We start from the raw sequence: 54,624 nt of genomic DNA, 5'->3' as shown, positions 1-54,624 counted from the left end.
GGCCGTTCGTTCGGCCAGTTCGCGGGCGCGGTCTGGGAGGTCGACGCCCGTCGCCTCGGCGCCGCGGTGGACATTGTGCTTCCAGCGCCCCGCCGCGACCGCGTCCGCAGGGAGCGCCCGTTCGACCGCGCCGGCGTACGCGCCGTCGACGACCATCGCCCGATAGTCGCGCGCGTCCGGGAGGAACTCCTGGATCAGGTACGACTTGTCGCCGGTCGCGCGGTAGTCGTGGACGAGGTTCAGGTAGTCGACGACGCCCAGAAGCGAGTCGAGGTCGGTCGCGGTCGCGACGCCGACCCCGCGGGTCGCGGAGTTGGGCTTGACGACCACCGGGTAGGAGAGCGGTTCGACGGCCTCGGTGACGACCGCCTCGTCGACGGGGTTCGACACCATGGTCGTCCGCGGCGTCGGGAGCCCGGCGTCGTCGAGCGCGGCGAGCACGCCCGCCTTGTTCCGGGAGGTGAGGACGGCCTCCTGGTCGTTCACCCACGGGACCGACAGCCGCGTGTCGACCACGGCGCCCTCCATGAGCCGCGACGGGTAGACGAAGCCGGCGTCGAAGCCGCTGAACTCACCGTCGGCGTCTCCTCCGACTCCGCCTCCGCCCGTCTCGTGGTCTCCGCCGCCGGAGACGCGGAGCGCCCGCTCTTTCGCCTGCACGTGGTCGACCGCGATCCCGCGGTCGGCGAGCGGCCCGCGCACGCGGTCGAACGTCTCGGCGTCGGTCGTCATCGCGAGCCGGAGCATACGCCCGCTCAGGACCGTTCGGACTTAAAAATCGCGAGGGACGCGCCGCGTCCCGCTCACTGCAGGTGGCCTTCCTCGCGGAGCTGTTCGGCCTCGCTCTTCTCGTACCGCCACGAGATGTCGCCCTTCTCGTCTTGCCAGTCCCACGGCTCGACGAGGACGATGTCGTCCTCACGGATCCAGACGCGCTTTTGCATCCGGCCGGGAATCCGCGCGGTCCGCTCTTTCCCGTCCGCACAGCGCACTCTGACCCGGTTCGCGCCGAGCATTTCGACGACCTCCGCGAACACCTCGTCGTCGTCGGGCATCCGGAGGTCGTTTCGACCGCCGCCGTCTCCGTTGCTCATGCGTACGCGGTGATACGCGCTCCCGGAAATAAAAGGGCCGCTCTCCGCTCGAAAACGCCTTTTTTAAATCTCGACGGTGGCGATCGGGAGCCATGCGCGACACCCTCGGGTCCGAAGGCATCGCCGGCGTCGTGGTCGTCCTCGTCGCGGTCGGCGTCTTGACGGTCCACGACCCGATCGTCGGCGCGGGCGTCATGATCCTGCTGGCCGGCCTCGCGCTGATCGCGAAGGGGATCGCCGACTCGACGATGCGGGCGTTCGGGCTCAAGTAGCGCCCACGTCCGTTTTCGGTGGGCATACGCGGGAGCGCACCGCGCCCCGCACCCGAAAGAGTGATATTCCGCGACCGTCGCGGCTCGGTATGGTCGACGTACCCGCGGCCGCCGTCGAACTGCTCGAACTGCTCGCCGTCGTCGTCGGCGCCGGCGCCGCGTCGGCGATCGGCGTCGTGCTCGAACGCGTCGGGGTGGACGCGGTCACCGGCGGAGACCTCGTGCTCGGCGCGTGGGCGGTCGGGATGGGCCTGCTCGCGCTGTACGTCGGGGTCGTCGCGCTCGGCTACGAGCAGGCGCTCCCCCGGATACAGCGCCTCACCGCCGGCGAGTGACCGAATCCGGCGCGGCCGTCGGATCGAGTCGGGTCACAGCGTTCCGTCCGCCGCCATCTCCCTGACCGCGGCCGCGCGCTCGCGGATCGCGGCCCACTCGGACTCGTCTTTGTCGTCGACGTGCGAGTACATCAGCCCCATCCGACCGGTTCCCCGGAGCGTCTCCTCGTTCTCCTTCAGGAAGTCCCAGTAGAGCGCGTTGAGCGGGCACGCCCCCTCGCCCGTCGTCCGCGAGACGGCGTACGGGCAGGACGCGCAGTGGTCGCTCATCCGGTTCACGTAGCTCCCCGAGGCGGCGTACGGCTTCGAGGAGAGCACGTCGGTCCCGAACGACCCCATCGCGACGACGTTCGGCGTCGTCACCCAGTGGTAGGCGTCGACGAAGCCGAGGTGGAACCACTCGTTCACGTCGGCGGGGTCGGCGCCGTAGATCAGCGCGACGTTCGAGAGGACCATCAGCCGCTCGATGTGGTGGGCGTACCCGTACTCCCGCACGTGGTCGACGGCCTCGGAGAGACACCGCATCTCCGTGTCGCCGTCCCAGTACGCCGGCGGGAGCTCTCGCGACTGGTCCAGTCGGTTGGCCTCCGCCAGCGCCGGCATCGCCTCGCGGTAGACGTGACGCATGAACTCCCGCCAGCCGATCATCTGCCTGACGAACCCCTCGGCCGCGTTGAGCGGGACCGGCGGGAGGTCGGCGTCGCCGTCGGCGCTCCCGGCCCCCTCCGCGAACGCGTCCAGCGTGGTCGCTCCCGAGCCGCCTCCCGCGGGGTCGGCGGCCGGGTCGTACGCGCCCGGCTCGACGCCGCGGTCCTCGTAGGCGGCCTCCACCGCCCGGACGGGTTCACGCGGGTCGAGGAGTCCGAGGTTGATCGCGGGCGACAACAGGGAGTGCGAGAGGAACGGCTCGCCCGTCACCATCGCGTCCTCGTACCGCCCGAACGACGGGAGCCGATCGCGGACGAACGCGTCGAGCGCCGCGCGCGCCTCCTCGCGGGTGACCGGCCACGCGAACGCGTCGAGCGAGTCGGTCCCCCACGTGTCGAACCGCTCGCGGACCCACGCGTGCGTCTCGCGGGTGAGCTCGTCCGGCTCGAAGCGCGGCCGCTCGGGCGGCTCCCAGTCGTCGGGTGGCGTCTCCCGGTTCAGGTCGTCGTAGTTCCACTCGCCGCCGACGGGGTCGTCGCCGTCCATCAACACGCCCGTCTCGCGGCGGACGTGGCGGTACCAGCCCTCCTGTCGGAACGTGCGCTCTGCGGTGCCGTCAGCGCGGACGAGCGGTTCGGGCCCGCTCTCGCTCGCGTCCCGGTCGCCCGCCCACTCCCGCCAGTCCGCCGGCGTCGTCCAGAACAGCTCGTTGTCCAGCAGTTCCAGCGAGCCGCCACGGTCCGCGACGAGCTCTCGAAGCCGATCGGCGGCCCCGTGGCTCGCGGGGCGCATGAGCCGGAGGCGGGCGTCGGGTCGGTCGTCGAGGAACTCGGCTACCCCCTCGCCGAACGAGTCGGCCCGCAGGTACGTCACGTCGTGACCGCGCTCGCGGAGGTCGTCACGGAAGTGCCGCATCGCCGAGAACACGAGCGTCAGCTTGTGGGCGTGGTACGGCTTCCGGTCGGCGAAGCCGTGCGCCTCGATAAGCAGCACCGAACCGGCGTCGGCGAGCGCGTCGAGGTCGGGGTTGAGCTGGTCTCCCAGCAGCCAGAGGACGGGTCTGTCGCTCATGGACGACCGTACGGGCGCGGGTGACGTAGGTCTGCGGGGAACTGTGAGGGTGGCCGCCGCTCGGAACACCGCCCCTTTTTATTCGCCCTCGGTGAGGGGTGTGGTATGGACGAGATACTCACGAACTGGCTACTCGGTCTGATCGCCGCCCTCCTCGCCGTGCTCGTGCTCGACTCGACCGGGGAGTCGTTCCTCGCCCCGCTCGCCCCCGTCGCGAACGTGCTCGCGCTCGTGACGTTCCTCGCGTTCGTGCTGCTGACGGGCGCGTTCCTCGTCTACACGGCGTCGTTCCGAAACGAGTGAACTGCCTCGGGGAGAGCGGTCCCCCTCCGGTGCGGGTAGTTTTTTGAGGCCACTCCGTCTGCTCGCCGTATGGAGTACACGACGCTCGGAAGCACCGGGACGACGGTCTCGAAGATCTGTCTCGGCTGCATGAGCTTCGGCGATTCGGACTGGCGCGAATGGGTCCTCGACGAGGCGGAGGGGAAGGCGCTCGTCAAGCGCGCGCTCGAACTCGGGGTGAACTTCTTCGACACCGCGAACATGTACTCGAACGGCGAGTCGGAGCGCATCCTCGGCGAGGCGCTGGAGGGTCACCGCGAAGAGAGCGTCGTCGCCACGAAGGCGTACTTCCAGATGGACGAGACGGACCCGAACTCGGGCGGCCTCTCGCGGAAGGCGATCGAACAGGAGCTCGAGAACAGCCTCGACCGCTTGGGAATGGAGACGATCGACCTGTTCCAGATCCACCGGTGGGACTACGAGACGCCGATCGAGGAGACGCTGGCCGCGCTCGACGACGCGGTCCGGCGCGGGAAGGTGCGTCACATCGGGGCCTCGTCGATGTGGGCCCACCAGTTCGCCGAGGCGCTCCACGCGAGCGACCGCGAGGGGTACGACCGGTTCGCCACCATGCAGAACCACTACAACCTCGCGTACCGCGAGGAGGAGCGCGAGACTCTCCCACTCTGTGAGCAGGAGGGGATCGGCGTGATGCCGTGGAGCCCGCTCGCGCGCGGGTATCTCACGCGCCCGCACGAGGACGTGGACGCGACACTCCGGGGAGAGACCGAAGAGCACCTCTACGAGCATCCCTACCGAGAGGGCGGCGGTCCGGCGGTCAACGAGCGCGTCGCGGAACTGGCCGACGAGAAGGGGGTAAAGATGGCCCAGATCGCGTTGGCGTGGCTGTTCCACAAAGAGTGGGTCGACACCCCCATCGTCGGGACGACCAGCGTCGAACACCTCGAAGACGCCGTCGAGGCACTCGACATCGATCTGTCCGCGTCCGACGTCGAGTGGCTGGAGGAGCCGTACGAGCCGGTCCGCGTCTCTGGCCACGAGTGAGCGGCGTCTCGGCACGCTCGGACTCCTCCGGCGCCTAAATCGTGTTATAGGAATATGTGGGAAAGCTATTTGTGTGTTACTCGTTGACATTTGTGTATGTCCAACGACACCGAGCGATCTAGCGTTCGGTCGAGCACCGAGTACGCGCGCACTCGGACGCGGTGTCCGAACTGCGGCGATCACGTTCCGGCGGCGGGCCGTGACGCGGAAACGGCGGAGTGCCCGAACTGCCACCGGCTGGTTCGGACGTGACGCCGGCGCCGGGCCGGTCTCGGAGCGCGCCTGGGCCCGTCCGCTCGACCTCCGTTTATAAACGCACCGTCGAGAGCCGGAGCAACAACCCTTTTCGGCCGGGCTACCGAACCAGTGTTCATGGCAGACGACGAGACCACCGACGCCGACGCCGCCGAGGAACAGGGCGGTAACGCCGCCGAGGAACAGGGCGGTAACGCCGCCGAGGAACAGGGCGGTAACGCCGCCGAGAACGAGGGCGACAGCGCCGCCGGAGCCGAAGGCGCCGACGCCGAGGGCGACGACGGCGAGGAGAAGTCCTTCCGCGAGCGCGTCGAGGAGATCCGCGAGCGACGCGAGCAGGAGCGCGAGGAGGGCGACCGGCCCGATCCCGAGGAGATGATGGGCGGCGGCGGGCCGCCGGGGATGGGCGGCGGCGGTGGCGGCAACCCCTTCGCGCAGATGATGTCCGGGATGATGGGCGGCGGCGGTCCCGGCGGCGCGGGCGGCCCGCCGGGGATGGGCGGCGGACCCGGCGCGCAGGGCGAGCGCGGCGGCCGCGGCGACGACGGCGGCAACGAGGAGCTCGTCCGCGAGGTGCGCCAGCTCCGCGACGAGGTCCGCGACGCCACCCGCCAGCTCCAGCGCATCGCGCAGGCGCTCGAAGACGACTGACTCGCGGCGAATCTCCGCGACCGCGGTTTCTCTCCTGCTTTTCGACGCGCGAAAGCGTCCCGCCGCGTTTAGTTATAAAGGAACGTCGCCGTCGCTCACGGTCGAGTATCTGTCAGCTCGACGTCGACGAACTGCAACACTCGCTCCCGCCGCCTCTCGGTTCCGCGTCCGTATCCACCTCGAAAAAAAAACCGCGTCGTCGACCGCTCGTTACCGGCGCCGAGTCGACCCGCCTAACACTCCGACCAGCCGCACGACTCGCACGTCTTGCAGCCCTCGGAGTAGTAGAGGTTCATGCCGCCGCACTCGGGGCACTCGGGCGACTCGCCCGCCGCGATCAGCTCCTGCATCGCGTCGTCGGCGCCGGCCGCGTCGTCCGCGGCGTCGGGGCCGTCTGCGGTGGGAGCCTCGGCCGGTGCGTCGGTCGCGGTTCCGGCGTCGACCGCGCCGCCGTCGGTCTGACTCGGCGGCTCGGCGACGCCCTCCACGTCGTCGAGGCTCTGCTGTTGGGGGATCCCCTTGTCGATCTCGTCGTCGAGGTAGCGGCGGAGCGCGGTGCCGATCGCGTCCGGGATCGACTGGATCTGCTCGCCTTTGTCCCACGCGACCTTCGGGCTCCGGGTGCCCTGCAGCTCGTCGACGATCTCCTCGGGGTCGACCCCGGAACGGAGCGCCGTCGAGATGACCTTCGCGAGCGCCTCGGTGAAGGAGTTGGTGTAGCCGCCGGAGTGACCGATGTTCGCGAACAGCTCGAACGGCAGCCCGTTGTCGTCCTCGTTGATGGTGACGTACAGCTTGCCGTAGCCCGTCTCGACGCGCTGGGTGACGCCGTTCAGGGAGTCGGGGCGCGGGCTGCGCTCGCTGTAGTCGATGCGGGGCTGCTCGCTGGCTTCGAGGAGGTCCGAGATCTCCGCGTCGATCGCCTGCTGGACGTCCTCGTTGTCGAGGAACGACTCGATGCCGCCGAACACCTCGCCGATCTGCTCGACGATGGCCTCGGCCGCCTCGCTCTCGTCGGCGAACTCCGTGTTCTTCGCGCGCGTCGTGAGCACCTGCTTCGAGCGGGTGCCGTCGCGGTAGACGGTGACGCCCTTCCCGCCGTGGTCGTAGATGTAGCGGTACACCTCTTCCATCTCCTCGGCGGTGGCGTCGTTCGGGAAGTTACACGTCTTCGAGATGGCGGAGTCGACCCCTTCCTGGCAGGCGCACTGGACCGCCGCGTGCTGCTTGCCCGAGAGGTCGCCGGTGACGACGAACAGCTCGCCGATGGCGTCCGGCACCGTCTCCAGGCCGTCCACGCCGTCGAACTCGTTGGCCGCCATCTGCTCTTGGGCCTCCTGCTTGACGGCGTCGACGTCGACGTCGTTCTCCTCTAAGGTGCGCAGGAAGTAGTCGTCGAACTCGACGAGCATCTCGTCGCCCTGCACGTCGTCGGAGACGTTCTTGTAGTAGGCGACGTTGTAGATGGGCTCGCAGCCGCCGGTGGTGTTCCCGATCATCGACGTCGTGCCCGTGGGCGCGATCGTCGTCGTGTTGTGGTTGCGGATCGGGAAGCCGTCCGCCCACTCGTCCGCGTCGAGGCCGGTGTAGTGCTCGAACCAGTCGCGGTACTCGGTGGGGTTCGCGTACTTCGAGTCCTCCCAGTCGTTGAACGTCCCGCGCTCCTGCGCGAGCTCGTGGGAGGTCTGCTTCGACGCGTGGTTGATGTGGGTCATCAGCTGGCGGGCGACCTCGTTGCCCTCCTCGGTGCCGTACTGAATGCCGAGCTGGATGTACAGCTGGGCGAGCCCCATGACCCCCAGCCCGATCTTCCGCATGTCCCGGACCTTCTGCTCGATCTTGTCGACCGGGAAGTCCGACATCGTCACGACGTTCTCGAGGAAGCGGGTGCCGTAGTCGATCCGCTCGTCGAACTCCTCGAAGTCGATCGCCTCCTCTAAGAACGCCGACATGGCGGCCTCCTTCGACGCGTACTCGTCGGCGTGCTCGTCGGACCAGACGCGCCAGTCCGGCGCGTCCTGGGCCGCGAGCGTCGAGAGGTTGATGTGGCCGAGGTTACACGCCTCATATTCTTCAAGCGGTTGTTCCCCGCAATTATGGGTTACAACTCCGTTAGCGACGAATGAGTGCGTTTCCGGCTCAGTCAGGTCGTATACCTCTTCACGTCCGTCGGGCGTAACTGCGGCTACAGTTGCGGTGAACGTCTCACTCTGCGGGCTGTACGTATACGAATCGAGATTCTCTCGAAGCTGCTCTGATTTATCATCACGGAGGAATCCAATCTCCTCAGCGAACCGCTGTTGGTTTGCTTTGGTTATCGCCAGTTCGTGTTGCGCCTTCGTGTCGTACTTCTTCGTTTCACCGTTACCATCCGGCAGCTCCCGACTCTGCGCGGGACGACGCTCTTTGTATATCCGACTCGCGATACCGAAGTTGAGAAGCAGCCGTTGGGTCTGTTTTAAGAGATCGAGTTCGGAACTCGCAAGCCGAATACTCCGTCCATTTTTACTGCTCCCTTGTACGCTTCCATCCGCGGAGAACAGCGCACGGAGGTACCCGCGCGCCATCTCCTCGCTCCCGCGCAGTACGGCCTCGGGAACCTGATGCTTCTGATCAACTAAACCGGCCTCCTCGGCGTACTCGTAGAGCCGAGTCGAGCGGATCCGCTGCTCGATGGCCTGCGTACCGCGGTAGTCATCACCTCTAGCGATCTCGTTAACACCGATCTCGTAATCGGCGTTACCGACGGGATCGCGAACAACCTCGTTCACGTCGGCTGCGAACGATTCCGAGACCTCGGCGTCCTCGTCGTAGAAGTTGAGGACGGCGCGCTCCTCTCCGGTCTTGAGATGGCCGTCACCGACCATCCAGCCGAGTACGCGACCTTCTGCTGCCGTTCCGTGCTGGCCGAAGGAGCCTTTTCGATTCTGGATATGAACCGTGTCGCCGGCGTCGAGATTTCCGGCCTCGACCCATCCATCGTCAGTCATGACGCGGTGGTCGTCGGTCAGGCGGAGCTCGTACCCCTCTTCGGTCGTGAGTTTATAAACGTCCTTCTCGCCGGTCTTGTAGACGCTGCTCGCCTCCTTGAGCGTCTCCTCGCTGAGGCGACCGTCCACGACGACGTCGCGCGAGACGCCCTGCTCGTAGAGTTCCTCGGCTTCGACGAGACCGTTTTCGGTACTGATCAGCGTGTCGCCGGTGACACAGGGGTTCGTCGCGAGGATCCGGTGGTCAGGGTTCTCCTCCACGTCGAAGGAGTGCTCCTTGTTGACGCGCTCGAGGTAGATGACCCCCGGCTCGCCGTTCTCGTGGGCGCCCTCGATCATGTCGTCCCACAGCTCCTGGGCCGGGATCGACAGCACTTCGCCGACCTCGACGTGCTCGCCGAGGCCGAACATGTCGTAGATCTCCTTCGTCTCCGGCGTCGCGACGTGCGGCTCCTCCGTGCGCGGGTTGGTGAAGGTGAACTCCTCGTCGTTGTACAGCGCTTCCATGAAGTCGTCGGTGACCCCGACGCTGATGTTGAAGTTCGAGAGGTGACCCTCGACCGCGTTGCGGAGATGTTCGGGGACCTTCCCGTCCTCGTCGATCAGCTCGCGGGCCTCCTCTAAGGCGTCCGCGAAGGAGTTGTGCGTGAAGTCGTCGGGGTCGTTCAGGCGCAGCGAGTGCGCCAGCGAGACGTCCTTGTTCTTCGCGTGGATGAACTGGATGACGTCCGGGTGCGAGACGCGCATGACGCCCATCTGGGCGCCGCGGCGCGCGCCGCCCTGCGCGATCGTCTCGCACATCTGGTCGAACGTGCGCATGAACGTGATCGGGCCGGAGGCGATGCCCCCGGTGGATCCGACGGAGTCGCCGTAGGGGCGGAGCTTCCAGAACGCGTACCCCATGCCGCCGCCGGACTGGAACACCTCGGCCGCCTCCTTGGCGGTCTGGTGGATGTCCGTGATGTCGTCGGCGGGGGAGTCGACGAAGCAGGCAGAGAGCTGCTGGAGCTCGTCGCCCGCGTTCATCAGGGTGGGCGAGTTCGGCATGAACGAGAGCTGCTCCATCCCGTCGCGGAAGCGGTCCGCGGTCGCCTCGACGTGCTCGCGCACGCTCTCGGGGAGCTCGGGGACGACCGTGTCGTACGCGAACTTGTTGACGTTGTGCGCCGTGAGCGTCGTCTCCGCGTCGTCCTCGGCCGTGGTTCCCGCGCCGAAGACCTCGGCGGCGAGCTCGTCGCGGCGCGGGTGGTCGGGCTTCAGCTGGTCGGGCGTGACCGTGACCTCGACGCCCTGGTTCTCGGCCTCGAAGACCGCCTCCGCGAGCGCGACGTTGCGCGCGACGCGGTCGAACAGCTCCTCGGGGTCCTCGATCGGCTCCCCGTCAGCGTTCTTCCGGAGGTAGCGCGCGGGCAGGATGTTGTGGTAGGCGTTGGCCGTGAGACGCTCCTCCATCGTCTCGCCCGTGGTGCGTTTGATCGGCAGTTCGAGTTCGTCGGCGGCGACGCCGTCGCTGCTCATTCGACGGCCACCCCGCTGGGTCGGTGTGAGATATGGATCATCTGTAGTGTTGGTGTACTGGCGAGGCGGGCCCTTGTACGTTCGGATGTTCGGGCCCGACAGCGTTCATGTACGATTCGTTATGCAAGTTCGTTCCGCGCGTCTGAGGCTGGATTCGGGTACGTCGGTTATGCAGGGACTCCGGACACATAAGCGTAGCCAGACCGGAGTGAAACTGATCCGCGATCGGAAAAACCGCGACAAGACAACGCCTCCCCACCGGAACAGAAGGGGGGTTGTCTCCCGAGAATTTCCGCGGGAACGGCGTGCGTCGTCGGCCCCGCAGCCGCCACACCGGTGATCGATCGTCGGGCTTTGCCGCGGTTCTCGCCACAAACCTATCAGAATCAGATAACCGAACCGGTCGACCCCGTCCCCACAAGCTTATGCCCGGCCTCGCCGTGGGCCCGGACATGACCGCATCGCTCGCCGCCTTGGCATCGTCGCTTCCCGTACAGGCCGGGCTCCTCGCCAGTCAGCCGGGACAGCTACTCGTCGCGCTGGTCGCTGTCGCGCTGATCATCATCGTCGGAAAGTTCGTGTTGAAGCTCGCGTGGCGGCTCGTCACGATCGGCATCGTCGTCGTCGCCGCGTTCTTCCTGCTGTCGACGGTCGGACTGATCTGAAACGCGAACACCGCTCCCGACCGGTTCGGAGCGACCGGCGCGGTCCGACTCCCGCTCCGATCTACTGGAACGCCGTGCCGGGTTCGGTCTCCGCGCGGTCGACCTCCGACCGCCGGAACTGCTTTTCGATCTCGTCGTAGCGCTCGCGCGTCTCGGGAGTGACGCTCGGGTTCACCTCGTCGAGCGCGTCCTCGAAGTGCTGCATCGTCACGCGGACGTTGCTCACGGACTCGCCCACCTCCTCGCGCGACACGCTGCCGATGAACTCCCGGGAGGCGTTCATGGACGCCTCGCGGGCCACCGCCTCGATGTCGGCGCCGACGTAGCCCTCGGTCTTCCGGGCGATCGCGTCGAGGTCGACGTCGTCGGCCAGCGGCTTGTCCCGGGTGTGGACCTCCAGGATCTTCCGGCGCGCGTCCTCGTCCGGCACGGGGACGTGCACGTGGCGGTCCAGCCGGCCGGGCCGGAGCAGCGCCGAGTCGATGAGGTCCGGGCGGTTCGTCGTCGCGATGACGACCACGTCCTCCAGCGACTCGAGCCCGTCGAGCTCCGTCAGCAGCTGGGAGACGACGCGCTCGCCGACGCCGGAGTCGCCGGAGTTCTTGCCGCGCTCGGTCGCGATCGAGTCGATCTCGTCGAAGAACACGATCGTCGGCGCGTTCTCGCGGGCCTTGCTGAACACCTCGCGGACGCCCTTCTCGGACTCGCCCACGAACTTGTTCAGCAGCTCGGGCCCCTTGATCGAGATGAAGTTCGACTCCGCCTCGTTGGCGACCGCCTTGGCGAGCAGGGTCTTCCCCGTGCCCGGCGGGCCGTACATCAGGACGCCCTTGGCGGCCTGCATGTCGAGCTCCTCGAACACCTCGGGGTACTCGAGCGGCCACTGGATCGTCTCGCGGAGCCGCTCTTTGGTGTCCTCCAGGCCGCCGACCTGGTCCCAGCTCACGTCGGGGACCTCGACGAACACCTCGCGCAGCGCGGAGGGTTCGATCCCCTTCATCGCCTCCTTGAAGTCGGACTCCGTGACCTGGATGGAGTTCAGCACGTCGGCGTCGATCTCGTCGCTCTCGAGGTCGATCTCGGGGCGGATGCGCCGCAGCGCGTGCATCGCCGACTCCTTCGCCAGCGACTCCAAGTCCGCGCCGACGAAGCCGTGGGTGTTGTCGGCGTACTCGTCTAAGTCGATCTCGTCGACCAGCGGCATGTTCCGCGTGTGGACCTGCAGGATCTCCTTGCGGCCGTCGCGGTCGGGGACGCCGACCTCGATCTCGCGGTCGAACCGGCCGCCGCGCCGGAGCGCGGGGTCGATCGCGTCGACGCGGTTGGTCGCGCCGATGACGACGACCTCGCCGCGCTCCTCGAGCCCGTCCATCAGCGAGAGCAGCTGGGCCACGACGCGGCGCTCCACGTCGCCGCCGGCATCCTCGCGCTTGGGCGCGATGGAGTCGAGCTCGTCCATGAAGATGATCGCGGGCGACTCATCGGACGCCTCCTCGAACACCTCACGGAGCTTCTCCTCCGACTCGCCGTAGTACTTCGACATGATCTCCGGGCCGGAGATGGTGTGGAAGTTGGCGTCGATCTCGTTGGCGACGGCCTTCGCGATCAGCGTCTTCCCGGTGCCCGGCGGCCCGTGGAGCAGAACGCCCTTCGGCGGGTCGATGCCGAGCCGCTTGAACAGCTCCGGGTGCCGCATCGGCAGCTCGATCATCTCGCGGACCTGTTCGAGCTCGCTGTCGAGCCCGCCGATGTCCTCGTAGGTGACGTCCGGGCCCTCGCTCGCCCCGTCGCCGTCGCCGCTCGGCTTGGTCAGCTCCTCGGCGGGAACCTCGGAGATCTCGATCTCGGTGTCGTCGGTGATGACGACCGTCCCCGAGGGGGTCGTCGAAGCGACCTTCATCGGCACCGCCTGCGACTGGCCGCCCATCAGGCCGAAGCCCATCGACGTGCGGATCGTCTGCCCCTCGGTCACCGGCTGCCCGGAGAGCTTGTCGCGGATGAACGGCGCGATCTGCCCGCGGACGCGGAGCTGGCTCGGGAACGCGATCGTCACGGACTCCGCCCGCGAGACGTCGACGTCCTCGACGGTCACGCGGTCGTCGATCCCGACGTTGGCCTCCTGCCGGAGGCGACCGTCGATGCGCACGATGCCGGTCCCGTCGTCCTCGGGGTAGCCGGGCCAGACGCGGGCGATCGCGGCCCCGTCCGGTCCCTCGACGCGGACGATGTCTCCGCCGGAGAGCCCGAGCTCGTCGGCGGCGACGCGGTCGATCGCCGCGAGGCGGCGCCCGGCGTCCTTCTGCTTGAGGGGCCTGACGGTGAGTTTCATCGCTGACCCTCCACGGTGATAACGCCGTTCTCGACGGCGACCGAGTCGGCCTCGCCCGGGAGGTCGAACTCCGACTCGACCGGCTCGCCGTCGCCCTCGATCACGACGATCGCGGTCTCGCCGACGGTGTCGACGGAGACGTGTTCGGCGTCGGCGCCCAGATCGGCGGCGACGACCCACCCGTCCTCGTACTCGTACCGGCGGAGCAGCGCGCCGTCGCCGGTCGATCGGGTCTGTTGGTGATTCATGCTAACTACAAGTTAGGCGCGGGTGTATTTAAATGCATCGCTGAAAACCGCATGACGTGAGATATTGTCGGCGTATCGGTTGTGTTGCGGTTCGGGGTGTTCACGCCGAACGCGAACGGGGGGACCCGACCGGAACGGCCGAACGCGCCGGCCCGCAGCGCGGGGTCGTCGCCTGCCGTGAGGCCGAGGGCGCCGGCGGTCGTCGGCCCGGCGTCGGCGGCGACCTTTATGAGCGGCGCGCGGGACCAACCGCCATGGAGCGGGTCACGCACCACGGCCGCGACACGGCCTACCGGGTCTCCGACCGCGGCGGCGACGGACCGACGGTCTGTTTCGTCCACGGCAGCGGCGGGAGCAAGGACGTCTGGAAGGCGCAGGCGCGCCTGAGCGACCGGTTCCCGGTCGTCGCGCTCGACCTCTCCGGTCACGGCGACAGCGACGATATCGACGCCGACGGCGGCGGCGGCGCGTCCGGCTCCAGGGCGCTCGCGGCGTACGCGGACGACGCGGTCGCCGTGGCGGCGGAGACGGGCGCGAGCGTCCTCTGCGGGAACTCGCTGGGCGGCGCCGTCGCGCTCCGGGTCGCCCTCGAGCGCGACCTGGCGCTGGATGGCCTCGTCCTCGCGGGCACGGGCGCGAAGCTCGCCGTCGCCGAGCCCCTCCGCGAGGCTCTCGCGACCGACTTCGACCGGGCGATCGAGCTGCTTCACGAGCCCGACCGGCTGTTCCACGACGCGCCGCCGGAGCACGTCGAACTGTCGCGCGCCGGGATGCGCGACTGCGGGCGCGCCGTCACCGAACGCGACTTCCGCGCCTGTCACGCCTTCGACGTCCGCGATCGGCTCGACGAGATCGCTGTCCCGTCGCTCGCGGTCGTCGGCGAGCACGACGAGCTCACGCCCGTGGAGTACCACGACTACCTCGCTGACCGGATCGACGACTGCGAGCGCGCGGTGATCGAGGGCGCCGCGCACCTCGCAATGCTCGAGCGACCGACGGCGTTCAACGCGGCGCTCGCGGCGTTCTGCTCGCGGATCTCGCGAGAGAAGCGTACTGACGACTGAGTCGGGGCTCGTCGGTGTCGAGACGATTTAAAAGGGTACGGCGAGCGAAGCGATCGTCCGGGGCGCGCCTCGGGACGGAGACGCGGCCCGCGTCTGGAAGCGGTCTGGACAGAACTCGACGCGATACCTCCCGACCGTCGACTGCTGTCGGTTTCGGTCTCGGATGCTCTCTGTACTCACCCCGTGTTATACGTTAACACCCGCCATTACTTAAGTCGTTCGCCGGGGCGTCCGGCCGACCGCCGTCATCCTTTTTAAATATCGGTCGCGATCGAACTGCAATGGACGGCCCCGGCTCAGGTGACGGTCCCGCCGCCGATGGCGGCCCTGCCCGCGATAACGGCCTCGACCCCGGCGACGGACCCGACGAGCGCGGCGACGCCTCGGCTCACGTCCCTTCGGACCCGGACATCAACGACCTGCTCGCGACGCTCACCGCGTTACGCGACGCCGTCGACGAGGACCACGAGCGCGAGAAGGTGCGTCAGACGATCTCGCTCGTCGAGCGGATGCCGGGGAGCTCGGCGTTCACGACCCGGATCACGAAGTACACCTCTCGCGACATGGCGGAGGCGTTCGTGGGGTCGGTCCTCTTTTCGCTCCCCCTGCTCGTGGAGGGCGGCGTCTTCGAGATCGCCGCGTGGTTCGCCGCGGCCACGGTCGGCGGCGTGCCCGTCTTCCTGGTCGCCCACGTGGGGTTCGTGCTGGTCATGACCGCCGGACTGCTCTACTTCGCCGACTTCCGGCAGATCGAGATCTCGCACCCGATCCTCGGGGTGGTCCCGCGGCGGTACGCCGGCGTGTTGTCGGTCTCCCTCCTCACCTCGGCGTTCATGCTGCTCCTGTGGGGGCGGCTCCACGAGGGCGATCCGACGGCGGGCGAGCGCGCGGGTCGCGTGCTCGTCGTGTGGGCCGCGGCCGCGTTCGGCGCCGGGCTCGGCGACATCATTCCCGGCGAGTCGCAGGGCGAAGACATCAGCGAGTTCGACCTCGACTTCGACCGCAGCGACTGAGGTCCTCAACTCCGACCGCAGCGACTGAGGTCCTCAACTCCGACCGCAGCGACTGAGGTCCGTGACGACTGCAGCGACTGGCGTCCGCGACGACTGCAGCGACTGGCGTCCGTGACGACCGCCCTCACCGAGACGAACCGACCCCCCTTTCCACACCTTTTTCGCTTCGGCGACCGTACCCGTCTTTATGTCAGCGCTACGTGACGCGCTCCGGGACCTCCCGGACGCGGTGTTTGCGGATCTGCTCGAATCCGACGAGGGCTACGTGCTCGTCGTCGACCTCCCGGGCGCCACTGCCGAGACCACCGAGGTGCTCGCCGAAGACGGCCGGATCGTCATCGAAGGGCGCCGCGAGAAGGGAGTTCCCGAGGGGTTCCGCTACGTGCGCGAGGACCGGCCGCTGTTCCTCGACGCCGAACTTCCCCTCCCCGGCGACGCGGACGGTAGCGGCGCCGACGCCGAGATGGACCGCGGGGTCCTCGAAGTGACGATCCCCAAGCGGACGGGCGGCGCCTCCCGCACGATCCCGGTCGACGAGGCCGAGGACGCCGGCGCCGACACCGAGGGAGCCGGCGACGAGACGGCGGCTGGCGACGGCGACGCCTGACGGGTGGTCACGCTGGTCAACCTCCGCGCTTACTGGCGGTTTGTCGTGGTCATGCGGCAGTTCTCGCCGCTGATCGTCGCCTACTGGCGAGACCGGAAACGGTTCTTCCTGTTCGGCCGCGGGCGCGAGGTCGACGCCGAGACGCAGCGCGAGCGCGCCGCGGTCCTCCTCGACATCCTGCTCACGCTGGGCCCGACGTTCATCAAGCTCGGGCAGATCCTCTCGACGCGACCGGACATCCTCCCGCCTGCCTACATCGAGGTGCTGGAGGGACTCCAAGACGACGTCCCGCCGGCCCCGTGGGAGGAGTCGAAGACCGTCCTCGAAGACGAGTTCGGCCCCGTCGACGAGACGTTCGACGACTTCGACCGCGAGCCGATAAGCGGCGCGAGCCTGGGCCAAGTGTACACCGCCCGCTACGAGGGGACCGACGTGGCGGTGAAGGTCCGCCGGCCGGGGATCGAGTCGCTCGTCGAGGCCGACCTCCGGACGATCCGGTGGTCGATCCCGCTGGTTCGCCGGTTCATCGGCAGCGGGCGGGCATTCTCCTTGGAGAACCTCGCTGACGAGTTCGCGAAGACGATCCGCGAGGAGATGGACTACAAGCGCGAGCGCGAGATGCTCGAGGAGATCCGCGCCAACTTCGCCGAGGAGGACCGGATCCGGATCCCCACCGCCTTCGAGGCGGTCTCCGGCCCGCGCGTGCTCACGATGGAGTACATCCCCGGAACCAAGATCAGCGACGTCGCCGCCCTCGACGAGTCGGGGATCGACCGGAACGCCATCGCCGAGACGCTCCAGGAGGTGTACCTCCAGATGATCATCGAGGACGGCGTGTTCCACGCCGACCCCCATCCGGGGAACCTCGCCGTCGACGAGTCCGGGCGAGTGATCTTCTACGACTTCGGGATGGCGGGGCGAGTGGACCCGTTCATTCAGGAGAAGATCGTCGACTTCTACGTCGCGGTCGCCCGGCAGGACATCGACGGCATCCTCGACACGCTGATCGCGATGGGCACCCTCTCGCCCGAGGCGGACCGCGAGGTGATGGGGAACGTGATGGAGTTGGCCATCGCCGACGCCAGCGGCGAGGACATCGAGCAGTACCAGGTGAACCAGATCATCGAGCAGGTGGAGTCGACCATCTACGAGTTCCCCCTCCGGCTCCCGCCGAACCTCGCGCTCGTGTTGCGCGTCGCCACCGTCGTCGAGGGGGTCTGCGTCACGCTCGACCCCGAGTTCGACTTCATCTCGACCGCGACGGAGTACCTCAAGGACGAGGGGTACTACGAGCAGACCGCGCGCGACCTCGCCGAGGACGCGGGGCGGCAGGCCCAGCGGACGGCGGAGGCGCTGTTCACGGTTCCGCCGAAGGCCGACGACTTCCTCGAGCGGGCGAACCGCGGCGACCTCCACGTCGACGTCACGATCGAGGACGACTCGAACGTCCTCGACAAGCTCGCGATGCGGATCGCCTACTCGGTGCTGCTCGCGGTCGGCGTCCTCTCCGCGACGATCCTCTACTCGTTCGCCGACGCGTGGCGGCTCGCGGGCGTCGTGCTCCTGCTCGCGGTCCCGCTTGCGATCGCGCTCTACCGCTCGTTCCGGAAGAAACGCGGACTTCGGACCACGCCCCAGTTCACCAGACAGGGCATGAAGAACCGGCGCGAGGACTGACGAACCCCGACCGGACCGGCGTCGGAGCTACCCTCGACAGATCCAGACGTCCCCGGCCGGTTCGATCGCGTACCCGCGCTCGGTGAGCCACGCGCGCAGCGCCTCGCGACGCGCGTCGGCTCCCTCGGGGCCGCCGTCGTGTACCTCGACGACCAACAGCGGGCGGTACGCGCCGATCGTTCGCTCCGCCCCGCGGAGCACGGCCCCTTCGCGTCCCTCGACGTCGATCTTGATCGCGTCCGGGGGCGGGACGGCACAGGCACGGTCGGCGGTCGTGGCGGCGTCGCGGTCGCCGCCAGCGCTGTCCTTGGCCCCGGCGACGCCGCGCCCGCCGCCGATCCCCCGGACGAGGTCGTCGAGGCGCCTGATCGGCGTCACCTCGGTTCCGGCGACCTCGGCCCCCCAGCGGGTCGCGCGGTCGCGGTCGAACGCGGAGAGCTTCGAGAAGGTCGACCGGTGAAACGACAGGGTCGCGGTCGCGTCGCCCAGTCCGGCGCGTCGGAGGTCGATCGCGCCGGCGCCGTCGGAGGCGGAGCGTTCGGCGGTGTTCCCGTCGAGACCGCGCTCGGTGTCGCCGTCGCTCACCGGCAGTCCGTTTCGTCGCGCGTTGCGGACGAGCCGATCGGCGCTCTCGCCGTTCGGCTCGACGGCGATCACGCGCCTCTCGGTGCCGAGAGCGAGCGGAATCGCGTGTTCACCGACGTGCGCCCCCGCGTCGACGACCGTCGCGTCGTCGGGGAGCGCGTCGAGCGCGGCCAGTCCGGGGTCGTCTCCGTGCGGGTTGGTCGGCTCGTAGCTCCAGTACGTCCCGGCGACGCTCCGCTTCGGCGTGGCGATTCCGATCGCGTAGGTTAGATCGGCGAGTCTGTACAACAGCCGGAATCCGACCCGCTCGACCCGCTCGCGTGCCGCGATCATCGGTCAGGAGGAGACGACTTCGATCGGGACGAGGAGGAAGCAGAGCGCCCCGACGGCGAACGTCCCGAGCCCGACGGCGAGCCGCGGCCACCCGAGCCGGTCCTCGTCGGCGGGGTTCGCGGGACCGTTGAAGGCGATCACGAGCGAGAACACGCCCCAGAACGCCCACAGCCCCACCGACTGGTCGATCCCGAACCCGCGCCAGAAGTAGAGGTACGCGGCGATCGAGAAGAGCGCGCCCGGGACCAACGCCGCGATCGTCTCCTGCCGCGGGCCGAGCATCGCCCGGACCATGTGGCCCCCGTCGAGCTGGCCGACCGGCAGGAGGTTGAGCAGGGTGAAGAACATCCCCACCCAGCCGCCGATCACCACCGGGTGGGCGGTGAGGCCCGGGTCGTCGTACGCCGTCGGCTGGCCGATGACGTCGGCGATGATTCCCAGCAGGGGCGGGTTGTTGAACCGGATCACCGACCCGGAGGCGTTCGCGAGCTCGGCCGGGACGCGGATCGGGTCGAGCGAGAGCCCGATCGCGGTGACGACGACCGTCGCGACCAGCCCCGCGATCGGGCCGGCGACGCCGATGTCGAACAGGGCCTTCCGAGAGGGCATCCGCCCCCGCATCCGAATGATGGCTCCGAGCGTCCCGAACGGGAAGATGAACGGGATGACGTACGGCAACGAGACGTCGACGCCGTGGTACCGCCCCGCGACGTAGTGGCCGAGCTCGTGGGTCATCAGAACGCCGAGCACCGCGGCCGTGAACGGCCACGCCCGAAGCATGGTCAGCGGGTTCGCGGCGATCTCCTCCCAGCCGACGTAGTACCAGCCGTACGCGCCCACGAACAGCGTCGACACGACCGTCGCCGCGAACATGGCGACGTTGACCCACGGGATCCCGTCCCGTCCCTGACCGAAGGGCGTCGCGACGACGACCTGACCGTCCTCGACGCGCTCGACGTCGACATCGTATCCGGCGTCCCGGAACTCCGGGACCAGCTTCCGCAACAGCGTGCGCTCCGGGACGTACGACTCCCCGACGTACCGAACGCGGTCGCCCTCCCGGCGAACCTCGTCGACTCGGAAGAACGTCCGGAGCGCTTCCGGACGCGGAACGTCGGACGCTCCCGACGGCTCCCCGTCCTCGTGTTCTGACATCGTCTGTGGTAACTGGTCGGTGAGTATAAACCCCGCGTCGGGCGAAGCGCGCGCCTCGATCGCTGCGGAGGGCAGTCAGCGGGGAACCGAGGACGGAGGAGCCGCACCTCGGGGGGAAGCGGGGATCGGGAAGGGGAACCGCCGTCTCGTCATCGGCGTGCTGTGCGGGGACGCGCGAGAGCGCGCTGTTCTGGGAACGGGTCCGGCGGTCAGGCGGGCTCGACGCGCCAGGTCGTCGCGCCCGTGTACGACCACTTCTCGACGGTGAGCTCCGTGGCGGAGTCGCGGAGCTTCACCATCAGGGCGCCGATCTCCTTCGGCGAGAGCTCGACGTCCTCGGAGATGAACTTCCCTTTGAAGTACATCTCGCCGTCCTCGGCGCGCTCGAGCAGGTACCGCTTCAGCCGCTCTTCCTTGCTGAGGTCGTCGGTCGTGGTCGTGGAGGGGGTTGCAGTCGCGCTCATGGTACACTCCCTGCTTACCCCCGAAGGGTGTTATAAAGGTAAGACCGTTGGGGGGTGTTCAGCGGCTTTCATGGCGTTTCAGGCCGAGAGAAGAAACTAAAAGGTGTCAGACAGACCGTTCACAAACGTTTCAGAGCCCGCTAGACATTTTATAATCCTCAGAGAACAGTTCGATCCGGATCAGAGTTCGTCGGTCGGATACGGGGCCGCCGACGCAGCTAGCGACTCGTTAACGGCAACAATTGCGATAACCGGGCGCCCGAAGCGTTCGTCCGCGCGCGTCAGGCGGGCGCATTCCGGGCGGTCGTGGCGCGTCGTCGTGGCACCGCCGGCGCGTCGTCGCGGCACCATCGCGGCATCGTCGCCGGTCGCACCGCCGGCGCACCTACTCCCGCCGGTGGACCCAGAACTCCTCGGCCTCCGTGGCCTCCTTCTTGAATATCGGCACCTCGTCTTTCAGCCGGTCGATTCCGTCCTCGACGGTCCGGAACGCCTCCCGGCGGTGTCCCGCGAGGACGACGACGAACACGATGTCCTCGCCCGCCTCGATAACGCCCGTCCGGTGGTGCATCCGGACCTCGAACACCCCGTCGCGCTCCGCTAACTCGGTCGCGATGGCGTCCATCCGCTCCGCGGCGACCCCCTCGTACTTCTCGAACGCGAGATGGGTCGTCAGCTCGTCGCCCGGGGCGTCTCGCGCGCGGACGCGCCCGGTGAACGTCGCGACGGCTCCGGCGCGATCCGCGTTCGCGGACGCCTCCACGCGCCGGACGAGCGCCTCCCGGGTGATCCACGGCTCCGAGTCGGCCAGGTCCGCCACGAGTCGGTCCACGTCGACCTCGTCGGGCGCGGCGGCGGCGGTGACGACGGGTCCGGGAACGTCCGACCGCTCCGGGTCCGCGCCGAGCAGGACCGTCGGCACGCGCAGGCGAGACTCGCCGACAGCGACGAGGTAGTCGTGGTCCGGGGCGAGCCCGTCGAGGAGGTCGTCGAGCCCGCCGACGCGGCCGCGCCCCGTCCACGAGCCGTCCGCGCCGAGCGCGATCGTCGTGTGTGCGGCCGTCGCCGGCCCTCCGTCGTCACCGGATCCGCGCCGGTCGTCCGCGACACCCCCGTCGGTCGTCTCGGAGCCGATCGTCCGACCGGGGACGTCGCCGCCCTCGTCGTCGCCTCCCCCGCAGTCGACGACCGCCACTCGCCCGTCGAGCCGGTTCGCGAGCGACCCCGCGAGGTCGGTCGCTCCCGCGCCGACGATCGATATCGGTTGCATACCCGAGAGCGGGCTGCGAGCGGCTTAGGGGTTTCCCGGCGCAGCCGGACTCACCGCCCCCGTCCGAGCCGTGCCGGTCCCCGCCGGGGCGACCCGCCGTCGTCGCCGTCACCGCCTGTCCCGCTTGATAATCCTTAAGACCGCGACAGGGATATTCGACGGTAATGAGAGTCGTCGTTTCTATCGGTGGGAGCGTGCTCGCACCCGATCTGGACCCCGGCCGGGTGGCCGCGTACGCCGAGGCGATCGAGCGGCTGTCGACCGACGGCTGCGAGGTCGGCGTCGTCGTCGGCGGGGGCGGCGTCGCGCGCGAGTACATCGAGACGGCGCGCGACCTGGGCGCCAACGAGGTCGAGCTCGACCAGCTCGGTATCGGGACGACCCGGCTCAACGCCCGGCTGCTGATAGCCGCGCTCGACGGCAGCGCGAACCTCTCGCCGGCGACGGGATACGACGAGGCCGCCGCCGCCCTCCGCCGCGAGGAGGTCGCCGTGATGGGCGGGGTGACGCCAGGGCAGACCACCGACGCAGTCGCCGCCGCGTTCGCGGAGTCGGTCGACGCGGACCTGCTCGTGTACGCGACGAGCGCCGACGGCGTGTACGACGCCGACCCCAACGCCGACGACGACGCGACCCAGTTCGAGTCGATGTCGCCGGCGGAGCTCGTCGACGTCGTTCTCCCGATGAGCCGGAACGCGGGCGCGTCGGCGCCCGTCGACCTGCTCGCGGCCAAGCTGATCGACCGGGCGGGTATCCGGTCGATCGTTCTCGACGGTACCGACCCGAGCGCGGTCGTCGACGCCGTGCTCCGCGGCGAGCACACCGGCACCGACGTGGTCCCCGGCGGAAGCGACGAGCCGACCTACTGGACGGGGGCGAGCGACGCATGAGCGTCGACGACGCGGACGCCGACGGCGACGGCTCCCCGCCGGCCGACGACTCTCCGCACATCCTCTCGGAGCAGGCGCGGGAGGCGGACGGCGCCGCGGGAGCCGACGACGAGGGCGACGGCGAGCGGTTCCGGGCCTTCTGGGCCGACGTGGTCGCCGACGAAATCGAGGCGCGCAACCCCGACGAGCCGATCGTGATCAAGGGCGGCGTCTCCCCCTCCGGGGTCGCGCACCTCGGGAACTTCAACGAGATCATCCGGGGGTACTTCGTCGCGGAAGTCCTGCGCGACCGCGGCCATGAGGTCAGACAGGTGTTCACCTCCGACGACAAGGACCCGCTCCGCAAGCTCCCGCGGAAGCTGGCGAACGCCGACGGGGAGATCGTCGGGCTCGGCGAGGTGGACGCCGGCGCGCTCGGGCGGAACCTCGGCAAGCCGTACACCGCGATCCCGGACCCGTTCGGCGAGCGCGAGTCGTACGCCGCCCACTTCGCCGCCCTGCTGAAGACCGACGCCGACCGGCTGGAGATTCCGGTCGAGATGGTCTCGAACACGGAGCTGTACGCCGACGGCGCCTTCGACGACGCGACGCGAACCGTCCTCTCGGACCTCGACGGCGTCCGCGAGGTGCTCTCGGAGTATCAGGACAAGGTCGACGGCGAGTACGTCCCGTTCAACCCCGTGTGCGCCGAGTGCGGGAAGATCACGGAGACGGTGACGAGCGTCGACCTCGACGCCGAGACCGTCGAGTACGTCTGCACCGACATGGAGGTCGGCGACGAGGTCATCGAGGGGTGCGGCCACGAGGGGACCGCCACGTTCCACGAGGGCAAGCTCCCGTGGCGGCTGGAGTGGCCCGGCCAGTGGGAAGTGCTCGGCGTCGACTTCGAGCCGTTCGGGAAGGACCACGCGGAGGGGTCGTGGCCATCGGGCGTCGACGTGGCCCGGAACGTCTTCGGGATCGAGCCGCCGGTGCCGATGGTGTACGAGTGGTTCACCCTCAACGGCGAACCGCTCTCGTCGTCGGCCGGGAACATCGTCACCGTCCCCGAGCTGCTCGAACTGCTCGAACCCGCGGTGCTCCGGTACTTCTTCGCGCTCCACCCGAAGAAGGCACGCGACCTGGACATCGAGCGGCTCGACCAGCTCGTCGACCGCTTCGACCGGTTCGAGCGCGCGTACTTCGGCGAGGTCGACGACGAGGACCTGACCGCCTTCGCCGAGCGCGCGTACCCGTTCGTCGTCGGGCGCGCTGACGACCCGCCCGCGGAGAAGCCGGTGCGGCTCCCGTACACCTTCGCGGCCGTCCTCGGGATGGTCGACGACCCCGCGTTCCGCGAGCGGCTCGCCCGCGACGAGGGGCACATCCCCGTCGACGCCTCCGACGAGGCGGTCGAGGCGGCGCTGGCCCGCGTCGAGAAGGCGCGGAACTGGGCCGAACGCACCGGTAACGAGTACGACTACCGGCTCCAGACCGACCTGCCCGAGGCCGACTTCGACGACGCCGTCGCGGCCGCGCTCGACGACCTCGCCGACTTCGTCGCGGCCGGCCACGACGGCGAGGCGATCCAGTCGGAGATGTACGAGACGGCGCGCGCACACGACGTGGAAGTGAGCGACTTCTTCGCCGCCGGCTACCGGCTCTTCTTCGACGACACGCAGGGCCCGCGGCTCGGCGAGTTCCTCGGCGAACTGGAGCGGGAGTACGTCGTGGCGCGGCTCCGCCGGGAGGCGTAGATGCCAGAGGACCGCTCGCTCGACGAGTTCGGGAGGGCGACCGGCGACGCCGCGGACGCCGATTCCGGGAGGGCGACCGGCGACGCCCCGGACGCCGATTCCGAGGGCAGCGATTCCGCCGATACCGACGCCGCTGACACCGACGCCGCTGACACCGACGCTCCGACGCCCGCGACGTCGACGGCGACGTGGACCGCCAACGGCGCCGACTGCGAGCGGTGCGGCGAACGCGCCGAGCGCCGCTGGCTCGACGACGGCGACCGCGTCTGTCCAGAGTGTAAGGCGTGGTAATTCGAGTCAAGGTTTAAGTCGGGGCGGAGAGTGGTTGCTTACGGTGACAGTCACCTGAGGTTTAGTAAAATATAAATGAAATTAGAATCCGACTCCGTCTTCGGTCGCTCCCCGCGAGAGCTCGCGGTCGCGTACCTCTGCGTGGGAGCGTTTTTTGTCGTCGCGGTCGACCTCGCGGTCGCGTCGGCGGTCGGGTCGCTCCCGGAGTGGTCGCCGGTCGACGCCGTCGGCGGCTGGGTCGTCGTCCTCGCCTCGTCGCTGGTCGTCTACGGCGCGACGGCCTACCAGCGGCGCCGCGCGCTCACCGCCCAGAGCGAACTCGAGACGTCGAACCAGCAGCTGCAGGTGTTAAGCCGGGTGTTCCGGCACAACGTGCGGAACGACCTCAACGTCATTCAGGGGTACACGGACCTGCTCGCCGACCGGATCGACGACGAGCGGGGGCAGGAGTGCCTGGACACGATCCGGGAGACGACCGACGACGTGGTCGAGATCAGCGAGAAGCTGCGCGTCATCGAGGACGCGTCGCCGGCCCCGCCGAGCGGGCGGATCAACCTCGTCGACGCGGTCCGCGAGGCGGCCGCGGGCGTCGACCGCGCGGACGTCGCGCTCACCGTCGACGCGCCCGCCGAGGCGTGGGTCCGCGCGGACGAGTCGATCCAGTACCCGATCCGAGAGGTATTCGACAACGCCGTCACCCACAACGACGAGTCCGTGCGTCGGGTCGACGCCCGCGTCACGGAGAACGGGTCGACGGCCTGTCTGGAGGTCCGCGACAACGGACCGGGGATCCCCGACGACGAGCGGGCGGTGTTGCGCGCCGAGGAGGAGACGCCGCTGTCGCACGCGAGCAGCATCGGGTTGTGGCTCGTCAAGTGGATGTGCGAGACGCAGGGCGGAACGGTGGGATTCGAGACGACCGACGACGGAACGACGGTCCGGCTCCGGTTCGAGTCGGCCGACGGCCCGACAGCACCGGCGGAAGGCGTCGAGGACGAGGCGCAAAGCGGGTTCGGAACGGGGGACCCGGTGACGACAGGGGAGCGCGATCCGGGGCGCGACGCTAGTCGAGCTCCGTGATCGTCACCGCGTACACCGCGCCGCAGTTGCCGCATTCGACGTGGACCCCGCGGCTCGCTTCCCCGCGGGTGAACTCGGAGATCTCCTCCGAACACGAGCACTCGAACTGAACTTTCATTACTTGCGGTATGTCGTTCTAGTATTTAAAAGAATCCGTCCCGGAATCGCGATTGAAAATCGAGGCGCGGCAGCGGGAGCCGACCGCCCCCGACGGCGGTCAGTCGTCGTCGACGATCACTTCGACCGGTTCGTCGCTCGCGTCCGCCTCGTCGTCGGACGCGTCAACGGCCCCGGCCGACTGCGTCTGCTGGTAGTAGAGCCCGCCGGCGACGGCGAGGACGATCCACGACCGCCAGTTCGCGAGATTCAGCGTGTAGCCGATGCCAAACGGCTTCTCCACCAGCATTCCCTTGCCGGGCTGCCAGTACGACGAGAGCAGCCGGCCGAGGCTCGGCCGCTCGAAGTTGTACGGGATCCCGAGGATCTCTCCCGAAGACGGTTTGTCTGCCATACCGGTACATCACTCGCCGGGGATATAAAGCGTGGCGCCGCTCGGCGCCGCCTGAGAACCACCGGCGCCTCGGCCGGCTCCGGTCCGACGACTCACCGGTACCGCCCACGCCCCCGCACGTCGCGGAGCCGGTCGAGGACGTCGTCGTCGCCGACGGCCGCGTACCCGGCCTCGAACGCCTCGATCAGCGGCTCCGGGTCGGCCGCGGTCGCGCGGACCGACCCCTCGAACACGTGCAGGTCCATCGCGTGGTCCTCGACGTGGCCGGAGTGGTAGGCGAGCCCGAAGTCGATGAGTGCGGTTCGGTCGGCGGCGGTCTCCTCGCGCGCCTCGCTCTCGGGTGGTGTCGACCCCTCACCGGTCGTCTCCGACGCCACTCGCACGTTGCGCGTGGTCGGGTCGCCGTGAACGATCCCCGCGGCGTGGAGCCGGGCGAGGTGACGGCCCACCGACGCCGCGCGGCCGGTCCCCCCCTCGAGGGCCGCGGCGAGGTCGCGGTCGCCGACGTGCTGGAGTGTCAGCGTCGCGTTCGGCACGTCCGCGTCGTACACCAGCGGCGTCGGCACGCCCGCCCGGCGCGCCTCGCTCGTCAGCCGGGCCTCGGCGACGGTCCGGTCGCGCCTGAGCGTCCGGTCGAGCACCGGATGACGGTACGCCTTCGGGACGCGGCGCTTGATCACGCGACGGCCGGCGTCGGGGGCGCTCACCTCGTCGTCGCCGTCTCCGCGTCCGCCGCCTGCGAGGACTTCTACCGTCGCCTCGGCGCCCCGGCGGTCGGCGTCCGTCTCGTCGCCGCCCGCTCCGGCGGCACGACCGCGGACGACCGACTCGCCGCTCCGCCACGTCACGGGCACCTGATCCGGGCGGAAGTTCGGGTCGATCGCGGACTCCGGAATCGGGAGCGTGTCGCCCGCCGCCGCCATCTTCGCGCCCAACACGGCTATCATCCCGGCGTTGTCGCGGAGGAACCGCGGCTCCGGGGCGTGGAACTCCGCGCCGCGGGCCGCGCACATCGATCCGAGCATCTCGCGGAGGCGGTCGTTCTGCGCGACGCCGCCCCCCAACACGAGTTCGGCGGCGCCCGTCAACGAGAGGGCGCGCTCGGCGACCTCCGTCAGCATCGCGAACACGTGTTCTTGCAGGGAAAAGCAGATCTCCTCGACGGGGACCCCGTCGTCGGAGGCGTCGTTCGCCGCGGAGCTGATCCCGGAAAAGGAGAAGTCCATCCCCTTGACGACGTACGGGAGATCGAGGAGGTCGTCCGGGCCGTCGCTCCCCGCCGCGTACCGTCGCGCCGCAGCTTCGACCTTCGGCCCGCCGGGGTGGTCCCAGCCGACGTGGCGGGTGAACTTGTCGATCGCGTTGCCGACGCCGGCGTCCATCGTCTCCCCGAGCACGCGGTAGCGTCCGCCGTGGTACCCGAGCAGGTGGGCGTTCGCACCGGAGGCGTTCAGACACACCGGGTTCTCGAAACCGGACCGGTGGCGACCGATCTCTAAGTGCGCGACCATGTGGTTGACGCCGACGAGCGGCACGTCGAGCGCCCCCGCAAGGGATCGGGCGGCGGTGCCGACGATGCGGAGACACGGGCCGAGTCCCGGGCCCTTTGAGAAGGCGACCGCGTCGATCGCGTCGGGACCGTGTCGGTCCTCAGCCGCGGTGAGAACGGCGTCGACGACCTCCGGGATCGCCTCGGACATGTGCTCGGCGGCTTCTCGCGGGTGAATGCCGCCGCTGTCCGGCTCGTACGGGTTCGATTCGATGAGAACGGAGTCGGTCTCGGCGTCGTACAGGGCGGCACTCGCGCACCACGCGGTTCCCTCGATGCCGAGAACGCGCATTTAGCGGGCGTTAGGCTTCCTCGGCGTCAGCGTCGCCCTCGCCGCCGATCTTGTTGCGGTCGAGCATGTACTCCTGTTCGACGTCGAGCGCGTCCTCCGCGCTGTCGTACACCTTCGCGTAGCCGACCGTCTTGCGCATGCCGAACTTCGTGTCCAGCTCGTGGACGACGACCTCCTCGGAGGCCTTGTCGAGCTTGGCCGCGAGCGAGTCGCGGACCGAGAGACGGGAGGGCGTCGCCTCCTCGTGAGTCGTCTCGAATCGGATGTCCGTGCGGTGCAACATCGGGTTCTCCTCCTCGGAGATGATATCGACGTCCATGGTTCAGTTAGGCGTATATCCCCTCGAAAGCTGTAAAAGGATTTCGAAGCGGGGGTGAGGCCGGAATCGCTCCCCTCACGCCCGTGATCCGAGACGACCCGGCCCGCCAGCCGTCCACCGGAGACACGGTTTAGTTCGACCGAGACGAACCCTCACGGGATGCCCGAGAACACGGAGCCGTTCGTCGACCCCGGTGAGCGGACTCGGTACGACCTCCTGCGGTCGAAACACGTCATCGTCCCGCTCTCCGTCGGGACCAAGCTCCGCTGGTGCGGTGTCATCGGGCTGTCGGCGGCGCTCGTCGGCCCGATAGCGGCGACGCTCCCGGCGCCCGTCCGAGAGGCGTACTTCGTCGGGGACCCGGCGACGACCCGCCTCGGCGCCGCGGCGGCCGTGCTCATCGGTGTCGGGGCCCTGGCGATCGCGAGCATCGGGCTCACCGTCGTCGCGCTGTACGTCGAACGACACCCCGACCCGCCCGAGTCGCGGGTGTGGACGCTGATCGCCGCGGAGGACGCGTCCTCGGGGTTCGGGTTCGTCACCGGGACGCTGGGAATCGCCTCGGGCGGCGTCCTCCTCGCGAGCGGCCACTGGGGAACGAACGCGGTCGGGCGGCTGGTAGCCCTCGGGATCGAGCCGTACCTCGTCGCCGAATCGATCCCCGCCACGCCGCGGGTCACCGCGATCACCGCGCTGGCCGTCGGCCTCGGGGCGCTTGCGTCGAGCGCGCACGCCGAACGCACGTAGCGCGGATCGGCTCCAAAATCTCAGGGGTCGGCCGTCTTCGGCTACCGACCGTCCTCGGGGGCGGCCCCGAGCGCCTCGTACGCCGCCTCGACGTCGCCGTCGAGCGCCTCGAAGAGCTCTCGCGCCTCCGCTCGGGATTCCGGCGTGACCGCGACGCGGACCATCCCCTCGCCGGGCTGACCGTAGACGACGCTGGCGCCGTCGGGCGCGGCGAGGATCGCCGGCAGGGCGGCCAGATCCTCCTCGCCGGTCACCTCGATGATGACCGGGTCGGCGTCGGAGAGCGCCTCCCCGAGCGCCTCGAGCAGCTCCACCGACAGCGACGCAGCGGGGTTCTCCACGGCGATTCGTCGGTCGTCAGCGGCCGCGAGCGCTGACTCGATCGCGGGGTCGACCGCCTCGCGCTCGGTCTTTCCGTCTACCAGCGCGACGTCGGGAACGCGGCCCGCCTCTCGCAGGTGGTACGTGACCACGTCCCCAACCGCGATGACGGAGGCGTCGGGCGCGATCCGCTCGCCGCGGGTCTCCGCCGCGGCCGCGAGCAGCTCGTCGGCGTCGGTCGTCACCGGGCCGAGCGGTTCCTTGAACGCGTCGCGCAGGGAGTCGGGAAGCGTGAGCATGTGGTAAAGTGGTGGTCGAAACCGGGGCCGTCACCGGAAAACGGCGTCTTATCGGACCTTCAGCGCGTACGAGCCGGCCTTCGTGACGTTCATCTCCTCGGCGATCTGGCTCTCCTCGGGCTGAGTGATGATGACGTAGCCCGCCCAGTCCTCGGTGAGCGACGACGACCCGCAGTGTTCGCAGGTCTGTGAGTCGGGGTCGTTGACGTGGTGGCACTCACGACACGCCAGGCGGTCCTCGGCCATCAGTCGGCCTCCTCACCGGTCTGCTCGCGGTGTTGTCGCTGGCCCTCCAGCCACTCGTGTTTCCCGAGCCCGGGCTGTTTCGCGGTGAGCCCGATCTTCGAGTCGCGGGGGTTGCGCTCGTCGATGCTCTTGGTCACCACGCGCACCCGAACGGCGTCGTCGACGCCGAGGGTCTTGTCGGAGTCCGAGGAGGCGAGCTGCTGGTTCGCCCCGTCGAACGTGAGGTACTCGTCGGTGATCTGCGAGACGTGCAGCAGACCGTCGACCGGGCCGATCCCGACGAAGGCGCCGAACTCGACCGTCTCGACGACCGTGCCGTCGGCGACCTCCTGCATGTCGGGGTCGTAGGTCAGCGCGTCGAACTCCGCCTCGTAGTAGACGCCGGGGCGGTTGTGCAACACCGCGCCGTCGCCGATGTCGTGGACCTCGATGACGCTCACGACGCTGCCCACGTCCTCGTCCATTCGTCCTTCCAGTTTGTCCTGCAGCAGGGCTTTCACCCGCTCGTCGGTGACGTCCGCCAGGTGTTTCGGCGGTACCTCGACCGTATCCTTGAGTCGAACTCGTTTGTACATATTCGTTGGTTGTCCGCGTCCGCTAGGGTTCCGTTATCGCCAGTGTGTTCCGACCCCTTAAACCGATTACTGGTGCGCCCGCCTCCAGCACCCGATTCGCCAGCGGTCGATCGTTGGTGACGACGCCGTCGACCCGGCCCTCGGTGACCAGTTCGACGAGCGCGTCGTCGGCGTACGATTCGTCCGTCTCGGCCTCCTCCGCCCGCGTCGCGAGGTCCGCGCCCACGCTCGCCGCGGTCGCCTCCGCGCCGTTCCCGCCCTGCAGCCGGTCTAACTCCGACACGACCGCGGTCGGGACCACGGCCTCGTAGCCCCCGAGGAGCCGGTCGAGCTCTTCGAACAGCCGCAGGTTCGCCTCGACCGGCGCCATCAGCGCGCTCGCGTCGAGCGCGACGACCGGCGCGCCGCCGGGGCCGTCTCCGGTGAGCGCCTCGGGACGGGCGTCGTCGGCATCGGTGCCGCCGCCACTGCGGTCGGCGTCCGATCCGTCCGGGCGGGCGGTGTCGGTCACGCTACGACAGCGTCCCGACGCCGATGAGCCGCCAGCGCGCGCCGACGCGCCGGTTGATCGCGATCTGTGCGCCCTCCTCGGCGCACACCGGTCGCTTGAGGCTCACCTCGCACTCGCCGTCGCGCGCGCTCGTCACCGCGCCGACCGTCGTCGCGGTGCCGACCGTGAGCATCAGCGGCTCGCCGGTGTTGATCTCCTCGATGTCGCTCTCGCCGCTCTCGTCGTCCTCCTTCCCGACGACGCGGTCGAGGAGGTCGACCTGCATCTCGAACTCGTTGCGCGTCGGGGGGAGCGTCCCGGGCTCGCCGGCGACCTGCCCCGCGAGCGCGTCGCCCTTCGTCAGGCTCGGGTCGAGTCCGGTCCCGACGCCGAGCAGCCCGCCCGGTCGGGCGGACTCGACGTCGTTGCTGCCGGCCTGCAGCGAGCGCACCGTGGTTTCGAGGGGGCGCCACTCGGTCTGGCCCTCCTCCTCGACCTCGCGGCCGGGTCGGATCTCCAGCCCGTCGCCGACGGACAGCTCGCCGCTGACCAGCGAGCCGCCCACGACGCCGCCCTTGAGCTCCGCCGCGTTCGCGCCCGGGCGATTGATGTCGAACGAGCGGGCCGCGTACATGCGGGCGCTCTCGCCGGGATCGCGGTCGGGGGTCGGGATCTCGGTCTCGATCGCGTCGATGAGGAGGTCCATGTTGACCTCCTGCTGCGCGGAGACGGGGACGATCGGCGCGTCCTCCGCGACGGTGCCCTCGACGAACTCCTGGATCTGCCGGTAGTTGTCGACGGCGCGGTCGCGGTCGACCAGGTCGACCTTGTTCTGCGCGATGACGATGTTCTCGATCCCGATGAGGTCGAGCGCCATCAGGTGCTCTTCCGTCTGCGCCTGGGGGACGTCCTCGGTCGCGCTCACGACCAGCACGGCCCCGTCCATGATCGAGGCGCCGGAGAGCATCGTCGCCATCAGCGTCTCGTGGCCCGGCGCGTCGACGAACGAGACCGTCCGGATCGGCTCGCTCTCGGAGCCGTCCTCGCACTCCTCGTCGACGGTGTAACACTCGGGCGCGTCGACGCCGGGACAGCGCCGGAACGTCGCGTCCGCGTACCCCAGCCGGATCGAGATACCGCGTTTCATTTCCTCGCTGTGCTGGTCGGTCCACGAGCCGGACAACGCCTGCACGAGCGTCGTCTTCCCGTGGTCGACGTGACCGACGAGACCGATGTTCACCTCCGGTTGTGTGTTGGCTTCAGTCACTGTTGGACCTCCTAACGGAGTAGTCTTACCGGAAATTCGCCCCGTGCGAGTGATAAAGTTGCTGTTATAGTGGCGAGAGACCCCCGCGGCCGAAACGGCGACAACCCCTAGCGTCGCCGTCGAAGGCGAGCCGAGACGCCTCCGGTTCGACGCCGATTTATGGCCCACGGCCGTACAACGCGCCACAATGGGATACGCGTGTCCGGTGTGCGAGACGCCGCAGCGCGACGGCGAACACCTCGCGCACCACCTCGCGTTCACGGCGATGCTACACGGCGGCGACCACGAGACGTGGCTCGACGACCGCGTACCGGACTGGAGCGACCGGGAGCCCGCGGGGCTCGCGGCCGAGGTGACGCCCCACGCCGAGGACGCCGAATACCACGAGGTGTTCGAGGACACCGTCGACCGCGGGCGCCCGGACGTCGATCTCGGCGCGCACGACGGCGTCGGCTCGAGCGGTCACGACCACCCAGGTCACGGACACGCCGGTCACGAGCACGCTGCGGGCGACGGTCCGGGCGCGGTCGACGCTGCCGGCGACGCCGATCCGGAGGTGGCCGAGGCGATCCGCGAGGCCCGCGAGATGGCGCGGGAGGCGGGCGACGACGAGGGCGGCGAGAGCGACTCGACCGCCGGCGACGACTCGTCTGCGTAACGGAACGCCCTTTTTAGTCGACGGCGAACAGGCGGGTATGCACACCAGAGGGACGTTCGCTCCGGAGACGCGCGCCGACGCGCTCGAACGCTACGAGGAGGTCGGGCCGGTCGCACAGGTCGTCGTCCGCGAGGCGACGAAGGCGATGTCGTTCGGCGCCGACGAGTACGACGAGCGAGTCACGCCCGAGGTGATCCGGACGGCGCGTGACGCGACGTTCGCCGAGCTGCTCGCCGTCCACGTGGGCGAGGAGAGCGAGTTCGACGAGTGGCTCGCCGGAAGCGAGTTCGACGAGGACGACGTGGTTCGGATCGGCTCCGACAACGTGGACAACGTCGTGTGGCACCCGATCCCCTTCGCCGACACTGTGATCGCGGCGACGTATCAAGAGGAGCCGGACGCGGCCGCCAGCACCCTCCGTCGGAACGCGTTCGGACGGGTGTACCGCGAGGAGTTCTACGAGTCCGGTCGGTAGCGAGGCCGGTTGCGAGACGGCTCCGTCGAAGTGGGTCACGGGGTATAAGTGTCTCATCGCTGCCGCCGATCTGCAACAGCCGCTCTCGGAGTCGATCGAGACGCCTGCAGTGGGCCGCTATTTCGACCAAAAAGGGATTTTCGGGCTACGACCGGAGGTCCGGCTCCCGTGGGGTCGGCGACGTTTACTCGAGCGTGCCCTGCGTGACGAGGGTGTCGTCCTCGAGGTAGTGCTCGATGTGGTGGCCGTGCTCCTCGACGTCTTCGAGGATGTCGCGGAGCTGCTCTTCGGTGTTGTAGTCGCCGAGGTTGTTGGCGAGCTGGATGTGCTCGCGGAGCTGCTCGGTGATGTCGCCGAAGATCGCCAGGTCGTTCTCCAGCGAGGTGCGGATGTCGTAGGCGTCGGCGTCCTCGGGGCTCACGGGCGCGTGCTCCTCGTAGTTCGCGCCGCCCGAGAGGGGCACGCCACCGATCGCCTGCGCGCGCTCGGCGATCATGTCGGCACCCTCTTCCAGGTCGGCCGCGACCTCGCCGAGGTACTCGTGGATGTCGTGGAACTCGGCGCCCTCGACGAGCCAGTGGTGCTTTTTCACCTGGTGGTAGAGGACGTAGGTGGCCGCGAGGTCGCTGTTGAGCGCGTCGACGAGCTGTTCGGCCTTCTCTTCGGGAATGCGGAGCGCTTCGCTCTCGTGGACGTCGCCGTAGCGTTGACGAGCCTCTTTCTGGGTGCTCATGTCTGTATGAACGTACGCGCGCGACCCACTTAATAGTTTTCACAGAATGAATCAGATTTTTAGATATAGAAAATTATTTTTCAGTGTTTGACACAGCGCCGACAAGTTCGCGCTGATCGGCGAGCACGCCTCGGTCCAGCGTCACCGTCAGGTCTCGCTCGCCGCGGCCGAGTTCGGCTGCGACTCGACCGTCCGGTCGGGCGGCGATCACGACGCGTTCCGCCCCGCCCGAGAAGGGAAACGTCTTAATGGACTACGCGCGCAGTTCGTGGTGTATGAGCAACGGCGACGACGACCCGGCCGACGCCTCCGAGGGGGCCGACGCCGCGGACGACGCGGAGGAGGCGGGCGGCGCCGGCGAGTCGACGGACGCGGCCGCCGCGCCGACGCTTCCCGACGAAGCGACCGAGGAGTCCCTGAACGAGTACCTCGACGAGATCGCGGAGCGCCTCGACGGCGCCGAGACCGAGGCGGACCTCGACGACATCGAGGCCCTCCTCGACGACGCCGAAGCGGGGCTCGACGAGGCCGATCTCCCCGAGCCGGACGAGGACGACGAGGACGCCGACGACCCGCGCGGCGACCTCGAAGGCCGGATCTCGGAGCTCCGCGACGGCGTCGAGGAGGCCCGTGGCCCCTACGCCGACGACGTGGTCGACGCGATCGAGGCGGCGGCGTCGACGCTCGAAGACACCGAGTGGACCGCCGCCGGTCGCGACGACGCCGCGGACGCGGTGGTCGCGTTCGTCGACGCGGCCGCGGACGCCGTCGACGACGAGGTCGACGCGGGCGACATCGGCCCGGACACCGTCGAGACGGACCCGGCCAGCGCGGGCGACGAGGCTGCCGACGAGGACCGGGGCGACGGCGACCGGATCGACGACCTCGTCGAGGCGCTCGACGCCGTGGCTGAGGCGGTCGCGGACGCCGACCTCGACCCCGACGACGACGCCGAAACGATCGCGGCCCTGCTCGACGCGACCGACGATCTCGAAGCGGGGCTCGACGAGGCCGAGGAGTGGGACGACCTCGAAACGCACGAGCAGCTCCGCGCGCAGGGGTACTACGACGTGCTCGGCCACTACAAGGACTTCCCGGTCGAGTGGGCCGCGCTGAAGGAGCACGAGGCGCGCGGCAACGTCGACATGATCCTGCTGGCGCTCGACTCGCTGCAGTCCGACTTCATGGAGCGCCACTGTCTCGAAGCGTTCGAGCGCATGGGGAAACGCGGGAAGACCGAGGCGTCGGTCGAGAAGATGCTCGGCCGCGCCGAGAAGCGCGACCAGCCGGCCATCCGTATTCTCGGCAAGATGGCCGCCGACGAGGCGACGGAGACGCTCGTCGAGTACGTCCCAGAGGGGTCGAACCCGCAGCTCCAGAAGACCGTGTTCAAGGCCCTCGGCGAGATCGGCGCCGCGGAGGCGGTCCAGCCGCTCGCGAACCAGTTAGACCCCGAGGGCGACACCGAGGAGCTCGTGCGCCCCCACGCCGCCCGCGCGCTCGGGCTCATCGGGGACACTCGCGCGGTCGATCCTCTCGCCGACGCGCTCGCAGAGGACGACTCGGATGACGTCCGCGCGGCCGCCGGCTGGGCGCTCCGCCAGATCGGCACGCGCGAGGCGCTCGAAGCGGTCGCCGAGTACGGCGACGAGCACTCCTTCATCGTCTCCACCGAGGCCGAAAAGGCCGAGCGCGCGCTCGACGAGGCGTCGGCGACCGCCTGAAGCGCAGACCACTCGAGGTCCCGGCCGCCGTTCGACCGACCGTTCTTATCCGATGCCGCGGGCAGATCGCCCGTGTCGCCCGATTCGTCCCGTCCCGCGAGCGAGTCGACCGCGAGCGTCACCGCCGTCGCACTCGCGTTGCTCCTGCTGACGGCCGCCGTGCCGGTCGCGGCCGGCACCGGAACCGACGCCGCGGTCGCTGAAACCGATCCGAGAGGCGTCGTTGCGCAGGCGGACGACGCACCGGAGAACCGGACGCTCGTGGCGATGCAGCCGCGGATCGTCGAGCTGTTTCCGAACCCGACGGCGGCGGAGAACCGCGGCGAGTACCTCGTCGTCCGGCTCCCCGAGCGCGGGAACTGGTCGCTCTCCGACGGCTACCACGAGGCGGCGGTCCCGGCGAACGCGAGCGGCGTCGTCGCGCTCTCGATGGACCCCGCGAACACGACGCCGCTGCTCGACGACGAGACCGCGATCGCCGGCAGCGGCGGCGTTGGCGAACCGGAACTCCGCGCGCTCGACGGCTACTTCCCCCTCGCCGCGTCCGGCGACCGGATCGAGCTTCGCCGAAACGGGACGGCGGTCGCCGTGGTCGACTACGACCGCGCGCCCGAGGGTCATCGGTGGCGCGCGGACTGGGGCGAGTGGCGACCGCGGGGGTACGACGCGCGGGCCGTGGCCAGGACCGAGAACGCAACCGTGAGGCCGTTCGTGCTGCCGGACAGTCCGAGGATGCCGATCGAGCCGCTGCGTGGCGCCGACGATCGCCTGTTTCTGGCCGGCTACACGCTCGGATCGGAGCGCGTCGCCGACCTCCTCGTGGCGGCCGCCGACCGCGGCGTCGACGTGCGGGTCCTCCTCGAGGGGTCGCCGGTCGGCGGGTTCTCCGCGCACAGCGCGCGGCTCCTCGACAGGATCGCGGCCGCCGGCGTCGAGGTCCGCGTGCTCGACCGCGACCCCGAGCGGTTCCGCTTCCACCACGCGAAGTACGCGGTGGCCGACGACCGCGCGGTCGTCCTCACGGAGAACTGGAAGCCGTCCGGCACCGGCGGTCAGACCAACCGCGGCTGGGGCGTCGTCACCGGGGAGCCCGGGTCTTCGGCCACGGATGAGACGACTGGCAGCGAGCCGGCCGCGGACGACCTCGCCGCCCTGTTCAGAGAAGACGCCGCGGCGTCCGACGCCCGGACGTGGTCGTCATTCCGGAACGACACCGAGTTCCACGAGTCGGGGACAGCGAACGAGTCGTATCCGACGCGGTTCGAGCCGCCGGCGGCGGCGACGGCGGACGTCGAGCTCCTGACCACCCCGGGAAACGCGGCCGACAGACTGGTCGAGCACATCGACGCCGCCGACGAGCGCGTGCTGGCCGTGGTCCCGCGGACCGGCGGAGCGGACAACCGGATCGTCCGCGCGCTTCGGCGAGCGGCCGACCGCGGCGTCGACGTCCACCTCCTGGTCTCCGGCGCGTGGTACGACCGAGAGACGAACCGCGCGCTCGTCGACGAGCTCGACGGGGAGCCGATAGAGGTGGCCGTCTCGCAGCCGCGCGGCCGGTTCGGGAAGGTCCACGCGAAGGGGCTCGTGGTCGACGACACCGCCGTCGTCGGGAGCCTCAACTGGAACGAGGGCGCGGCGACGGAGAACAGAGAGGTGCTGCTCGCGATCGAGGACCGATCGGTTGCCGACTTTTACGCCCGCGCGTACGCGGCGGACTGGCGCGGCGGCGGAGTCCACCTGCCGGTCGGCCTGCTCGGCGGGTTGGCGGTCGCCGTCGCGGGTGCCGGCGCAGTCGCGCGGCGGGAGGTCGCGTTCGCGTAGCGGCGTTTAAAAGTCGACCGGTGAGACAGGCTCAGTCGTCGATCGCGACCGTCGACGAGAGCGCCTCGTCGATCTCCGCTTCGGCCATCTTCTCGACGAGCGTCTCGATGACCGCGCTCCGGCGACCCTTCACGAACTTGATCGAGCCGACGACGAGGTGACCGCCGCCCGAGACGCCCGCTTCGGGAAGCTCCTCGTTCAGCTCGGTCACCATGTTCGGGATGTCAAGCCGGACGCCGTCGGACCGGAGCACGCAGAAGTCGGGACCGTAGCCGATGGTGATGACGGGGTCCCCGGTCTCCTGCACGCGGGTGTCGTGGAGCTCGCCGGTCGTCTTCCCGGGCGCGGGGTAGGTGAACCGGTGGGCGTACTCGTCGAGGTCGATGCGGTAGAGGTGCGCGCCGGAGGCGAGCCGCTCGTGTTCGACGTGGTCGTCGACGGCGTCGAGCTGGCGCTGCACGTCGCGGTCGGCCCGCTCGGAGAGGAACTCGACCAGTTCCTTGTGGCGGACCTCGTCCTCGCAACCCACGTTGAGGGCGTCGTTGACGAGTGTCTTGCCCTCCGAGTAACGCAGCCAGTGGGCGGCGTAGTCGAGCGCCTCGCCGATGTCGAGCAGGTCGGACTTGTCGTAGCCGGCGCCCTCGGCGAGAGCGATGTAGTCGTCCATCGTCTCCGCCTTCGAGCGGTCAGAGAGCCCGGCGACGGCCGGGACGTGTTCGAGTTCCTCGGTGATCGACGGGTCGATCAGGCGAGCCAGCTCGACGCACATCATCCCCGTCGTGACCCGGTAATCCTCGTCGTGGAGGTACGGGTTCACGTGGGCGTCGAGGAGCGGCTCGACCGCCTCGGGGTCCGGGTGGTGGTGGTCGACGGCCGCGATGGGGATGTCGTAGTGGGCGAGGTTCTCGTAGGCGGGCACGTCCTCCTCGGTCGAGCCGTTGTCGAGCATCAGGAGGAAGGGGAGCTTCTGCCCGTGGCGGGCGCGGCCCTCCAATGCGAAGTTCAGGTCCCGGGTCACGTCCTCCATCTCGTAGTACGGCGCCTTGCTCGGGAGCCGCTTGAACAGGTGCCGGGCCGCGTCCGGGTCCTCGTGCACGTCGCGGACGAAGTTCTCCAGGGCGAGCTGCACGGGGATCGCGGCGCACATGCCGTCGCCGTCGGCGTGGTGCCGGACGCGGATCGGGCGGCCGGAGAGCACGGTGCGCCGGAGCAGCCGCGCGAGCTCGCGGAGGTCGTCGTGGATCGGCTCGAACGCCTCCCACTCGACGAGGGGGTCGAGGTCGGCGGGCTCGGCGCGCTCGTCGAGGGCCGCCTCGAAGCGCTCGCGGGCCGCGGTCGCCCGCGCTTCGGGGAGCCGCTTCAGCGAGTCGACCTCCAGCTGGAGGGCGTTCTCGCGGGTCTCGATCGTCCCGCTGACGTGGACCATGTCGCCGACCGCGACCTCGGGGTACGCTCGGACGCCGGCCTCCTCGAAGGCGGCACACGAGACGACGCCGGAGGCGTCTGCGACGGCGAAGATCGTCGGGCCGCCCGTCTGTTTCGCCTGCACGACCTCACCCTCCACGGTGACCTCGTCTCCGGGCGCGAGCCCGCGGACGCGGGAGACGGCGGGTTCGTGCGCGACGGTTTCGGTGCGGTAGTCGTCGAGGTCGACGTCGTCGAACGCCACGTCGCCGTTCTCCTTCACCTCGGTCAGCCGGACGATCAGCCGGTCGCCGACGGCGTAGGCGTCGTCGAGATTCGACTCGTGGACGAGTCCGCTCACGGCGTCCGAGACGTCGACGAAGATCCCGTAATCGACGACGCCGTTGACTTCGGCGTGGTACAGCGCGTCGACTTCGGCGTCTTCGAGGGTGCAGTCCGGTGCCAGGTCGTAGACGGTCGGCCGGTCGTCGACCGCCCCCTCCGCCGCGTCGGCGTCGGGTTCGGGGCTCGAATCGCCCCGCGTGCCGGAATCCCCGGCGGTGTTCTCGCTCATAGACAGTCATCGGGAACGACCGGTGTTAAGCCTGTTCTCTCGCGTCTCCGGCGCCGTCGAGGCGTGCTGCGCCGGTCGCGGCCCGGAGAAGTACGGCCACGGTCGCCGCGCGATTACGGTCGTGTGCTGAACAGGCCGACGGCGTCGGCCCCGCGGTCCGGAATCCATATGGGGCGACGGCCCCTCCCCTCTCGTATGCGACTGTTCCGCTCGGACGAGCTCCTCGGGATCGCCCGGGAGACCATGGAGTTCGTCCTCGAGGCGAGCGAGGAGAGCCACCCCAACGAGTACATGGGGTTCCTCCGCGCGGACGACGCCCGGAAGCTCGACCTCGATCGGGACGGACAGGTGATCACCGACGTGCTCGTCATCCCGGGCACGGAGTCGAACCCGACGAGCGCCAGCGTTCGCACGCACATGAAGCCGAACGACATGCGTGCGGTCGGGTCGGTCCACTCCCACCCGAACGGCGTGCTCCGGCCGAGCGACGCCGACCTCGCGACGTTCGGCCAGGGACGAGTTCACATCATCGCCGGCGCTCCCTACGGGTGGGGCGACTGGAAGGCGTTCGACAACGAGGGGACCCAGACCACCCTCGACGTGCTCGACGTGGCGGTTCCCGACGAGCACTTCTTCGATTTCACGCAGGAGGATATCGACCGCGAGATCGGCGAAGACCGGCGCGACGACGGCGGGTTCCTCTCGTGGTTCCGATGACCCGGGTCGTCGCGCAGGGGACCTTCGACCTGCTTCACCCCGGCCACGTTCACTACCTGGAAGACGCGGCGGCGCACGGCGACGAGCTTCACGCCATCGTCGCCCGCCGCACCAACGTCACGCACAAGCCGGCGCCGATCCTCTGCGCGGAGCAGCGCCGCGACATGGTCGCGGCGCTCGCCGCGGTCGACGAGGCGCACCTCGGCCACCCGGAGGACGTGTTCGTCCCCATCGAGCGGCTCGATCCCGACGTGATCGTGTTGGGGTTCGATCAGCACCACGACGAGGCCGACATCGCCGACGCGCTCGCGGAGCGTGACATCGACTGTCGGGTCGAGCGCGCCTCGGCCCGCGACCCCCGGTACGAGGACGAGCTCCTCTCCAGCGGAGATATCGTCGAGCGGGTCCTGGAACGCCGCGGAACCGACGGCGGGGACGTCGACCGCGACCGCCGCGACGAGACGGGAGAGCGACCGCAGTAGCGGGAGAGCCGCGATCGATGCGGCGAAGCGCGGAACCTATATGGATCGGTACCTAACAGCGTCTAAGTGACGATACCCGACCGATTCCCCGCAGTTCTCGCGGCGGCGGCGATGGGCGTGTACCTCCTCATCGTCGTCGGCGCCACGACTTCGCTCACGGAGGCAGCCACGGCCTGCGCGGGCTGGCCGGCCTGCGGCGACGGGACCGCGCTCCCCAACGAGACCGCCGGGTGGATCGCGCTCGGTCACCGGCTGCTCGCGGTCGTCGTCGGAACCCTCGTGGCCCTGTCGGCCGCCCTTGCGTGGCGAGACGACGCGAGCCGACGGATCCGGGCGACGCTCACCCTCGCTCTTGTCGTGTACCCGGCGCAGGCCGGCGTGGGCGCGCTCGTCGCGGTCGGCGGGCTCCCGGCCGCGCTCGGCTCCCTCCACCTCCTCCTCGGCGTGGGGATCTTCGCGGCCGTGCTCGCCGGGCTCGCGTGGTGGCTGGAGGCCGAGACCGGCGATCCGGACGACGCGCCCGTCGACTTCCAACCCGGGACCGACGACCTCCCGCCGGTCGAAGACGCGCCCGAGCCGGACGTGCCGACCGCGACGGTCCCCCGGGTGCGGGCGACCGCGGCGGCGTACTTCCGGCTGATGAAGCCGCGGCTGATGTGGCTGCTCTGTCTGGTCGCCGCCGCCGCGATGGCGCTGGCCGGCGGGCAGGGGTTCACCCCGTACGTCGTCACCGCGACGCTCGTCGGAGGCGCGCTCTCGATCGGCGCCTCGGGGACGTTCAACCACGTGCTCGAGCGCGACGTGGACAAGCGGATGCAGCGCACGAACGACCGCCCGCTGGCGACCGACCTCGTGCCGGTGCCCAACGCGCTCGCGTTCGGCGGGACCCTCACGCTCGTCTCGGTCGGCCTGTTCTGGACGGTCAACGCCCTGACGGCGGTGCTCGGGCTCGTCGCGATCGTGTTCTACAGCGTCGTGTACACCCTCATCCTGAAGCCGAACACGGTGCAGAACACCGTTATCGGCGGGGCCGCCGGCGCGCTCCCGGCCCTCATCGGCTGGGCGGCGGTGACCGGCGAGGTCGGCGGCGGCGGGCTGCTGCTCGCGCTGGTCATCTTCCTGTGGACCCCCGCGCACTTCTACAACCTCGCGTTGGCCTACAAGGACGACTACGAGCGCGGCGGCTTCCCGATGATGCCCGTGGTCCGCGGGGAGACGACGACGCGCCGGCACATCGTCTGGTACCTCGGCGCGACGCTCGTCGCCGCGGTCGCGCTCGCGGCGGTCGCCGAGCCGCTCGGCGCGCTCTACGCCGTCGTGGGCGTCGCGGTCGGCGCGCTGTTCCTCTGGATGGTCGTCCGGCTTCACTACGAGCAGACCGAGGCCGCGGCGTTCCGCGCGTTCCACGCGTCGAACGCCTACCTCGGACTCCTGCTGTTCGCCGTCGTGTTCGACGCGCTCGTGGTCTGATCGCGGCGCGCCCGACGCGTCTCGTCGAGGCGCACGGATGGGAGCTGCGGGTCGCCGAGGGAGGAGACGGCGAGGGAGCTCGCGGTGCGCTTTTAAGTTCGTTCGGCGCGAATCCGGGAGCGTATGACCCGCGTCGAAGTCGAGTACTGCGTCCCGTGCGGCATGTTGAATCGCGCGCAAGACGTCTCGGAGGCGGTCCTCAAGCAGTTCGGCGAGGAGGTAGACGAGGTCGCGTTGGTGACCGGCGACGACGGCGTGTTCGTCGTGCGCGCCGGCGGCGAAGTCGTCTTCGACAAGACGGAAGACGAGTACGACGTGGACGCCATCGTGCGCGCCGTCAGGCCGTACGTCGGTGCATCTGCGTGACGAACTGACGGCCTCGCGTCCGCTACTCCCGTACTCCCGCTACTCGTCTTTATAAACCGGACGCGCGGAGTTCGACACCACGAGGAGGCTGCTCGTCCCCATCGCGACCGCGGCGAACAGCGGATTGAGGACCCCCGAGACGGCCATCGGGATCGCGACCGCATTGTAGACGAACGCCCACCCGAGGTTCTGCTTGAGTCGGCGGTTCGTCCCCCGGGTGACCGCGAACAGCTCGGGGATCGCCGAGAGGCGGTCCTCCAGCAGGACCGCGTCGGCGGCGTCGGCCGCCAGATCGGTCCCGCTCGCGACGGAGATCCCGATGTCCGCCGCCGCGAGCGCGGGCGCGTCGTTGCTCCCGTCGCCGACCATCGCGACGCGCTCGGTCGCGGTCAGCCGTCGGACCGTCTCGGCCTTCGCCTCGGGTGGGACCTCCGCGAACGTCTCGTCGATGGCGGGGTGCTCCTCGAACTGTCGGGCCGCGGCCGGCGAGTCGCCGGTGAGCACGACGACCCGGCGCCCGTCCGCCGCCAGCTCGTCGACGACCGACTCCCAGCCGTCCCGCACCTCGTCGCCGACGACGAGCACCCCCCTGACGGCACCGCCCCAGCCGACGTACGTCGGGACGAGACCGGCCTCACGGGCCTCCGTGCCGGCCGCGTCGAGCGACGATGGCACGGTCCACTCATCGTCAGCGAACAGCGAGCGGTGACCGACGACGACCACGTCGCCCTCGATCCGACCGGAGACGCCCTTGTCCGTGACCGTCACGTCCGCGGCGGCGGGTGACGGCTCGGTCGCGGTCGGCGCGTCGCCGTCGGCACGCTCGGGGGCTTCGGCATCATCAGGCGCCGTCCCGTCGTCGACCGCCGTGCCGCCGTCGGTCGCCGCGGAGGGACGGTCGGCCGCCGCACGGGGTTCGGGTTCTTCACCGTACACTCCGGCCACGATCGCCTCCGCGATCGGGTGGACCGAGGCGCGCTCCAGCGCCGCGGCTCGCTTCCGGACGGTGTCCGGGTCCGACCCGTCCGTCTCGGTGTCGAGCAGCCGCATCTCCCCGTCGGTGAGGGTCCCGGTCTTGTCGAGCACGACCGTGTCGACGTCGGCGGCCTCCTCGAAGACGGCGTCCGAGACGATCACGATCCCCCGCCGGGCCGCGTCCCGGATCCCGGCCGCGACCGCGAGGGGGGTCGCGAGCCCGAGCGCGCAGGGGCACGAGACGATGAGCACCGTGAGCCCGACCAGCGCCGCCTCGACGGGCGCGGCGCCGAGCGCGAGCGTCGCCCCGGATGCGAGGACCGCGACCGCGACGACGAGGGGGACGAACACCGTCGCCAGCTTGTCGACGAGCCGCTGGATCCCGGACCGCGAGCTCTGGATCTCCCACAGCATCCGCACGAGCGTGTCGAGGGTGCTCTCGGCGTCCTCGCCCACCGCGACGACCACCGGAGCGTCGGTGACGACGGTCCCGCCACGGACCTCGTCGCCCTCGCGCTTCGTCGCCGGGAGCGACTCGCCGGTGACCAAGGCCTCGTCGACCGCGGCGCTCCCGTCGACGACGGTCCCGTCGAACGGCACGCGCTCGCCGGGACGCACGAGCAGGCGGTCGCCTGGCTCGACCGCCTCGGCCGCGACCGTCTCGCCGGCCTCGGTCCGAACCTCTCGGTCGGTCGCCGTCGTCAGCTCCGACAGCGCGCCGGTCGCGCGCCGCTTTATCAGCGACTCGTAGTGGTTGCCGGCGGTGACCACGAGGATGACGGCGATCGTCACGTCGAAGTAGAGGTCGGTCCGGCCGAGGAACATCGCGAGGGTGCTGTAGGCGTACGAGCTCACCGCCGCGAGCGACACCAACAGGTCCATGTTCGGCTGCCGGGCGCGAAGGCTCACGTAGGCGCCGCGCAGGATGGGGTAGCCCGTGTAAAACAGGACGATCGAGGCGAACACCCATATCTGCGTGAACAGGTACAGCCCGGAGACCCCGCCCAGATCGAGGAAGGGGTCGTAGCCGAAGTAGGTGGGATACAGGAAGACGACGTACCACAGCATCGCCATCATCCCGAAGAAGCCGCCGCCGATCAGGAACCGGACGACCGCGTCGTCGCCCTCGGACTCCGGGTCCGCGCGGTGGCTCGCCGAGTACCCGGCGACAGAGAGCCGGTCGGGGAGCTCGTCGGCGCCGACCGCGTCGGGGTCGTAGTCGACCCGGATCGTGTCGGTGGCGTAGCTCGCCTCCGCGGCCGCGACCCCGGGCTGTTCGCCCGCCGTCATCTCTAAGAACGACTCGCAGGTGGCGCAGTGCATCCCGTCGACGTGGAGGAACGCCGTCTCGCCCTCGAACTCGTCGTCCGGCACCGCGTCCGGTCGGCGCTCCTCGACGTCGTCGAGGCCGTCGATCCCCTCGGCGTCGCCGAGCGAGCGCTCGACGGCGAGACACCCCCGACAGCAGAACTCGCCGTCGACGTCGGGAGCGGTGTGGGGGTCGTTCCCGGTCGGCAGGTCACAGAGTGTACAGGGTGGCATGTGTGTTCGCTTCCGGGCCTGGTTCGCGCCCGAAATCGGCGGGTCGCGGCGGGCGCGGTTCCGCTGCTTCGACGCCTGTGCCGAGGACTACGTGTGTTCGTGGTCCGCCGCGTCGCTGCCGCCGATCCCCGGCATGCTTCCGCCGGTCGCAACCCGAAGGCTCGCCCAGATGAGCAGCACGTTCACCAGCGTGATTGCGACGACGATCTCCGATCGGTCGACGATGAACACGGCCGCGGGAACGAGCCCGCCGAGCACGAGAAACACGGCCTGTTGGATGGAGAAGTTCATGTCGTAACCAACGGCCGCGCGAACATATATAAGATCCGTGTTTTCAGGGAACGGGAACGAGTAGGTGTTATATGGTTCCTAATCTATAACGAGACCCATGGGCCGAAACGAGACCGCACACGCGTCCGCGGATGACGTGAGCGGTGATACAGAGGAGTTCGATCCGATCGGGACACTCACGCTCATCGGGATATACTTCGTTATCCTGGTGCTCGCGTGGGTGTACATATACTATATCGAGTTCCTCGGCCGCGATCTGGTCGTCGTGGGGTGATTACTGAATGCACATTCACGCATACGAGAAGCTCTGGCTTGCGGCGTCGGTGATGCTAATACTGTTGCTCGTCGGCTCGGTCACGTACGGTGCCATCGGTCCTGGCGTCGCGATGGTGGCCGACAGCGAGCCGACAATCGACGCTGGCGGACTCGACGAGGACGAGCGGTTCTCGGAGCCCCGCGTCGAACAGGTCGGCGAGAACGAGTACGAAGCCTACGTGGTCTCCTTCCAGTTCGGGTTCCAGCCCGATCCGATCGTCGTCCCCGAAAACAGCACGGTGACGTTCTACGTCACCTCGCGGGACGTGATCCACGGATTCGAGGTCGCCGGAACGAACGCCAACACGATGGTCGTTCCCGGCGAGGTGTCCGAGATCAAAGTCGAGGTCGAAGAGCCGCAGGAGTACGGCCTCATCTGTAACGAGTACTGCGGCGCCGGCCACCACGCTATGGAGGGGAAAGTGAACGTCGTCAGTCAGGCGGAGTACGAGGACCGAACGAGCGGAGGTGACAGCGAATGAGCGAGGCTATCGAGGCCGAACGGACCTTCTACGACAAGTTCCCCAAGGAGGCGCGGATCGTCCGCGCCGCCTTCCTCAGCTCTTTCTTAGCGCTTATACTCGGAGCGATTTTCGGGATCATTCAGACGCTCCACCGGACCGACGTCGCTCGGATCATTCCGTCGACTGACTACTACACCGTCCTGACCGCGCACGGCGTGTTCCTGGTGATCAGCTTCACGATCTTCTTCCTCGTCGGCCTGTTCACGTGGGCCGTCGTTCGGAGCCTTGACCGACCGCTGCTCAACACCAAGATCACGTGGACGTGGTACGCCCTCATGGCCGTCGGGATGACCATGACGGGCGTATCGATCCTCGCCGGATTCACCGACGCGATCGACATGAGCGCGGACGTGCTGTTCACGTTCTACGCCCCGCTGCAGGCGCACCCGCTGTTTTATACGGGACTCGCCGTGTTCATCGTCGGGTCGTGGATCGCCGGGGCCGACTGGTTCCGCACGTGGCTCGCGTGGAAGCGCGAGAACCCCGACGAGCGGATCCCGCTGCAGACGTTCATGGTGCTGACGACGATGGCGATGTGGTACATCGCGTCGTCCGCCGTGGCGGCCTCGGTGCTGATCTTCCTGCTGCCGTGGTCGCTCGGGCTGATCGACCAAGTGAACCCGACGCTGACCCGGACGCTGTTCTGGTTCTTCGGCCACCCGGTGGTGTACTTCTGGCTGATGCCGGCGTACATGCTGTGGTACACCGTGCTTCCGAAGATCGCCGGCGGGCGCCTGTTCAGCGACCCGCTCGCGCGAGTCGTGTTCGTGCTGTTCCTCCTCCTCTCTACCCCGGTCGGGATCCACCACCAGTACCTCGACCCGGGGATCGCGGAGGGGTTCAAGTTCATCTCGATGACGAACACGATGTTCCTGCTGTTGCCGAGCCTGCTCACCGCGTTCACCGTGGTCGCGAGCGTGGAGTACGGCGCCCGCCAGCGCGGCGGGAGCGGCCTCCTCGGCTGGCTCACTGACCTCCCGTGGCGGAAGCCCGAGTTCACGGGGATGATGCTCGCGGGACTGATGTTCGCCGCCGGCGGGTTCTCCGGGATGGTGAACGCCGGGATGAACATCAACTACATGATCCACAACACCATCTGGGTCCCGGGCCACTTCCACCTCACCGTGGGGACCGCGGTCGCGCTCACCTTCATGGCCGCGACCTACTGGATCTGGCCGCAGATCACCAACAAGCCGATCTACAGCCGGACCATCGGATTAGTCCAAGTCGTCGTCTGGTTCATCGGGATGGCCCTGATGTCGAACGCGATGCACGCGCAAGGGATCATGGGCGTTCCGCGACGGACCGCCGAACCCGAGTACTCCGGGTTCGAGTACGCGACGATGTTCGGTGGGTTCGAGGAGCTCAACATACAGATCGCGATCGGCGGGACGCTCCTGTTCGTCTCGACGGTCCTGTTCATCGGAAACCTCGTTCTCACGATGGGGAACCCGAAGGTCTCCGGGCTCGCTGACCCGCTGCCGCCGGCACTGTCCGGCCCCAACGACTCGCCGAAGGTGCTCGACAACCTCCGGCTGTGGGTCGGCATCGCGCTCACGCTCGTCGTCCTCGCGTACGCGCTCCCGCTGGCGGCGATCATCCAACGCGGCGGACTGCTCGGGCCGGGCGTCGGCACCTATCCGGTGTGGCTCTCGCCCGCGCTCGACGCGCTCGCGAACACGGCGGTCTCGGCGTTCGGCGCGGTCGGCGACGCGTCGGCCTCCCTCGTCGAGGTGATTCGATGACCGTCGACGTGAGCCGCGGGGGGCTCCTCGTGACGCTCGCGATCTTCGGCGTGATCGTCTACGAACTCCGGACGGTACTCGACTTCGTCGGCGTCGAGCTGCCGCTGATCCCGTACATGGCCGCCGTCTTCATCCTCGCCGGCGCCACGGTCTGGTTCATCACGCTGAAGGGCGGCTGGCGGACCGAACCCGAGGGCGACAAGCCCGCTTGACATCCTCCCCGCGCTGAAGCGCGAGGCTTTCTCCTCGATTCTCCGTAAGGACCGCCGACTCTTCGATCCGGCGATCGCTGTTTGTATTGCGACCGAGGTCCCGAACGACCGCGACGGTTATGCCGAAGTAACACAAGACACAGGTATGAACGGAACGCGCGTCACGGTTCGGTGTCACGACTGCTCGCTCGCGACGACCCACGACAGGCTCCGCGACGCGCGGACCGCCGTGGACGACCACGAGTCGACGACCGGCCACGACGTCGACTGGACCATCGAGTCGGTGGCCGCGGGCGTCTCGAAGGCCGGCGCCGACGCCGGCGTGTGCGGTCGTCCCGAGTGCGCGAACGAGGACTCTCCCCTCGTCGATCCGACACCCCCGGAACCGGAGTCGTAGTCGGAGTCGTCGGGAGCCCCGTCGGAGTCGCGATCCGTTTCAGAACGGGAGGGTCATATAAATATCTACCGAGAGTTTCTTTATATTGGAATAAGCATACAATATTAACTTCGCGGGGGCACAAGGGTAGCCTGTACCCATGTCCACCATCGATATCGAACCCACAGACACCGTCGACGCCCGCGGAGCCGCCTGTCCGGGACCGTTGATGGACCTGATCGGTCGCGTTCGGTCCGCGAGCTCCGGCGACGTCATTCTGCTCCTGAGCGATAACGACCAGTCGCTGACCGACGTCTCCGAGTGGGTCGACGAGACCGGCAACGAACTCCTCGCAGTCGACGAGTCGGGAGACGACTACGGCTTCTACGTGGAGGTCGCGTGAGATGCCCGAAGAAATAGCCATCCTCGGCGGCGGGACGGGCGGGACGGTGCTCGCGAACAACCTCGCAGAGCGCCTCGCTCCGGAGATCGACGCCGGCGACGTCGAGGTCACGCTGATCAACGACGACCCGGACCACGTGTACAAGCCGGTGTGGCTGTACATCCCGTTCGGACAGCGCGAGCCCGCCGACGGGCGCAGGCCCCTCCGTGATCTCGTCGACGATCGTATCGATCTCGCGGTCGACCGGGTGACCGAGATCGACACGGAGGAAAAGGAGCTGGCGCTCCGCGACGCCACTGTCCCGCTCGGCTACGATCACCTCGTCGTCGCGACGGGCTCGACCCTCGCCGACGACGAGATCCCGGGGCTCGCGGAGGGCGGCCACGACTACTACTCGCAGTCCGGCGCGCTAGACATGCGGGACGAGCTCCTCTCCATGACCGAGGGTCACCTCGTGTTGAGCGTCGTCGGCACGCCGCACATGTGCCCGGCGGCGCCGCTGGAGTTCGTCTTCATGGCGGACGACTGGTTCCGTCAGCGCGGGCTCCGCGACGATATCGAGATCACGTACACGTATCCGATCAACCGGGTCCACGGCAACCCCCACATCGCCGAGTGGGCGGCCCCGATAATGGCGGACCGCGACATCAACGTGGAGACGTTCTTCAACGCCGAGTCGGTGGACCCGGACGCGAAGACGATCACCTCGATGGAGGGGACGGAACTCGACTACGACCTGTTGGCCGCGATCCCGCCGCACCGCGGCGTCGACGTGGTCGAGGCGGCCGACCTCGGCGACCGCGGGTGGGTCGACGTCGACAAGCACACGCTGGAAGCCGAGCGGGCCGAGGACGTGTACGCGCTCGGCGACGCCGCGACGACCGGCGTGCCGAAGGCCGGCAGCGTCGCCCACTACCAGGCGGGCGTCGTGGCGCAGCGGCTCGAGAGCGAGGTGCGAGGCCGCCCCGCGACCGCGACCTACGACGGGAAGACGCTCTGTTTCATCGAGACCGGGACGGACGCCGCCTCGTTCGTCGAGTTCGACTACGAGAACCCGCCGTCGCCCGCGCCGCCCTCGGAGAAGCTCCACTGGTCGAAGCTGGCGTACAACGAGTCCTACTGGCTCACCGCACGGGGGTTGCTCTGAGATGACGGGCGACAGCGCAGAGAGCGGACTGAACGGGGACGCCCCGGATCGAGACGACCTGGACCGCGACGACCTCGAATCGATCGTCGCCGAGAACCCCGAGGCGGTCGCGGCGTTCGTCGACCGGCTCGACGCGGTCAACGAGTTCCTCGACGTGGTCGCGCTCGGGGAGGGCGCGCTCACCGACGAGATGGTCGTCGAACTGGCGGGGACGGCCTCGACGCTCGCGGAGTCGGCGGACGGGCTCGCGACCGACGAGACCGTGGCGCTCGCCGAGACCGTCGGCGGCAACGGGACGGAGCTCCGCGAGGCGATGGAGACGCTGATCGAGCTCCAGCGGAGCGGCACGCTGGACGAGCTCTCGGAGCTCGCGGGGGTCGGCTCGCTCGCGACCGCCGCGCTCGACGACGAGATGGTCCGCTCGCTGGCCGGAACGGGCTCGGCGCTCGGCGAGGTGGCGGACACCGCGGCGGACGACGACACCCGCGACGGACTGAAGACGCTGTTAGCGGGGGTCGGCGCCGCCCACCGAAGCGACCCGGAACCGGTGGGTGCGCTGGGGCTCGCGCGCGGCGTCCGAGACCCGGAGATCCAGTACGGTCTCGGCTACGTGCTCGCGGTCTCGAAGGCAATCGGGCGAGCGCGCGCGGAGTCCGCCGACGAGTCGTGAGGGCGGTGGCGCCGTCTCCGCCGCCCGTCCTGCCCGGCGTCGCGGTACGGTCGAACCACCCGATTTTTTGATCGTCCGGAGCGTCGCCGGGAGCATGGCCCAATCCGACGATCGGCTCACCTTCGGCGTACTCGGAACGGCGGGGATCNGGAAAGCGGTCGTACCGGCGATCCGAGCGAGCGACCACGCGCTCGGCGCGGTCGCGTCCCGCGACGAGGAGCGAGCGGGCCGGTTCGCCGAGGACAACGGGATTCCCCGGAGCTACGGTTCCTACGAGGCGCTGCTCGGGGACGACGGGATCGACGCGGTGTACGTCCCGCTCCCGAACGGGCTTCACGCCGAGTGGACGAAGCGGGCGGCCGACGCGGGGCTCCACGTGCTCTGCGAGAAGCCGCTCGCGGGCGACGCCGCGGAGGCCCAGTCGGTGGCCGACCGCTGCGAGGACCGCGGCGTCACCCTGATGGAGGGGTTCATGTACCGGTACCACCCCCGGACGGAGCGAGCCCTCGAACTGGCCGAGCGAGAGTTGACCGACGTGCGCACGGTGACCGCGACGTTCCGGTTCCCGCTGTACGACCGGCCGAACGACGTGCGGCTGGACCCCGGCCTCGACGGCGGATCGCTGATGGACGTTGGATGTTACCCGGTTTCGCTCGTCAGAGCGGTTCTCGGGACGCCCGACCGGGCGTACGCGCACACGCACGACAGCCGCGACGCCGGCGTCGACACCGAGCTCGCTGGCGTGCTGGAGTACGACGACGGCCGGTCGGCCCGGATCGCCTCCGGCTTCGACACGCAGTTGATCCAGCGCTACCGGATCGACGCGACCGACGGCTGGGTCGCGGTCGAGCGGGCGTTCGACGCGCCGACCGACGAGCCGGTGGAGCTGACCTACGAGATCGACGGCCGGCGCGGCGTCGAGACGTTCGACCCCGTCGACCAGTACCGCCTACAGGTGGAGCGGTTCGCCGAGAGCGTTGCCGACGGCACGCATCCGTTGACCGACGGGAAAGAGGCCGTCGCGAACATGCGAGTCATCGACGCGTTGTACGAAAGTGCCGCCGGAAACGAGTCGGTCGCGGTCGAGTGAGAAGCGGGTCGAGTCCGCCGTCAGACGAGCAGCTGGATGTCCGCGTCGACCATGTCTTGGAACGCCGAGGCGGCGCCGACGCCCGTCGTGACCCCGTCGTAGAAGTCGTCTTCGTCGTAGCCGAGCAGGTCGATCGTCATCTGACACGCCTGCAGGTCGACGCCGCTGGCGAGCGACGTCTCGATGAGCTCCTCCACCGACGCGACGTCGTTGTCCTCGATCTTGTTGCGCATCATGCGCGTGGTCATCCGGTCCATCCCGGGGAGCGCGGCGATCGCGTTCGGAACCGGCATGTTCGGGTTCCCCACGGAGCTGAGCTGGAGGTCCTTCGAGTTCTCCTCGTGGAGGATCTCGAGCCCCCAGAACGTGTGGAAGACGGTGACGTCGTAGCCGAAGGCGGCGGCCGTACTCGCGAGGATCAGCGGCGGGTACGCCATGTCGAGCGTTCCCTTCGTGGCGATGATCACCATCTTCTGGGGACCGCCGTCGTCGACCTCGGTTCGGAGGTCCGACACCTCGGTCTCGAGCGCGTCGATGCGGTCCTGCAAGTCGGCGACGGCTTCGGGGCTGAGGTCGTCGTCGGGCGACGCCGGGGTGTCAGCGCTCATTTCACTCGGTCTTCCGGACGTAGTGTTTGTACACGTCCTGGCCGCCCTCGGTCGCCTCCTCTTGATCGACGAGCTCGGCCCCCTCGGTCGACTCCGCCCATCCCGCGATGTCGCTCATGCTCCCGGAGTCGGTGGCGACGACTTCGAGCACCTCGCCCGCGGCGATGCCGTCGAAGGCTTCTTTCGTCTTGATCACGGGCATCGGGCAGTTCTGTCCCTTCACGTCCAGCGTCTCGGCTGCGGTTTCCGTACTCATTGTTTGGTCCCCCGTGTTGGGGTTACCCCACAATACTGGTCAGGTCGGTATAAGTGTGTCGATACTTGTGGTTATCCTGAACTACTGACGAACAAGAGAGCAGACCTTCGTGTGTGCGACACACCGGTAACGCGTACAAACGTATAAATGGCCGTACACGCCGCATATTCGGTTCTCGACTCACTGGGACCACTCATCTATCTTGTGTGTATAGTGAATTACTATACGAACTCTTAAGTTCCTCCCCCCGTTACGGGTTGGTGTACATGGACGCAGACGAGATGGACTTTCCGACGCCGGACTCGGACGTTGACTCGATCGCCCCCGAAACGCTCAAGAGCCGCATCGACGACGGCGAGTCGGTGACGCTGCTCGACACGCGGATGTCGAGCGACTACGAGGAGTGGAAGATCGACGGACCGAACGTCGACTCGATCAACGTGCCGTACTTCCAGTTCCTCGACGAGGAGATCGACGACGACGTCCTCGGTCGCATCCCCGACGACGAACACGTCACGGTGCTCTGCGCGAAGGGCGGCGCCAGCGAGTACGTCGCGGGCGCGCTCGCCGACCGCGGCTACGACGTTGACCACCTTGAAGACGGGATGAACGGCTGGGCATCGATCTACGAATCGCACGAGGTGACCGGCTACGACGGCCCGGGGACGCTCCTCCAGTACCAGCGCCCCTCCAGCGGCTGTCTCGGCTACCTGCTGTACGACGGCGACGAGGCCGCGATCGTCGACCCGCTCCGGGCGTTCACCGATCGCTACCTCGCCGACGCCGAGGAGCTGGGCGTCGACCTGACGTACGCCTTCGACACGCACGTGCACGCCGACCACCTCTCCGGGCTCCGCGAACTCGCCGACGAGGGTGTCGAGGCGATGCTCCCGTCCGCCGCCGCCGACCGCGGCGTCACCTACACCGACGCGGTCACGCTCGTCGAGGACGGCGACAAGTTCGCGGTCGGCGACGCGACCGTCGAGACGGTGTTCACGCCCGGGCACACGACCGGGATGACCTCGTACCTGCTCGGCGACAGCCTGCTCGCGACCGGCGACGGGCTGTTCATCGAGAGCGTCGCCCGCCCCGACCTCGAGGAAGGCGACGAGGGCGCGCCCGAGGCGGCCCGGCTGCTGTACGACTCGCTGCAGAACCGCGTGCTGACGCTCGACGACGACGTGCTCGTCGGCGGCGCGCACTTCAGTGACGCCGCCGAGCCGGCGGCGGACGGCACCTACACCGCCCCGATCGGCGAGCTCCGCGAGCGGATGGACGCGCTCTCGGCCGACGAAGACGAGTTCGTCGAGACCGTCCTCGCCGACATGCCTCCCCGCCCGGCCAACTACGAGGACATCATCGCGACGAACCTCGGACAGAACGCCGTCGACGACGACGAGGCGTTCACCCTCGAGCTCGGGCCGAACAACTGCGCCGCGAGCCAAGATGCGCTCACGAGCGACGACTGATTCGACCGTGACCCCACCGTCCGGTCGCCTACGGATCGACACGCCCGCCCCGTCCGGAGGTGAGCCGCGGTGATCGACGCCGCCGTCGCCGATCTGCTGGGCGCCCAGACCGTCGACGCGCTGTTTCCGAACGGCGTGTCCCGGTACGCGATCGGGGGGCTGTTCGTGGGGCTCGGAACCGTCCTGATCTACCTCGGAACGGGGATCACGGCCGGCGCGAGCACGTTCCTCGAGTCGACCCTCTCGTACGTCTCGGGTCGATCTCGGTTCGCGCAGTATCGGCCGTCCCGCGACTGGCGCATCGTGTTCACCGTCGGGATCATCGGCGGCGCCGCGGCGTACGCGGTGATCTACCAGGGCGACCCGTGGTCGA

General features: G+C 69.0%; 60 protein-coding genes (2 of these 60 only partly in view). 35 read left to right on the top strand and 25 right to left on the bottom strand.

Annotated elements, in window-relative coordinates:
• Window positions 1–747, bottom strand: partial view of an ATP-grasp domain-containing protein gene (locus C468_RS03760; protein WP_008847546.1) — the 5' portion only. The gene continues 168 nt to the left of window position 1, outside the view; 747 of the gene's 915 nt are visible here — the first part of the coding sequence; the start codon lies at window positions 745–747; its stop codon lies beyond the left edge, outside the window.
• Window positions 748–803: 56 nt separating this feature from the next.
• Window positions 804–1,094, bottom strand: a complete 291-nt coding sequence (gene eif1A / locus C468_RS03755; RefSeq protein ID WP_008847545.1) for a translation initiation factor eIF-1A — start codon at window positions 1,092–1,094, stop codon at window positions 804–806.
• 92 nt (window positions 1,095–1,186) lie between these two features.
• Between eif1A and C468_RS03750 the strand changes: the two genes are divergently transcribed.
• Together C468_RS03750 and C468_RS03745 are read left to right on the top strand one after the other, a co-directional pair.
• Window positions 1,187–1,366 (top strand): DUF7470 family protein, encoded by a 180-nt coding sequence (locus C468_RS03750; protein WP_008847544.1) that lies wholly within the window; start codon window positions 1,187–1,189, stop codon window positions 1,364–1,366.
• Window positions 1,367–1,455: 89 nt separating this feature from the next.
• Window positions 1,456–1,701 (top strand): hypothetical protein, encoded by a 246-nt coding sequence (locus C468_RS03745; RefSeq protein WP_008847543.1) that lies wholly within the window; start codon window positions 1,456–1,458, stop codon window positions 1,699–1,701.
• 33 nt (window positions 1,702–1,734) lie between these two features.
• Here the strand turns inward: C468_RS03745 and C468_RS03740 are convergent, their stop codons facing one another.
• Window positions 1,735–3,420: a cryptochrome/photolyase family protein gene (locus C468_RS03740; RefSeq protein WP_008847542.1), complete on the bottom strand. Its 1,686-nt coding sequence runs from the start codon at window positions 3,418–3,420 to the stop codon at window positions 1,735–1,737.
• A 105-nt stretch (window positions 3,421–3,525) separates the two neighbouring features.
• Between C468_RS03740 and C468_RS03735 the strand changes: the two genes are divergently transcribed.
• From C468_RS03735 to C468_RS03725, 4 genes are all read left to right on the top strand, one after another.
• Entirely contained in the window at window positions 3,526–3,723 is a 198-nt protein-coding gene (locus C468_RS03735; RefSeq protein WP_008847541.1) for a hypothetical protein, read from the top strand.
• 69 nt (window positions 3,724–3,792) lie between these two features.
• Window positions 3,793–4,767, top strand: a complete 975-nt coding sequence (locus C468_RS03730) for an aldo/keto reductase (RefSeq protein WP_008847540.1) — start codon at window positions 3,793–3,795, stop codon at window positions 4,765–4,767.
• Between the two features lie 96 nt (window positions 4,768–4,863).
• A complete protein-coding gene (locus C468_RS18500) occupies window positions 4,864–5,019 on the top strand; it encodes a hypothetical protein (protein WP_169330895.1) in 156 nt (51 codons plus the stop codon).
• 120 nt (window positions 5,020–5,139) lie between these two features.
• A complete protein-coding gene (locus C468_RS03725) occupies window positions 5,140–5,673 on the top strand; it encodes a hypothetical protein (protein ID WP_008847539.1) in 534 nt (177 codons plus the stop codon).
• Window positions 5,674–5,906: 233 nt separating this feature from the next.
• Here the strand turns inward: C468_RS03725 and C468_RS03720 are convergent, their stop codons facing one another.
• Window positions 5,907–10,181 carry an intein-containing adenosylcobalamin-dependent ribonucleoside-diphosphate reductase gene (locus C468_RS03720; protein WP_008847538.1) on the bottom strand — a complete coding sequence of 1,425 codons (4,275 nt, stop codon included), beginning with the start codon at window positions 10,179–10,181 and terminating at the stop codon, window positions 5,907–5,909.
• Between the two features lie 425 nt (window positions 10,182–10,606).
• On the opposite strand from C468_RS03720, the gene C468_RS03715 reads away from it, so the two are divergent.
• The gene (locus tag C468_RS03715) at window positions 10,607–10,846 is read left to right on the top strand and encodes a hypothetical protein (protein WP_008847537.1); all 240 of its coding nucleotides are present in this window, start codon (window positions 10,607–10,609) and stop codon (window positions 10,844–10,846) included.
• A 61-nt stretch (window positions 10,847–10,907) separates the two neighbouring features.
• On the opposite strand, the gene C468_RS03710 is transcribed toward C468_RS03715, so the two are convergent.
• Both C468_RS03710 and C468_RS03705 read right to left on the bottom strand, forming a co-directional pair.
• Window positions 10,908–13,175 carry a CDC48 family AAA ATPase gene (locus C468_RS03710; RefSeq protein WP_008847536.1) on the bottom strand — a complete coding sequence of 756 codons (2,268 nt, stop codon included), beginning with the start codon at window positions 13,173–13,175 and terminating at the stop codon, window positions 10,908–10,910.
• Entirely contained in the window at window positions 13,172–13,423 is a 252-nt protein-coding gene (locus C468_RS03705) for a DUF7127 family protein (RefSeq protein WP_008847535.1), read from the bottom strand. The genes C468_RS03710 and C468_RS03705 overlap by 4 nt, the downstream gene beginning before the upstream one ends.
• 254 nt (window positions 13,424–13,677) lie before the next feature.
• Here C468_RS03705 and C468_RS03700 point away from each other — a divergent pair, with 254 nt between their 5' ends.
• From C468_RS03700 to C468_RS03685, 4 genes are all read left to right on the top strand, one after another.
• Window positions 13,678–14,487: an alpha/beta fold hydrolase gene (locus tag C468_RS03700; protein WP_008847534.1), complete on the top strand. Its 810-nt coding sequence runs from the start codon at window positions 13,678–13,680 to the stop codon at window positions 14,485–14,487.
• Window positions 14,488–14,768: 281 nt separating this feature from the next.
• A complete protein-coding gene (locus C468_RS03695) occupies window positions 14,769–15,500 on the top strand; it encodes a DUF2391 family protein (RefSeq protein WP_008847533.1) in 732 nt (243 codons plus the stop codon).
• Between the two features lie 187 nt (window positions 15,501–15,687).
• A complete protein-coding gene (locus tag C468_RS03690; RefSeq protein WP_008847532.1) occupies window positions 15,688–16,107 on the top strand; it encodes an Hsp20/alpha crystallin family protein in 420 nt (139 codons plus the stop codon).
• A 3-nt stretch (window positions 16,108–16,110) separates the two neighbouring features.
• Complete coding sequence (locus tag C468_RS03685; protein ID WP_008847531.1) at window positions 16,111–17,784, top strand: ABC1 kinase family protein; 1,674 nt, start codon at window positions 16,111–16,113, stop codon at window positions 17,782–17,784.
• Between the two features lie 27 nt (window positions 17,785–17,811).
• On the opposite strand, the gene C468_RS03680 is transcribed toward C468_RS03685, so the two are convergent.
• The 4 genes from C468_RS03680 to C468_RS03665 form a co-directional block, all read right to left on the bottom strand.
• Window positions 17,812–18,702, bottom strand: a complete 891-nt coding sequence (locus C468_RS03680) for an FkbM family methyltransferase (protein ID WP_008847530.1) — start codon at window positions 18,700–18,702, stop codon at window positions 17,812–17,814.
• Between the two features lie 3 nt (window positions 18,703–18,705).
• Entirely contained in the window at window positions 18,706–19,857 is a 1,152-nt protein-coding gene (locus tag C468_RS03675; RefSeq protein ID WP_008847529.1) for a site-2 protease family protein, read from the bottom strand.
• Window positions 19,858–20,066: 209 nt separating this feature from the next.
• Window positions 20,067–20,321, bottom strand: coding sequence for a DUF7123 family protein (locus C468_RS03670; RefSeq protein ID WP_008847528.1), 255 nt, complete (start codon window positions 20,319–20,321; stop codon window positions 20,067–20,069).
• 385 nt (window positions 20,322–20,706) lie between these two features.
• A complete protein-coding gene (locus C468_RS03665) occupies window positions 20,707–21,591 on the bottom strand; it encodes a molybdopterin synthase (RefSeq protein ID WP_008847527.1) in 885 nt (294 codons plus the stop codon).
• A 164-nt stretch (window positions 21,592–21,755) separates the two neighbouring features.
• On the opposite strand from C468_RS03665, the gene pyrH reads away from it, so the two are divergent.
• The 4 genes from pyrH (at window position 21,756) to C468_RS03645 (ending at window position 25,588) form a co-directional block, all read left to right on the top strand.
• Window positions 21,756–22,481, top strand: coding sequence for a UMP kinase (gene pyrH / locus C468_RS03660; protein ID WP_008847526.1), 726 nt, complete (start codon window positions 21,756–21,758; stop codon window positions 22,479–22,481).
• A complete protein-coding gene (gene lysS, locus C468_RS03655) occupies window positions 22,478–24,217 on the top strand; it encodes a lysine--tRNA ligase (RefSeq protein ID WP_008847525.1) in 1,740 nt (579 codons plus the stop codon). Before pyrH ends, lysS begins: the two co-directional genes overlap by 4 nt.
• Window positions 24,218–24,508 (top strand): DUF7573 domain-containing protein, encoded by a 291-nt coding sequence (locus tag C468_RS03650; RefSeq protein WP_008847524.1) that lies wholly within the window; start codon window positions 24,218–24,220, stop codon window positions 24,506–24,508.
• A 75-nt stretch (window positions 24,509–24,583) separates the two neighbouring features.
• The gene (locus C468_RS03645; protein ID WP_008847523.1) at window positions 24,584–25,588 is read left to right on the top strand and encodes a sensor histidine kinase; all 1,005 of its coding nucleotides are present in this window, start codon (window positions 24,584–24,586) and stop codon (window positions 25,586–25,588) included.
• On the opposite strand, the gene C468_RS19080 is transcribed toward C468_RS03645, so the two are convergent.
• The 4 genes from C468_RS19080 to C468_RS03630 all read right to left on the bottom strand — a co-directional run bounded on the left by C468_RS19080 (window position 25,572) and on the right by C468_RS03630 (window position 28,259).
• A complete protein-coding gene (locus tag C468_RS19080; protein WP_008847522.1) occupies window positions 25,572–25,706 on the bottom strand; it encodes a hypothetical protein in 135 nt (44 codons plus the stop codon). The genes C468_RS03645 and C468_RS19080 overlap by 17 nt on opposite strands.
• 99 nt (window positions 25,707–25,805) lie before the next feature.
• Complete coding sequence (locus C468_RS03640) at window positions 25,806–26,099, bottom strand: DUF5808 domain-containing protein (protein ID WP_008847521.1); 294 nt, start codon at window positions 26,097–26,099, stop codon at window positions 25,806–25,808.
• A gap of 92 nt (window positions 26,100–26,191) precedes the next feature.
• The gene (locus tag C468_RS03635) at window positions 26,192–27,940 is read right to left on the bottom strand and encodes a bifunctional N(6)-L-threonylcarbamoyladenine synthase/serine/threonine protein kinase (RefSeq protein WP_008847520.1); all 1,749 of its coding nucleotides are present in this window, start codon (window positions 27,938–27,940) and stop codon (window positions 26,192–26,194) included.
• Window positions 27,941–27,950: 10 nt separating this feature from the next.
• Complete coding sequence (locus C468_RS03630; RefSeq protein ID WP_008847519.1) at window positions 27,951–28,259, bottom strand: 30S ribosomal protein S24e; 309 nt, start codon at window positions 28,257–28,259, stop codon at window positions 27,951–27,953.
• Between the two features lie 159 nt (window positions 28,260–28,418).
• Here C468_RS03630 and C468_RS03625 point away from each other — a divergent pair, with 159 nt between their 5' ends.
• Window positions 28,419–29,006: a hypothetical protein gene (locus tag C468_RS03625; RefSeq protein WP_008847518.1), complete on the top strand. Its 588-nt coding sequence runs from the start codon at window positions 28,419–28,421 to the stop codon at window positions 29,004–29,006.
• A 41-nt stretch (window positions 29,007–29,047) separates the two neighbouring features.
• Here C468_RS03625 and C468_RS03620 read toward each other — a convergent pair whose 3' ends face one another.
• The 5 genes from C468_RS03620 to C468_RS03600 are packed head-to-tail and all read right to left on the bottom strand — an operon-like array spanning window position 29,048 to window position 32,204.
• Window positions 29,048–29,626 carry a GTP-dependent dephospho-CoA kinase family protein gene (locus C468_RS03620; protein WP_008847517.1) on the bottom strand — a complete coding sequence of 193 codons (579 nt, stop codon included), beginning with the start codon at window positions 29,624–29,626 and terminating at the stop codon, window positions 29,048–29,050.
• A gap of 48 nt (window positions 29,627–29,674) precedes the next feature.
• Window positions 29,675–29,872 carry a transcription elongation factor subunit Spt4 gene (gene spt4, locus C468_RS03615; RefSeq protein WP_008007804.1) on the bottom strand — a complete coding sequence of 66 codons (198 nt, stop codon included), beginning with the start codon at window positions 29,870–29,872 and terminating at the stop codon, window positions 29,675–29,677.
• Window positions 29,872–30,447: a DNA-directed RNA polymerase gene (locus tag C468_RS03610; protein ID WP_008007806.1), complete on the bottom strand. Its 576-nt coding sequence runs from the start codon at window positions 30,445–30,447 to the stop codon at window positions 29,872–29,874. Before C468_RS03610 ends, spt4 begins: the two co-directional genes overlap by 1 nt.
• 22 nt (window positions 30,448–30,469) lie before the next feature.
• Window positions 30,470–30,958, bottom strand: a complete 489-nt coding sequence (locus tag C468_RS03605) for a PIN domain-containing protein (RefSeq protein ID WP_008847516.1) — start codon at window positions 30,956–30,958, stop codon at window positions 30,470–30,472.
• 1 nt (window position 30,959) lies between these two features.
• Window positions 30,960–32,204, bottom strand: a complete 1,245-nt coding sequence (locus C468_RS03600; RefSeq protein ID WP_008847515.1) for a translation initiation factor IF-2 subunit gamma — start codon at window positions 32,202–32,204, stop codon at window positions 30,960–30,962.
• A gap of 187 nt (window positions 32,205–32,391) precedes the next feature.
• Here C468_RS03600 and C468_RS03595 point away from each other — a divergent pair, with 187 nt between their 5' ends.
• Both C468_RS03595 and C468_RS03590 read left to right on the top strand, forming a co-directional pair.
• Window positions 32,392–32,862: a DUF5810 domain-containing protein gene (locus C468_RS03595; protein ID WP_008847514.1), complete on the top strand. Its 471-nt coding sequence runs from the start codon at window positions 32,392–32,394 to the stop codon at window positions 32,860–32,862.
• A gap of 37 nt (window positions 32,863–32,899) precedes the next feature.
• Window positions 32,900–33,337, top strand: coding sequence for a DUF5809 family protein (locus C468_RS03590; protein WP_008847513.1), 438 nt, complete (start codon window positions 32,900–32,902; stop codon window positions 33,335–33,337).
• 184 nt (window positions 33,338–33,521) lie between these two features.
• On the opposite strand, the gene dpsA is transcribed toward C468_RS03590, so the two are convergent.
• Complete coding sequence (gene dpsA / locus C468_RS03585) at window positions 33,522–34,070, bottom strand: DNA starvation/stationary phase protection protein DpsA (RefSeq protein WP_008847512.1); 549 nt, start codon at window positions 34,068–34,070, stop codon at window positions 33,522–33,524.
• Window positions 34,071–34,345: 275 nt separating this feature from the next.
• Between dpsA and C468_RS03580 the strand changes: the two genes are divergently transcribed.
• Window positions 34,346–35,794, top strand: coding sequence for a HEAT repeat domain-containing protein (locus tag C468_RS03580; RefSeq protein ID WP_049911969.1), 1,449 nt, complete (start codon window positions 34,346–34,348; stop codon window positions 35,792–35,794).
• 72 nt (window positions 35,795–35,866) lie between these two features.
• Complete coding sequence (locus C468_RS03575) at window positions 35,867–37,615, top strand: phospholipase D-like domain-containing protein (RefSeq protein ID WP_008847509.1); 1,749 nt, start codon at window positions 35,867–35,869, stop codon at window positions 37,613–37,615.
• A 31-nt stretch (window positions 37,616–37,646) separates the two neighbouring features.
• On the opposite strand, the gene C468_RS03570 is transcribed toward C468_RS03575, so the two are convergent.
• Window positions 37,647–39,593, bottom strand: coding sequence for a DHH family phosphoesterase (locus C468_RS03570; protein ID WP_008847508.1), 1,947 nt, complete (start codon window positions 39,591–39,593; stop codon window positions 37,647–37,649).
• Window positions 39,594–39,788: 195 nt separating this feature from the next.
• On the opposite strand from C468_RS03570, the gene C468_RS03565 reads away from it, so the two are divergent.
• The 4 genes from C468_RS03565 (at window position 39,789) to C468_RS03550 (ending at window position 42,628) form a co-directional block, all read left to right on the top strand.
• A complete protein-coding gene (locus C468_RS03565) occupies window positions 39,789–40,310 on the top strand; it encodes a Mov34/MPN/PAD-1 family protein (protein WP_008847507.1) in 522 nt (173 codons plus the stop codon).
• On the top strand, window positions 40,307–40,792 hold the full coding sequence (locus C468_RS03560) for an adenylyltransferase/cytidyltransferase family protein (protein ID WP_008847506.1): 486 nt from the start codon (window positions 40,307–40,309) through the stop codon (window positions 40,790–40,792). The genes C468_RS03565 and C468_RS03560 overlap by 4 nt, the downstream gene beginning before the upstream one ends.
• Before the next feature lie 66 nt (window positions 40,793–40,858).
• Window positions 40,859–42,262 (top strand): heme o synthase, encoded by a 1,404-nt coding sequence (locus tag C468_RS03555; RefSeq protein WP_008847505.1) that lies wholly within the window; start codon window positions 40,859–40,861, stop codon window positions 42,260–42,262.
• A 123-nt stretch (window positions 42,263–42,385) separates the two neighbouring features.
• Complete coding sequence (locus C468_RS03550) at window positions 42,386–42,628, top strand: SelT/SelW/SelH family protein (protein WP_008847504.1); 243 nt, start codon at window positions 42,386–42,388, stop codon at window positions 42,626–42,628.
• Between the two features lie 39 nt (window positions 42,629–42,667).
• On the opposite strand, the gene C468_RS03545 is transcribed toward C468_RS03550, so the two are convergent.
• Entirely contained in the window at window positions 42,668–45,145 is a 2,478-nt protein-coding gene (locus tag C468_RS03545; protein ID WP_008847503.1) for a heavy metal translocating P-type ATPase, read from the bottom strand.
• Window positions 45,146–45,232: 87 nt separating this feature from the next.
• The gene (locus tag C468_RS03540) at window positions 45,233–45,436 is read right to left on the bottom strand and encodes a hypothetical protein (protein WP_008847502.1); all 204 of its coding nucleotides are present in this window, start codon (window positions 45,434–45,436) and stop codon (window positions 45,233–45,235) included.
• Between the two features lie 97 nt (window positions 45,437–45,533).
• Between C468_RS03540 and C468_RS18495 the strand changes: the two genes are divergently transcribed.
• From C468_RS18495 to C468_RS03500, 9 genes are all read left to right on the top strand, one after another.
• A complete protein-coding gene (locus C468_RS18495) occupies window positions 45,534–45,710 on the top strand; it encodes a hypothetical protein (RefSeq protein ID WP_008847501.1) in 177 nt (58 codons plus the stop codon).
• A gap of 7 nt (window positions 45,711–45,717) precedes the next feature.
• Entirely contained in the window at window positions 45,718–46,233 is a 516-nt protein-coding gene (locus C468_RS03535; RefSeq protein ID WP_008847500.1) for a cytochrome c oxidase subunit II, read from the top strand.
• On the top strand, window positions 46,230–48,020 hold the full coding sequence (locus C468_RS03530) for a b(o/a)3-type cytochrome-c oxidase subunit 1 (protein WP_008847499.1): 1,791 nt from the start codon (window positions 46,230–46,232) through the stop codon (window positions 48,018–48,020). The genes C468_RS03535 and C468_RS03530 overlap by 4 nt, the downstream gene beginning before the upstream one ends.
• A complete protein-coding gene (locus C468_RS03525) occupies window positions 48,017–48,232 on the top strand; it encodes a hypothetical protein (protein ID WP_008847498.1) in 216 nt (71 codons plus the stop codon). The genes C468_RS03530 and C468_RS03525 overlap by 4 nt, the downstream gene beginning before the upstream one ends.
• A 145-nt stretch (window positions 48,233–48,377) precedes the next feature.
• A complete protein-coding gene (locus tag C468_RS03520; RefSeq protein ID WP_008847497.1) occupies window positions 48,378–48,629 on the top strand; it encodes a DUF7542 family protein in 252 nt (83 codons plus the stop codon).
• A 139-nt stretch (window positions 48,630–48,768) separates the two neighbouring features.
• Window positions 48,769–49,011, top strand: a complete 243-nt coding sequence (locus C468_RS03515) for a sulfurtransferase TusA family protein (RefSeq protein ID WP_049911967.1) — start codon at window positions 48,769–48,771, stop codon at window positions 49,009–49,011.
• Between the two features lies 1 nt (window position 49,012).
• A complete protein-coding gene (locus C468_RS03510; protein WP_008847495.1) occupies window positions 49,013–50,158 on the top strand; it encodes an NAD(P)/FAD-dependent oxidoreductase in 1,146 nt (381 codons plus the stop codon).
• A 1-nt stretch (window position 50,159) separates the two neighbouring features.
• Window positions 50,160–50,828 carry a DUF1641 domain-containing protein gene (locus C468_RS03505; protein ID WP_008847494.1) on the top strand — a complete coding sequence of 223 codons (669 nt, stop codon included), beginning with the start codon at window positions 50,160–50,162 and terminating at the stop codon, window positions 50,826–50,828.
• Window positions 50,829–50,922: 94 nt separating this feature from the next.
• Entirely contained in the window at window positions 50,923–51,918 is a 996-nt protein-coding gene (locus tag C468_RS03500; RefSeq protein WP_008847493.1) for a Gfo/Idh/MocA family protein, read from the top strand.
• A 20-nt stretch (window positions 51,919–51,938) separates the two neighbouring features.
• On the opposite strand, the gene C468_RS03495 is transcribed toward C468_RS03500, so the two are convergent.
• Complete coding sequence (locus C468_RS03495) at window positions 51,939–52,526, bottom strand: DsrE/DsrF/DrsH-like family protein (RefSeq protein WP_008847492.1); 588 nt, start codon at window positions 52,524–52,526, stop codon at window positions 51,939–51,941.
• Between the two features lies 1 nt (window position 52,527).
• Window positions 52,528–52,782 carry a sulfurtransferase TusA family protein gene (locus C468_RS03490; RefSeq protein WP_008847491.1) on the bottom strand — a complete coding sequence of 85 codons (255 nt, stop codon included), beginning with the start codon at window positions 52,780–52,782 and terminating at the stop codon, window positions 52,528–52,530.
• A gap of 266 nt (window positions 52,783–53,048) precedes the next feature.
• On the opposite strand from C468_RS03490, the gene C468_RS03485 reads away from it, so the two are divergent.
• Entirely contained in the window at window positions 53,049–54,251 is a 1,203-nt protein-coding gene (locus C468_RS03485; RefSeq protein WP_008847490.1) for an MBL fold metallo-hydrolase, read from the top strand.
• Between the two features lie 69 nt (window positions 54,252–54,320).
• Window positions 54,321–54,624: the 5' portion of a YeeE/YedE family protein gene (locus C468_RS03480; RefSeq protein ID WP_008847489.1), read on the top strand. It continues 221 nt past the right edge of the window; 304 of the gene's 525 nt are visible here — the first part of the coding sequence; it begins with the start codon at window positions 54,321–54,323; its stop codon lies off the right edge, out of view.

The sequence above is a fragment of the Halorubrum kocurii JCM 14978 genome, assembly GCF_000337355.1.
Lineage (GTDB): Archaea > Halobacteriota > Halobacteria > Halobacteriales > Haloferacaceae > Halorubrum > Halorubrum kocurii.
This window is presented reverse-complemented; position numbering and strand designations above follow the sequence as displayed.

Bases quoted from the DNA above. Each gene is read 5' to 3' on its own strand.
- eif1A (WP_008847545.1), bottom strand. From the start codon at position 1,094: ATGAGCAACGGAGACGGCGGCGGTCGAAACGACCTCCGGATGCCCGAC.
- C468_RS03750 (WP_008847544.1), top strand. From the start codon at position 1,187: ATGCGCGACACCCTCGGGTCCGAAGGCATCGCCGGCGTCGTGGTCGTC.
- C468_RS03745 (WP_008847543.1), top strand. From the start codon at position 1,456: ATGGTCGACGTACCCGCGGCCGCCGTCGAACTGCTCGAACTGCTCGCC.
- C468_RS03740 (WP_008847542.1), bottom strand. From the start codon at position 3,420: ATGAGCGACAGACCCGTCCTCTGGCTGCTGGGAGACCAGCTCAACCCC.
- C468_RS03735 (WP_008847541.1), top strand. From the start codon at position 3,526: ATGGACGAGATACTCACGAACTGGCTACTCGGTCTGATCGCCGCCCTC.
- C468_RS03730 (WP_008847540.1), top strand. From the start codon at position 3,793: ATGGAGTACACGACGCTCGGAAGCACCGGGACGACGGTCTCGAAGATC.
- C468_RS18500 (WP_169330895.1), top strand. From the start codon at position 4,864: ATGTCCAACGACACCGAGCGATCTAGCGTTCGGTCGAGCACCGAGTAC.
- C468_RS03725 (WP_008847539.1), top strand. From the start codon at position 5,140: ATGGCAGACGACGAGACCACCGACGCCGACGCCGCCGAGGAACAGGGC.
- C468_RS03720 (WP_008847538.1), bottom strand. From the start codon at position 10,181: ATGAGCAGCGACGGCGTCGCCGCCGACGAACTCGAACTGCCGATCAAA.
- C468_RS03715 (WP_008847537.1), top strand. From the start codon at position 10,607: ATGCCCGGCCTCGCCGTGGGCCCGGACATGACCGCATCGCTCGCCGCC.
- C468_RS03710 (WP_008847536.1), bottom strand. From the start codon at position 13,175: ATGAAACTCACCGTCAGGCCCCTCAAGCAGAAGGACGCCGGGCGCCGC.
- C468_RS03705 (WP_008847535.1), bottom strand. From the start codon at position 13,423: ATGAATCACCAACAGACCCGATCGACCGGCGACGGCGCGCTGCTCCGC.
- C468_RS03700 (WP_008847534.1), top strand. From the start codon at position 13,678: ATGGAGCGGGTCACGCACCACGGCCGCGACACGGCCTACCGGGTCTCC.
- C468_RS03695 (WP_008847533.1), top strand. From the start codon at position 14,769: ATGGACGGCCCCGGCTCAGGTGACGGTCCCGCCGCCGATGGCGGCCCT.
- C468_RS03690 (WP_008847532.1), top strand. From the start codon at position 15,688: ATGTCAGCGCTACGTGACGCGCTCCGGGACCTCCCGGACGCGGTGTTT.
- C468_RS03680 (WP_008847530.1), bottom strand. From the start codon at position 18,702: ATGATCGCGGCACGCGAGCGGGTCGAGCGGGTCGGATTCCGGCTGTTG.
- C468_RS03675 (WP_008847529.1), bottom strand. From the start codon at position 19,857: ATGTCAGAACACGAGGACGGGGAGCCGTCGGGAGCGTCCGACGTTCCG.
- C468_RS03670 (WP_008847528.1), bottom strand. From the start codon at position 20,321: ATGAGCGCGACTGCAACCCCCTCCACGACCACGACCGACGACCTCAGC.
- C468_RS03665 (WP_008847527.1), bottom strand. From the start codon at position 21,591: ATGCAACCGATATCGATCGTCGGCGCGGGAGCGACCGACCTCGCGGGG.
- pyrH (WP_008847526.1), top strand. From the start codon at position 21,756: ATGAGAGTCGTCGTTTCTATCGGTGGGAGCGTGCTCGCACCCGATCTG.
- lysS (WP_008847525.1), top strand. From the start codon at position 22,478: ATGAGCGTCGACGACGCGGACGCCGACGGCGACGGCTCCCCGCCGGCC.
- C468_RS03650 (WP_008847524.1), top strand. From the start codon at position 24,218: ATGCCAGAGGACCGCTCGCTCGACGAGTTCGGGAGGGCGACCGGCGAC.
- C468_RS03645 (WP_008847523.1), top strand. From the start codon at position 24,584: ATGAAATTAGAATCCGACTCCGTCTTCGGTCGCTCCCCGCGAGAGCTC.
- C468_RS19080 (WP_008847522.1), bottom strand. From the start codon at position 25,706: ATGAAAGTTCAGTTCGAGTGCTCGTGTTCGGAGGAGATCTCCGAGTTC.
- C468_RS03640 (WP_008847521.1), bottom strand. From the start codon at position 26,099: ATGGCAGACAAACCGTCTTCGGGAGAGATCCTCGGGATCCCGTACAAC.
- C468_RS03635 (WP_008847520.1), bottom strand. From the start codon at position 27,940: ATGCGCGTTCTCGGCATCGAGGGAACCGCGTGGTGCGCGAGTGCCGCC.
- C468_RS03630 (WP_008847519.1), bottom strand. From the start codon at position 28,259: ATGGACGTCGATATCATCTCCGAGGAGGAGAACCCGATGTTGCACCGC.
- C468_RS03625 (WP_008847518.1), top strand. From the start codon at position 28,419: ATGCCCGAGAACACGGAGCCGTTCGTCGACCCCGGTGAGCGGACTCGG.
- C468_RS03620 (WP_008847517.1), bottom strand. From the start codon at position 29,626: ATGCTCACGCTTCCCGACTCCCTGCGCGACGCGTTCAAGGAACCGCTC.
- spt4 (WP_008007804.1), bottom strand. From the start codon at position 29,872: ATGGCCGAGGACCGCCTGGCGTGTCGTGAGTGCCACCACGTCAACGAC.
- C468_RS03610 (WP_008007806.1), bottom strand. From the start codon at position 30,447: ATGTACAAACGAGTTCGACTCAAGGATACGGTCGAGGTACCGCCGAAA.
- C468_RS03595 (WP_008847514.1), top strand. From the start codon at position 32,392: ATGGGATACGCGTGTCCGGTGTGCGAGACGCCGCAGCGCGACGGCGAA.
- C468_RS03590 (WP_008847513.1), top strand. From the start codon at position 32,900: ATGCACACCAGAGGGACGTTCGCTCCGGAGACGCGCGCCGACGCGCTC.
- dpsA (WP_008847512.1), bottom strand. From the start codon at position 34,070: ATGAGCACCCAGAAAGAGGCTCGTCAACGCTACGGCGACGTCCACGAG.
- C468_RS03580 (WP_049911969.1), top strand. From the start codon at position 34,346: ATGAGCAACGGCGACGACGACCCGGCCGACGCCTCCGAGGGGGCCGAC.
- C468_RS03570 (WP_008847508.1), bottom strand. From the start codon at position 39,593: ATGAGCGAGAACACCGCCGGGGATTCCGGCACGCGGGGCGATTCGAGC.
- C468_RS03565 (WP_008847507.1), top strand. From the start codon at position 39,789: ATGCGACTGTTCCGCTCGGACGAGCTCCTCGGGATCGCCCGGGAGACC.
- C468_RS03560 (WP_008847506.1), top strand. From the start codon at position 40,307: ATGACCCGGGTCGTCGCGCAGGGGACCTTCGACCTGCTTCACCCCGGC.
- C468_RS03550 (WP_008847504.1), top strand. From the start codon at position 42,386: ATGACCCGCGTCGAAGTCGAGTACTGCGTCCCGTGCGGCATGTTGAAT.
- C468_RS03545 (WP_008847503.1), bottom strand. From the start codon at position 45,145: ATGCCACCCTGTACACTCTGTGACCTGCCGACCGGGAACGACCCCCAC.
- C468_RS03540 (WP_008847502.1), bottom strand. From the start codon at position 45,436: ATGAACTTCTCCATCCAACAGGCCGTGTTTCTCGTGCTCGGCGGGCTC.
- C468_RS18495 (WP_008847501.1), top strand. From the start codon at position 45,534: ATGGGCCGAAACGAGACCGCACACGCGTCCGCGGATGACGTGAGCGGT.
- C468_RS03535 (WP_008847500.1), top strand. From the start codon at position 45,718: ATGCACATTCACGCATACGAGAAGCTCTGGCTTGCGGCGTCGGTGATG.
- C468_RS03530 (WP_008847499.1), top strand. From the start codon at position 46,230: ATGAGCGAGGCTATCGAGGCCGAACGGACCTTCTACGACAAGTTCCCC.
- C468_RS03525 (WP_008847498.1), top strand. From the start codon at position 48,017: ATGACCGTCGACGTGAGCCGCGGGGGGCTCCTCGTGACGCTCGCGATC.
- C468_RS03520 (WP_008847497.1), top strand. From the start codon at position 48,378: ATGAACGGAACGCGCGTCACGGTTCGGTGTCACGACTGCTCGCTCGCG.
- C468_RS03515 (WP_049911967.1), top strand. From the start codon at position 48,769: ATGTCCACCATCGATATCGAACCCACAGACACCGTCGACGCCCGCGGA.
- C468_RS03510 (WP_008847495.1), top strand. From the start codon at position 49,013: ATGCCCGAAGAAATAGCCATCCTCGGCGGCGGGACGGGCGGGACGGTG.
- C468_RS03505 (WP_008847494.1), top strand. From the start codon at position 50,160: ATGACGGGCGACAGCGCAGAGAGCGGACTGAACGGGGACGCCCCGGAT.
- C468_RS03495 (WP_008847492.1), bottom strand. From the start codon at position 52,526: ATGAGCGCTGACACCCCGGCGTCGCCCGACGACGACCTCAGCCCCGAA.
- C468_RS03490 (WP_008847491.1), bottom strand. From the start codon at position 52,782: ATGAGTACGGAAACCGCAGCCGAGACGCTGGACGTGAAGGGACAGAAC.
- C468_RS03485 (WP_008847490.1), top strand. From the start codon at position 53,049: ATGGACGCAGACGAGATGGACTTTCCGACGCCGGACTCGGACGTTGAC.